The organism is uncultured Sphingomonas sp., from assembly GCF_964237155.1.
In the GTDB taxonomy this organism is placed as follows: domain Bacteria; phylum Pseudomonadota; class Alphaproteobacteria; order Sphingomonadales; family Sphingomonadaceae; genus Sphingomonas.
Window position 1 is genome coordinate 1 of the sequence record NZ_CAXSHH010000007.1, and the last position, 54,474, is coordinate 54,474.

The following is a 54,474-nucleotide window of genomic DNA, read 5'->3' on the forward strand; positions in this document are numbered from 1 at the left end:
GCAGCCTTGAATCAACAAGCGATCACGCCGTCAACCTTTGTCCACGAGGCCTAGCACGCCGGTCCAGCCATCGCCACGCTCAGGTCTAGTTAGTAGCACCCCGGGGATCGAAACCCACCGATAGCGGACATCGACGACCGTCCGCCCCGCCGGCCCGGAACGCCCTCGTCGCAGCTCCGTTTGATCTGTGACCGCGAATCCGGCCCTTGCTCGCGATACCGAGGAACCCCCTTGTCCCTTCTCGACGTCCAGGGTCTCGCCAAGTCGGTGCCTCCCGCCCGCCGCCTGTTCCGCGACCTCGACCTGCGAGTCGCGGGCGGGCAGGTGGTCGCGATCCTGGGCGAATCGGGCGTCGGCAAATCCACGCTGCTCAACATCCTCGCCGGTCTCGACGACGCCGACACGGGCGAGGTGCGGATCGAGGGACGGGCGCTCGGCCCCCTCGACGAGGCGGCGCGGACCTGCCTGCGCCGAGAGCGGATCGGTTTCGTGTTTCAGGCCTTCCACATCCTGCCCTATCTGACGCTACGCCAGAACGTCGCGCTTCCGCTCGCGCTCGTCTCCCCCGACGCGCAGGCCGCCGCGGTCCGGGCGGACGGGATGCTGGACGCGGTCGGGCTCGGCGACCGCGGCGACGGTTACGCCCGCGACCTGTCGGGGGGCGAGCTTCAGAGGGTCGCCATCGCCCGGGCGCTCGTCCACCGGCCCGCCTTGATCCTGGCCGACGAACCTACGGGCAATCTCGACCCCGACACCGCCGCCCGCGTCCTGGCGCTGTTCGCCGATGCGGTGCGCGCAGGCGGGGCCGCCGCCCTCCTCGTCACCCACTCGGCCGCGACCGCCGCCGTCGCCGACCGGGTGCTGACGCTTACCTCGGGTGGCCTCATCTCCGGTGGCTGAACCCGGCCTCCTGTCGGCTCGGCTGGCGCTCGGCTGGCTGATCGGGGGCGAGTGGCGCTGGCACCCGGTCCGCTTCCTGCTCACCGCCGTGGCGATCGCGGTCGGCGTCGCGCTCGGCTTCGCGGTCCATCTCGTCAACGGTTCCGCGCTCGCGTCGTTCGACCGCGCGATCCAGGGTGTCAACGGTTCGGCCGAGCTCGCCGTTCGCGCCGCCAGCCCGCTCGGCTTCGACGAAACGCTCTATCCGCGCATCGCCGTCGCCCCCGGCGTCGCCGACGCAAGCCCCGTCGTGCGCCTCTCCGCCCGCGCGAACGGGGCGCGGTTCGACCTGCTCGGCCTCGACGTCATCCGGGCCGCCGCCGTCACCCCCAGCCTGATCGGCCTGCGCGCGAGCGGGCCCGAGGCGCGCGGCGACGAAGCGTTCGACGACGCCGCGCTGTTCCTGTCACGCGGCGCGCTGACCCGCCTGCGCACCCGGGTCGGCGCGCGGCTGGCCGTGACCGCCAACGGCCGCACCGTCCCGTTGACCGTCGCCGGGCCGCTCGCGGGCATCGGCGACGGCCAGGCGATCGGCGTCCTCGACATCGCCGCCGCCCAGTGGCGCTTCGACCGGTTGGGAACGCTTGACCGTATCGACCTGAGATTGACCGATCGCTCGACTGCGGAGGCCGCGCTCGCCCGCCTGCTTCCGGCGACCACGACGATCGGCGGCGCAGAGGCGGAGGCGGCGCAGGGCGAGAGCCTGTCGCGCGCCTACCGCGTCAACCTCGACATGCTGGCGCTGGTCGCGCTGCTGACGGGCGGGTTCCTCGTCTTCTCCGCCCAGTCGCTGTCGGTCGCCCGGCGGCTACGCGCGTTCGCGCTGATCCGCACGTTGGGGCTCCCCCGACGCGGGATCGTCGCGGCGGTCGCGATCGAAGGATTGGTGATCGGGCTGATCGGCGCGGCGCTGGGCTTGCTCGCGGGTTACGGTTTGGCGGTCCTGGCGCTCCGGCTGTTCGGCGGCGATCTCGGCGCGGGCTATTTCGCCGGGGGGGCGTCGCGCGTCGCCTTCCAGCCCGGGGCCGCGCTCGCCTTCTTCGCGCTCGGCCTCGCCGCCGCCGTGCTCGGGAGCGTGCTGCCCGCCCGCGCCGCCGCCCGGGCCGCCCCCGCCGCCGCGCTCAAGAACGCGGGCGACCTGGTCGACCCGCGCGCGCCGGTGCCTTGGCGGCCCGCGCTCGTCCTGCTCGCGCTGGGCGGAGCAGCCGCGTTCCTCCCCGTGGTCGCCAAGCTGCCGCTGTTCGGTTTCGCGAGCATGGCGCTGCTGCTGGCGGGCGGCGTCGCGGGCGTCCCTTGGCTCGCGCGCCGCCTGCTGGCGGGCTGGTCCCGTCGCCCGACGAGCAGCGTGCCCGCGCTGCTCGCGGTCCGTCACATCCACGGCGCGCCCGGCGAGGCGGCCACCGCGCTCTGCGGCATCGTCGCCTCCACCGCGCTGATGATCGCGATGGCGACCATGGTCGGCAGCTTCCGTGGCGCGGTCGATGATTGGTTGGGGCAACTTCTCTCCGCCGACCTTTACCTGCGCAACGAGGGCGGAGCGGGCTTCGACACCGCCACCCAGGCCCGCCTGCGTACCGTCCCGGGCATCGCCTCGCTGACCTTCAGCCGCCAGCTCCCGTTGACGCTCGCGCCCGACCGCCCGCCGGTCGCGCTCGTCACGCGCCGCGTCAACGAAGGGCGCGACTCGCTCCTTCCGCTGATCGACGAGGCCGCCGTCCCGCCCGGCGCGATCCCGGTCTGGGTCTCCGAACCCGCGCAACGCCTTTATGGCTGGAATCCGGGCGAGCTGATCGCGCTCCCGATCGCGGGCGGTCGCCGCTTCGCGGTCGCGGGCGTCTGGCGCGATTACGCCCGTCAGGCCGGTGCGGTCGCGATCCGCGACTCCGATTACATCCGCCTGACCGGCGACACGACCCGCGACGAGGCGGCGGCGACGCTCAAGCCCGGCACGGACGGCGACGCGGTCGGCCGCGCGCTCGTCGCCGCGCTGCCGCCGGAAAAGCGCGCATCGACCCAGGTCGCCGCGCCCGCGACGCTCCGCCGTTTCGCGCTCCAGCTCTTCGATCGGAGCTTCGCCGTGACCTACATATTGGAAGGGGTCGCGATCCTGGTTGGCCTCGCGGGCGTCGCCGCGACCGTGTCCGCGCAGACGATGGCGCGCACCCGCGAGTTCGGGATGCTCCGCCATCTCGGCGTCGCCAAGCGCCAGATCACCGTCATGCTCGGAATGGAGGGCGCGTTGCTCGGCCTGATTGGCGGACTAGCCGGTGTGCTGCTGGGCGGCGTGCTCGGCCAAGTGCTGATCCACGTGATAAACCCGCAATCCTTCAACTTCACCATGGAGACGCGCATTCCGGTGGGCACGATATTCGGCGTCGTCGCCGCGCTGATCGCGGCGGGCGCGGGCACCGCCGTCCTTGCCGGCCGCCGCGCGACCGCGACCGACGCGGTGCTCGCCGTGCGCGAGGATTGGTGATGCGCCGTGTCTTCGTCCTGCCCGCCCTTCTCGCGAGCGCCACCCTGGCGACCCCCGCTCCATACCCGGAGGTGCGCCCGGGCATCACGCTCCGCTTCCCCGCCGACCACGGTTCGCATCCCGCCTACCGCACGGAATGGTGGTATGTCACCGGCTGGCTCCGCACGGCGGACGGTCGCGATCTTGGCTTCCAGGTCACCTTCTTCCGTACCCGCCCCCAAGTCGATCCCGCCAACCCCAGCCGCTTCGCCGCCGGCCAGATCCTGTTCGCGCATGCCGCATTGTCCGATCCCAAGGTCGGCCGCATCCTCCATGGCGAGCGAGCCGCCCGCGCCGGCTTCGGCCTGGCGGGCGCGAAGGTCGGGGACGCCGACGTGGCGATCCGCGATTGGCGTCTCCGCCGCCTCCCCGACGGCCGCTTCGCGACCCGCGTCGCCGCGCCCGGCTTCACGCTCGACCTCGTCTTCCGCCCCACCCAGCCCCCGCTCGCGCAAGGGCTGAACGGCTATAGCCGCAAGGGACCTCGCCCCGACCAAGCGAGCTATTATTATTCGGTCCCGCATATGCGCGTGGCCGGCACCGTCACGCGCGACCGCACCGCGACCCGCGTGACGGGCGAGGCGTGGCTCGACCGCGAATGGTCCTCCGACTATCTCGCCCCGAATGCGGAAGGGTGGGACTGGACCGGCCTCAATCTCGACGACGGCGCGGCGTTGATGGCGTTCCGCATCCGCAAGCGGGGCGGCGGCACGATCTGGGCGGGCGGCTCCTACCGTTACCCTGACGGTCGCCGCGTCGTGTTCGCGCCCGGCGACGTCCGTTTCCGCCCGCTCGCCGCCTGGCGCTCCGCCCGCACGGGCGCGATCTACCCCGTCGCGCAGGAACTCACCGTTCGCCTGCCCGGCGGCGTCCGCCGCTTCCCGCTGCGCCCGCTCTTCCCCGCGCAGGAACTCGATGCACGCGCGAGCGGCCTCCCCGTCTATTGGGAGGGCGCGGTCCGCACGACGGGTGGACGCGGTTACCTGGAATTGACGGGCTACGCCGCCCCGCTGATGATATGATCGGTTCGGCCGGTCGGGCGCAACCCGACCGGCACCGGTGGCGTTGAAACTCCGAACCGCTCCCTGTGGAACCGCCTCCGAGCGCATCGGTCGTCTCCCGGCCTTCGAAAGGATCCCACGCCATGCCCACGCCCGCCAACGGCTATGCCGCGCAGTCCTCCGAAACGCCGCTTGCCCCCTTCGCCTTCGAACGCCGCGACCCCGGTCCGCGCGACGTCGCGATCGACATCCTGTTCTGCGGGGTCTGCCATTCGGACCTGCACACCGCGCGCGCCGAGTGGGGCGGAACCATCTATCCGTGCGTCCCCGGTCACGAGATCGTCGGCCGCGTCACGGCCGTCGGGGGCGAGGTGACGGGCTTTGCGGTCGGCGAGGCGGTCGGCGTCGGCTGCATGGTCGACAGCTGCCGCGCCTGCGCGTCCTGCCGGGACGGCGAGGAGCAATATTGCACCGGTTCGGGTTTCGTCGGCACCTATAACGGGAAGGACGCGGCGATGGGCGGCCACACCTTCGGCGGCTATTCCGATCACGTCGTCGTCGACCGGGATTTCGTGCTGAAGATAAGCCATGACGAGGCCGATCTGGCCGGGGTCGCCCCGCTGCTCTGCGCGGGCATCACGACCTACTCGCCGCTTCGCCATTGGAAGGTCGGGCCGGGCTGGAAGGTCGGGGTCGTCGGGCTGGCGGGCTGGGCCACATGGGCGTCAAGATCGCCGCCGCGATGGGTGCTGAGGTGGTCGTGTTCACCACCTCGCCCGGCAAGCGTGACGACGCGCTGCGCCTGGGCGCGAAGGAGGCGGTCGTGTCGCGCGACGCCGACCAGATGGCCGCGCACGAGGGTAGCTTCGACTTCATCCTCAACACCGTCGCCGCGCCGCTCAACCTCGATGCGTATCTGGTGCTGCTGAAGCGCGACGGGACGATGGTGCTGGTCGGCGTTCCCGCCGAGCCCCACCCTGCGCCATCCGTGGGCAATCTCGTCTTCCACCGTCGCGCGCTGGCCGGATCGCTGATCGGCGGCATCCGCGAGACGCAGGAGATGCTGGATTTCTGCCGCGAGCACGATCTGACGTCGGACATCGAGCTGATCGCGATGGACGAGATCGACACGGCCTACGACCGGATGGTCAAGGGCGACGTGAAATACCGCTTCGTCATCGACATGGCGACGTTGCAGGAGCGGTAGGATGGTGCACCCGACAGGATTCGAACCTGTGACCCCTGCCTTCGGAGGGCAGTGCTCTATCCAGCTGAGCTACGGATGCGCGATGCCCGGATAGCAGCGCCCGCGCGGGCGCGCTAGCGCCTTTCATCCGCCAGCCGCACCGGCTGGAACGGGGCCAGCCCGCAGCTCGCGCCGCGCGTCGGGCCGCCGGTCAGCGTCAGCACGGTGATGATGTCCTGCGCGCAGAGCTGGCTGAGCGACGTCGAATAGCTGAACCGCTCCTCGAACCCCAATTGCGGGCAGGGCTGCGACAAGGTCACGCGGTACACCTGTCGTCCCGTCATCACGAAGTCGATCACCTGGTTGGACCGCACCCGCGTTTCGCGGATCGAGCGGAGCGGGATGCAGCTCCGCGCCTCGCCGACAGGCGTCGCGACCGGGATGTCGCCCCGCCGCTGCGCCGCGCCGCCCGAGGTGGCGGCCGTTGCGAGGATCAGGACGGGAAGGAGCTTACGCATCGTCAGAATCCTTCTGTATGCCATCTTTGGGCGCGGGGGTCTTGGGTTCGAACGCGCAGAGGTCGCGGACGATGCATCGCCAGCATTCGGGCCGCCGCGCCTTGCAGACATACCGCCCATGCAGGATCAGCCAGTGATGCGCGCCGCGCTTGAACAAAGCGGGCGTCACCGCTTCCAGTCCTGCCTCGACCATCGGCGGCGTCTTGCCCGACGCGAGGCCCGTACGGTTGCCGACGCGGAAGACGTGCGTGTCGACCGCGATCGTCCCCGCCTCGAACGCGACATTCATCACCACCGCCGCCGTCTTGCTGCCGACGCCGGGCAGCCGCTCCAGCATCGCGCGGTCGGCGGGCACGACGCCGCCATGCTCCTCGATCAACCGCTGGCTCAGCGCGATGACGTTCTTGGCCTTGGTGTTGTAAAGCCCGATCGTGCGGATGTAGCCCCTGAGCGCCTCCTCGCCGAGTTCGACCATCGCGGCGGGCGTGTCGGCGACCGCGAACAGCGGCCGCGTCGCCTTGTTGACGCTCACATCTGTCGCCTGCGCCGACAACGCCACCGCGACCAGCAGCGTATAGGGGTTGATGAAGGCGAGCTCGGTTTCCGGTGCCGGGTCGTTCTCCGCCAGCCGGCGATAGAACTCGAAGACCTCCGCCTCCTTCACAGGCCCAGCACATCCCCCATCCGGTAGCGCCCCGGCGCTTGCCCGACGAGCCACAACGCCGCGCGCACCGCGCCGCGCGCGAAGATCACCCGGTCCTCGCCGCGGTGGCCGAGCTCGATCCGCTCGCCGTCGGTCGCGAACACGACATGGTGGTCGCCGATCACCGACCCGCCGCGCAGCGACGAGAAGCCGATCGTCCCCTCCGTCCGCGCGCCCGTCAGCCCCGCGCGCCCGTCGACGCGTACCTCGGACAAGCTGGTGTCCCGGCCCTTCGCCGCCGCCTCGCCCAGTTGGAGCGCGGTGCCGCTCGGCGCGTCGACCTTGTGACGATGGTGCATCTCGACGATCTCGATGTCCCATTCCGGCCCCAGCCGCGCCGCCGCCTCGCGCACCAGGATGCCAAGCAGCGTGACGCCGAGCGAGGTGTTCCCGGTCTGGAGCACGGGGATCTCCGCCGCCGCCGCATCGATCATCTGGTGGTGCCGCGCCGACAACCCGGTGGTGCCGATCAGGATCGGCTTTCCCGCCAGCCGCGCCGCTTCCAGATGCTCGGGCAGCCCGCTCGCGACGGAGAAATCGACCAGCACGTCCGCGCGCTGGGCCAGGGGGCGGCAATCGTCCTTCGCGTCGACCCCGCCCGCATTGGCCGCGCCGACATCCTCCAGCACGTCGGCGACCGTGCGCCCCATCCGCCCCAGGCTGCCATAGATGCCGACCGCCGTCATGCGCGCGTTCCTCGTTACCGCCCCGGTCACCGCGTCGGCACCGGCGTCTCGCCGGCATAGTCGTAGAAGCCCCGGCCCGCCTTTTTCCCCATCCAACCGGCCTCGACATATTTGATCAGCAGCGGCGCCGGCCGGAACTTGGGATCGCCCGTCCCCTCGAACAACACCCGCGTGATCTCCAGGCAGGTGTCGAGCCCGATAAAGTCGGCGAGCGTCAACGGCCCCATCGGATGGTTGAGCCCCAGCTGGCACGCGGCGTCGATGTCGGGGATCGTCGCCACCCCCTCCCCCAGCGCGAAGCACGCCTCGTTCAGCATCGGCATCAGCACCCGGTTGACGATGAAGCCCGGCGCGTCGTTCGCGCGCACCACCCGCTTGCCGAGCGTCTGCGCGTATCCCTCCACCGCCGCGACGGTCGCGTCGGAGGTCGCCAGGCCGCGGATCAGCTCGATCAGCCCCATGACGGGCACCGGGTTGAAGAAATGCACCCCCACGAACCGCGCCGGATCGGGCGACGCCTGCGCCAGCCGCGTGATCGGGATCGACGAGGTGTTGGTCGCCAGGATGGCGTCGGGGCGCAGCACCTTGCCGACCTCGCCGAAGATCGCGCGCTTCACCGCCTCGCGCTCGGTCGCCGCCTCGATCACCAGGTCGCACGCGCCCATCGCCCCCGCGCCTTCGACGGGCTCGATCAGCGCGAGCGCCGCGTCGCGGTCCGCCCCGGCGATCTTCTCCTTCGCCACCGCCCGGTTCAGCTGCTTGGCAATCCCCGAGAGCCCGGCTTGCGCGCGGTCGATCGACACGTCGGACAGCAGCACGCGAAACCCCGCCTGCGCCGACACCTGCGCGATCCCCGCGCCCATCTGCCCCGCCCCGATCACGCCCACTATTCGCATGCCGTCCTCCTCGACGCGCCGCTTAGATGCGCAATTCTTCTCCCGCTAGCCGGTAAGCCGATGATCACGCGATATCATTCATCCGCATCGGCTTTCGGCTCCGGCAAAATGGGTGGTGTATCATCCATGTGGGTCAGCCAATTGCTCCAGATGGTGCGGGTGCGCCACTTCGTCATCACCAAGCGACACCGTAGGGCCATCGCCGTCCGGATCGTGCCGCCGCTCCAGCGAATATATACGGCGTCGCATTCGCCGTCGCGATAAGCTGCCCAGGCTTGCCCGGCCTTCCCGAACGCGGCCGGAAATCCTGCGTTGGCCGAGCTGGGCTCGGCCTCGCCGGCCAGCCCGCGAAGCCGGACCAAGGCCGCGGCGGTGTAGCGAGCCAGCTCCGCCTCCGCCGCATCAAGCTTGCCAGAAAGACAGTCGTTCATATCGATCGTGGTCGATCCCGAACACGGGTTCGGCGTCGTGGTCGCCTGTGCCGAGGCGAAGAGGAGGAGGAGGGAAAGCATTGGGGGCCTTTTACATCGGGATCACGTCGATGCGGACTTAGCAGCTTTGTCGAATCAGGATGGAGGGACGCGAGAGCTTATCGACCATTAGGGCGCAGGCCGCACCACCCGCGCCTCCGCCAGCAGCACCGCGAACAGCGCGTCCGGGTCGGTCCACTCGGCCACCGGCTCCCACCCGCCCGCGCGGAGGAGCAGCCGTGCGGCGTCGTCCGTGTATTTATGGCTGTTCTCGGTATGGATCGTCTCCCCCGCCGCCATCCCGAACGCTTTCCCCGCGACGGTGAAGCCGACGTCACGAACCGCCTCCAGATGCATCTCGATCCGCGCAGCGCCCGCGTTCCAGCGCGCGAGGTGCCGGAACGCGTCGACGGCCAAGTCGCCGTCCAGCTCGCGGTTGATCCGCTCGAGCAGGTTGAGGTTGAACCGCGCCGTCACGCCCGCCGCGTCGTCATACGCGGCGGTCAGCACTCCCGCATCTTTAACCCGGTCCATGCCGATCAACAGCATCGCCCCTTCACCTAGCGACCCCCTCATCGCGCGAAGCAGGTCGACCGCGCCCGCCGGCTCCAGATTGCCGATCGTCGACCCGGGGAAGAACCCCAGCTTGGGGCTGTCCGCTACCACGTCCGGCAGCGTCATCGCCATCGTGAAGTCTGCCTCGAACGGCACCACCTCGACCCCCGGGAACTCGCCCGCCAGCCCCCGGGCCGCCTCGCGCAGGAAATCGCCGGATATGTCGATGGGCACGTAGACGGGTGGTCGGACGCGACGCAGCAGCACGCGCGTCTTGGTCGACGCGCCCGATCCGAACTCGATCACCGCCCTCCCCGGCCCGACGAGCGCCGCGACCTCGTCGGCCGCCGCCTCCAGGATCGCGGTCTCGGCCCGCGTCGGATAATATTCGGGCAATTCGGTGATCAGCTCGAACAGCTCGGACCCCGTCCGGTCGTAGAACCAGCGCGCCGGGATTGCGCGCGGCCGCGCCCCGAGGCCCGCGAGCACGTCGTCACGGAAGCTCACAGGTCGCGCGCCAACCGGACGCCCGTGAACTGCCAACGCTGATGCGGCGCGAAGAAGTTGCGGTAGCTTGGCCCCACATGCCCGCGCGGCGTCGCGCACGACCCGCCGCGCAGGACGAACTGCCCGCTCATGAACTTGCCGTTATACTCGCCCACCGCGCCCTCGACCGCACGGAACCCGGGATAGGGCCGGAAGGCCGAACCCGTCCATTCCCATACATCGCCGAAGAACGCCGGCCCGCCCGTCGAGGGGCGCGGCTCGACCGGACCCGCCGCGTCCAGCTGGTTACCGCCCGCCTGATCGTGTCCGGCGGCGGCCGACTCCCATTCCGCCTCGGTCGGCAGCCGCGCGCCCGCCCAGGCGGCATAGGCGTCCGCCTCGTACAGGCTGACATGCGTCACCGGCGCGGCCGGATCGATCGCGCGCCGCCCGTCCAACCCGAACCGCGTCCATTCGCCGTCCCGTTCCTGCCAATATAACGGGGCCTCGATCCCCTCGCTCCGCACCCAGGCCCAGCCCTCGCTCAGCCAATGGCGCGGGTCGCGGTAGCCGCCGTCCTCGATGAAGGCGAACCACTCCTGGTTGGCGACCGTCCGGTCGGCGACCGCGTGCGGCGAAAGCCACGCTGTGTGGCGCGGCCCCTCGCAATCGAATGCGAAGCCGGTTCCTGCATGGCCGATCTCGACGACACCCTCGCCCCCCGTGAGCCACCCGGTCGGACCCGGCATCGCGACGGGGGTCTTGGGCGGGCGCGGCCACAATGCGGGCTGGAGCGGATTGCGCGACAGCAGGTGGAGGATGTCGGTCTGGAGCAGTTCCTGATGCTGCTCCTCGTGATGACACCCCAACTCAACCAGCGCCCTCGCGTCCCCCGACAAGCCGGGCAACGCACGCGTCAGCGCCGCGTCGACATGCGCCCGGTACCCGCGCACCTCGTCCAGCGTCGGCCGGGTGATCAGCCCGCGCGCATCCCGCGCCTGCCGGACACCCTCCGCCTCGTAATAGCTGTTGAACAGGAACGGCCAGCAATCGTCATGCAGCCGATACCCCGTCACATGGTCGCGCAGCACGAATGTCTCGAAGAACCAGCTGGTGTGCGCCAGGTGCCATTTGGCGGGCGAGGCGTCGGGCATCGACTGCACCGTCGCGTCCGCGTCCGACAATGGCGCGGCGAGCGCCAGGGACATGGCCCGCACGCCCGCGAACCGCCGGACGAGCGCGTCCGCCCCGTCGATCGTTGAGACCCGCAACATGCCGTGTTCCTAACATCACGCAGGGTTTGCACCTAGATCGGGTCAGCGCGTCGCGCCGGGCCTCCACAACACGTCGCCGCCCGCCCCGTTCGCCGCGCGCGCGGCCACGAACAGATAATCCGACAACCGGTTCAGATAGGCCAGCGCCTGCGGGTTGGCGTCCGCCGCCATCGCCACCACGCTCCGCTCCGCGCGCCGAGCCACCGCGCGCGCGACGTGGAGAGCCGCCGCGCCGGCGCTCCCGCCCGGCAGGATAAAGCTCGTCAGCGGCACCAGATGCTCGTTGAGCGCGTCGATCGCGCGCTCCAGCCGCTCCACCTGCGCCGCCACGATCCGCAGCACCATCTCCGACGGCGTGAAGTCCGCGCCGGGCGTCGCCAGGTCAGCGCCCAGATCGAACAGCTCGTTCTGCACCGCGCCCAGCTCTCGTGCGATCGCGTGATCCCCCAGCGCGACGATCGCGACGCCGATGCACGAATTCAGTTCGTCGACATCGCCAATCGCGGCCAGCCGCCCATCGGCCTTGGACAGGCGCGACCCGTCGACCAGCCCGGTATCTCCCCCGTCGCCGGTCCGCGTGTAGATGCGGTTGAGCTTGACCAGGGTCCTTACGTCCGGCCGGCGGCGAACAGGATCACGACGATGATCAACACCGCGATCCCCTGGAAGAAGATACGCTGCTGCATCATGCTGTTCGATTTCAGCGACGACGCGGTCGGCCCGCCCTTCACCTCCGCGCTCGAGTCCTGAAGGAACGCGATGATCCCCCGCACCAGCGCCACGACGGTCGCGATCATCGCCGCGACGAGGAGGATGATGAGGAAAGTATTCATGGCATCGATCTAGTCGCGCCCGATCGAAAATCCAGCGGGCGGGATATCCTCGATCAACCCCGCCGCCAATTTCCGTCCGTCCGTCCCGTCCGCGCGCAGGCTCGCCAGCGACTGGCTGCCGCGCCGCTTCGCCAGCCGCTCGCCGTCCGCCCCGATCAGGAGCTGGTGGTGCCGGTAGCGCGGCGTCGGCAACCCCAGCAGCGCCTGGAGCAGCCGGTGGATGTGCGTCGCCGCGAACAGGTCCATCCCCCGCACCACGTCCGTCACGCCCTGGGCGGCATCGTCCACCGTGACCGCCAGATGATAGCTCGTCGCCACGTCCTTGCGCGCCAGCACCACGTCGCCTTGGCTTCCCGGTTCGGCGCGCACCGATCCTGCCCGCTCGTCCCACCAATCGATCGGCCCCGCCGACGCCGTCGCGGCGGCCATGTCGATCCGCCAGGCATGCGCCTCGCCCGGGCGCGATGCCGGATCGACGCCCCGGCAAGTTCCCGGATAAGCCGCGGTCGGCCCGTGCGGGGCGCCCACCGCCTCGGTGATCTCCGCGCGCGTGCAGAAACAGGGATAGACCAGCCTCCGCCGCCTCAGCACGTCCAGCGCCGCCGCATATGCGCCGGAGCGCGCCGACTGAAACACCATCGGCCCGTCCCATTCCAGCCCCAGCCAACGCAGGTCGTCCAGGATGCCGGCCACATGCTCCGCCCGGCTCCGCGTTCCGTCGATATCCTCGATCCGCAGCAGGAACGCGCCGCCCCCCGCCCGCGCGAAAGCATGGGCGCGCACCGCCGAATAGGCGTGCCCCAGATGCAGCGGCCCCGTCGGGCTCGGCGCGAAACGCGTGACCACGGCCCCGCCCTCCATCAGCTAGCGCCGTTCACCTGGATCACCCACAACCGCTAGCGGCAACCCTCGCGCTTGACCGCGCGTTGTCCCCCGTGCTGTCATGACCCATCTTGTAATGAAGCTGTCACCCCGCCCGGGCAGGGGCGCACGCGTAACGTATTTGGGGAGGAGCCGTGTATCATCCCGACCTGATCCGCCATCCGGACGGCTGTCCAGCACTCGTCCTCAACGCCGATTACACCCCGTTATCGTACTATCCGCTCAGCCTGTGGCCGTGGCAGACCGCGGTCAAGGCGGTGTTCCTCGACCGCGTCGACATCGTCTCGCATTACGAGCGCGAGGTGCGAAGCGCGCATACCTCGCTGAAGCTCCCTTCGGTGATCGCGCTCAAGCAGTTTGTGAAACCTTCGCAGTTTCCAGCCTTCACCCGCTTCAACCTGTTCCTGCGCGACCGTTTCCACTGCCAATATTGCGGCCGTCACCGCGAGTTGACCTTCGATCACGTGATCCCCCGCGCGCAGGGCGGACGCACCACCTGGGAGAATGTCGTCACCGCCTGCGCGCCCTGCAACCTGAAAAAGGGCGGCCGCACCCCCAAGCAGGCGTCGATGCCGCTCCATCTCGAACCCATTCGCCCGACCAGTTGGCACCTCCAGGAACATGGCCGCGCCTTTCCGCCCAACTATCTCCACGACACCTGGCGCGACTGGTTATACTGGGACATCGAACTGGAAGCGTAGGGGGCGTTCGCGGATGCGGCTGGTGTTGGTGCTCGGGGCGGCGGCCCTGTCGGCGGGGTGCGGCGAGAAGGCGTCGGAACGCGCGGCCGCCGACGCCCACGCGGCCGGTTTCACCCCGCCCGCCGTCACCTCGCGCCTCGACTGGGGCGGGCAGCAGGAGCGCCGCTTCACCACGCTCGACCGCAACGCCGACGACAAGCTGACCGCCGACGAGTTCCCCCGCGTCGACTCCCGCCTGGCCCGCGCGGACGCCAACGGCGACGGCGAGATCACCAAGACCGAATTCACCACCGCCGCCATGGGGCGCTTCGACCGCATGGACATCAACCGGGACGGCACCGTCACGTCCGAGGAACAGGACACGACGCGCAACGGCACGATCGCCGCCGACTGACACGCGATATTGACGGCGGGGTCGCCGCGCCGCAGCATCGGCGCATGGCTACAGTCCTCGCGCCCGATCTGCCCCCCATCGCCAACAACGGGGATGTCCGCTTCCTCGGCAAGCTGCTCGGCGACGTGATCCGCGCGCAGGGCGGCGACCGCCTGTTCGAGGCGACGGAGGCGATCCGCAGCGCCTCGGTGGACCGCCACCGCGGCGGACGCGAAGACCACCGCGCGCTCGACCTCCGGCTCGAGGCGCTCGGGCTGGACGAGACGCTCGACTTCGTCCGCGGCTTCATGCTTTTCTCCATGCTCGCCAATCTAGCGGAGGACCGTCAGGGCGCCCGGACGGACGCCGACGCCGATTTCGCGGCGGCGCTCCGCCGCCTGGCCCAGGAGGGCGTCGACCCGGCCGCCATCGACGATCTGCTGGCGAACGCGTTGATCGCGCCCGTGCTCACCGCCCACCCGACCGAGGTCAGGCGCAAGAGCATGATCGACCACCGCAACCGCATCGCCGAACTGCTCGCGCTCCGCGACCGGGGCGCGACCGAAACCCCGGACGGCGACCTGATCGACGAGGCCGTCTCCCGCCAGATCGCGCTCCTCTGGCGGACGCGCGTCCTCCGCCGCGAACGCCTGTACGTCGCCGACGAGGTGGAGACCGCGCTCAGCTACCTGCGCGACGTGTTCCTCCCCACGCTCCCCGCGCTCTACCAACGCTGGGACCGCGCGCTCGGGCGACGCGTGCCCGCCTTCCTCAGGCCCGGCAGCTGGATCGGCGGCGATCGCGACGGCAACCCGTTCGTCGATGCCGCCTCGCTCCGCACCGCGCTCGCGAAGGCGTGCGAGGCGGTGCTCGGGGCGTATCTCGACGGGGTCCACGCGCTCGGCGCCGAACTCTCCATCTCCGCCGAGCACGCGGCCATCCCCGACGGCGTCCGCGCCCTCGCCGACCGCTCGGGTGATAGCGCCCCCAGCCGCGCCGACGAACCCTACCGCCGCGCGCTGTCGGGCATCCACACCCGCCTCGCCGCGACGCATCTCCACCTCACCGGCAAGCCCGCGCCGCGTCCCGGCGCATTGAAAGGCGAGCCCTATCCCGACCCCGCCGCGTTCCGCGCCGATCTCGTCACCCTCGCCCACGGCCTCGCTGACACCGGCGAGACGCTATCGTCAGGCGGCGCGCTCGGCCGCCTGATCCGCTCGGTCGAACTGTTCGGCTTCCACCTGGCCACGCTCGACCTCCGCCAGAACTCCGCCGTCCACGAACGCGTCGTCGCCGAACTGCTCAGCGTCGCCGGGGTCGAACCCGACTATCTAGGCCTACCCGAGGACGCCCGCGTCGCGCTGCTCCGCCGCGAGCTCGCCGGCCCCCGTCCCCTCGCCAGCCGGTACACGGCCTACTCCGACGAGACCGTCTCCGAACTCGCCATCCTCCACGCCGCCGCCCAGGCCCACGCGACCTACGGCCCCGCCGCCATCGCCAACTACGTCGTCTCGATGGCCAAGTCGGTCTCCGACCTGCTCGAGGTCAACCTGCTCCTGAAGGAGGTCGGCCTCTATCGTCCCGGCGACCCGCCCACCGCCGCCATCATGGCCGTCCCCCTGTTCGAGACGATCGAGGACCTCGAGGCCGCCCCCGCCATCATGCGCGCCTGGCTCGCCACGCCGGAGGTCGCGACGATCGCCAAGGCGCGCGGCCACCAGGAGGTGATGATCGGCTATTCGGACTCGAACAAGGACGGCGGCTACCTTACCTCGACCTGGAGCCTGTCCAAGGCGTCGACCGCGCTCGCCCCCGTCTTCGCCGAGGCGGGCGTCGCGATGCAGCTGTTCCACGGGCGCGGCGGCGCGGTCGGGCGCGGGGGCGGCTCCGCCTTCGCCGCGATCCGCGCGCAGCCCCCCGGCACCGTCCAGGGCCGCATCCGCATCACCGAACAAGGCGAGGTGATCGCCGGGAAATACGGCACCCGCGAGAGCGCGCTCGCCAACCTCGAAGCGATGGCGTCCGCCACCCTCCTCGCCAGCCTCGAGCCGCCCCGCCTCTCGAACGCCGAGAACGATCGCTTCGCCGCCGCGATGGACAGCGCTTCCACTACCGCGTTCCGCACCTACCGCGACCTGGTCTATGGCACGGAAGGTTTCCGCACCTTCTTCCGCCAGCTAACCCCCATCGCCGAGATCGCCGGCCTCAAGATCGGCTCCCGCCCCGCCAGCCGCACCAAGTCCGACCGGATCGAGGATCTGCGCGCGATCCCCTGGGTGTTCAGCTGGGCACAGGCGCGCGTCATGCTGCCGGGCTGGTACGGCGTCGGCGGCGCCCTGGCCGAGGGCGACCCCGCCCTCCTCGCCGACATGGCAGATGGCTGGCCCCTTTTCGCCGCCACGCTCGCCAACATGGAGATGGTGCTCGCCAAGTCCGACATGGCCGTCGCCGCCCGCTACGCCGCGCTCGTCGAGGACGAAGGCCTACGCGACGCCATCTTCACCCGCATCCGGGACGAATGGCACCGCACCCACGACGCCCTCCTCCGCGTCACCGGCCAGTCGCGCCTCCTCGAGCACCATCCCGCCCTCGACGCCAGCATCCGCCTGCGCCTCCCCTATATCGAACCGCTCAACCTCCTCCAGATCGAACTCCTGAAACGCCACCGCGCCGGCGAGACCGACGCCCGCGTCGAGGAAGGCATCCTCCTGTCGATCAACGCGATCGCGACGGCACTCAGGAACTCCGGCTAGACACCCCGACCGATCGCAGACATTTTCCTCCCTCGCGAAGCGGGGGAGGGGGACCGCTCGCGAAGCGAGTGGTGGAGGGGGAGCAGGCGGTTGCGACATGGTCATGATCGAGCGGTCAGGGATCGCTCGCGCCTCCTGCGAAAGGCGATGACCCCGCCCGAGCGCCGCTTATGGCGCGCGCTGCGCGAGCGCCCGAGCGATCTCCGCTTTCGCAAACAACACCCATGCGGACCCTATACGCTCGACTTCTTCTGCCCGGGCGTCGGATTGGTCGTCGAAGTGGACGGCGAGGGACACGGGCGCGGCACGCAGCCGGTTCACGACGCGCGCCGCGATGCTTGGCTGTCGGCGCAGGATTTCACCGTCCTGCGCATCCCCGCGATCGAGCTGTTGCGCGACCTAGACGCGGTGATCCGGCATATCGTCGCGACCGCCGGATCGCTCCCCCTCCACCATTCGCTCAAGAAGGCGAACGGTCCCCCTCCCCCGCTGCGCGAGGGAGGAGATTAGTGCACGACCGTCACCCCACCCCCATCTGCCAAAGCACGAACGCATGCTCCTCCGCCCCTTCGCGCAAGGAATCGAACCGCCCTGACTTGCCCCCATGCCCAGCGCCCATGTTGGTCTTGAGCAGCAGCAGGTTTCCGTCCGTCTTCGTCGCCCTGAGCTTCGCCGCCCACTTGGCCGGCTCCCAGTATGTCACGCGCGGATCGTTCAGTCCGCCCGAGATGAACATTGGCGGGTAACCCTGCGCGCGCACGTTGTCGTACGGCGAGTACCCCCGGATCAGGTCGAACGCCGCCGGGTCCTCGATCGGGTTCCCCCATTCCGGCCACTCCCCCGGCGTCAGCGGCAGGTCCGCGTCGAGCATCGTGTTGAGCACATCGACGAACGGCACGTCCGCGATCACCGCGCCCCACAGCTCCGGGTCGGAGTTCACCACCGCGCCCATCAGCTCGCCCCCCGCCGATCGCCCCGCGATCGCCAGCCCGCCCGCCTTGGTCCACCCCTCAGCGATCAACCCGCGCGCGACATCCACGAAATCGTCGAACGTGTTCGCCCGCTTCGTGAGCTTCCCGTCCAGGTACCATTGCTGCCCCAGATCGTCCCCGCCCCGGATATGCGCGATCGCATAGGCGAACCCCCGGTCGAGCAGGCTCAACCGCCCCGTCGAGAAACCCGGCGGGATCGCATGGCCGTACGCGCCGTAGGAATAGAGGAACACGCGCCCCGTCCCGTCGCGCGGGAAGTCGGCCGGATACACGATCGATACCGGCACCGCCGTCCCGTCGCGCGCGGCGACCTTCAGCCGCTCGGTCCGGTACTTCGCCCCATCATACCCCGACGGGATCTCCTGCACCTTGAGCGTCGTCAGCTCGGCCGTCGCCAGGTCGTAATCGTACACCGTCCCCGGCGTCACCATCGACTCGTAGCCGAGCCTGAGCTTCTCGACATGGTACTCCGGATTGTCCCCCAGCCCCGCCGCGTAGCTCGCCTCCGGAAACGCGATCCGCTTGGGCTCGCCGCCGTCGTACGAGTGGATCAGCACCTGGTCCAACCCGTCCTCGCGCCCCTCGACCACGAAGAAGTCGCGGTAGCATTCCACCCCCGTCATGTAGAAATGCGGGGACGGCGCGATCAGCTCGGTCCAGTTCCCCGGGTCGCCCAGCGGCGCGGTCACCAGCCGGAATTGCGGATCGACGTCGTTGGTGTGGATGAACAACGTCTCGCCATGCAGGTCGACATCATACTCCCGCCCCGTCACTCGCGCCGCCACCAGCAGCGGCTCCGCCAGCGGATCGTCCGCCGGGATCAGCCGGGCCTCGCTCGTCATATGCTCGCTCGTCGACAGGATCAGCCAGCGCCGATCGCTCGACATCCCAATCCCGACCGAAAAGCCCTCGTTCGCCTCGTGATAGACCACCACGTCCCCCGCCGGGTCGGTCCCCAGCCGGTGCGCCTTGATCGTCCGCGTCCGCCAATGCTCGTCGACCACCCCGTAGAGCAAATGGTCGCCCGTCGCCGACCAGGTGATCTCGCCCAAGGTCCCCTCGATCTGCGTATCGCCCCACTTGCCCCGGGCGTCCGCGATCGCCTCGACCGCGTCAGCACCGCCACCCAGCGCCTTGAAGCGGACCACATACCGCTCCGACCCGTCGGTGTCGGTCGAGTAGGCCAGTACCCGCCCGTCCTCGCTCACCGACAGCGCGCCCAGCCGGAAATATTCGTGCCCCTCCGCCAACGCGGGCTCGTCCAGGATCAGTTCGTCGGCCCCGCCGCCCACGGGCTTGCGCCACCAGCGCCGATACTGCCCCCCCGTCTCGAACGCGGTCCAGTAGAGCCAGTCGCCGTCCTTCTGCGGCACGGACGATTCGTCCTCCTTGATCCGCCCCTTCATCTCCTCGTAGATCCGGTCGACCAGCGGCCGGTGCGGGGCCATCGCCGCCTCGAAATACGCGTTCTCCGCCTCGAGATAGGCGAGCACGTCCGCGTCATCGACCTCCGGATAATTCGGGTCCCGCAGCCAGTGATATGGGTCCTCCACGGTCGTGCCGTGGACGGTGAAGCTGTGCGGACGCCGCTGCGCGACGGGGGCCTGGATGTCGGTCATCCCCGCCCCATAGCGGTCGGGGGCGCCCACGCGCTACCGCTCTCGCATCCACTTTTGGAGCCGCGGCCTGATGCGCAGGAACCGGACATACGCCGCCTCCAGCACCGGCAGCACCCCCGGCGCCCGCGCGATCAGCCCCAGCGGCCGCATCGCCGGGATGGCCCGCCACATCGCCGCGAACGCCGCCGCGCCCGACCGCATCACGCCGTCCTCGCGCGCGTGAAATCGGGCGAGCAGCGCCCCCCGGTCGATCGGGCACGCGCTGCTCCCGTCCGCCACGTCCACCCATTCGATCCGCTCGCGCCGATCGAGCCGCCGCATCAGCGCGATCTCGCGGACGCATAACGGGCAACCCCCGTCGTACCAGACCGTCACCTGTGCCATGGGCGCTAGGTAGGAGCGGCGATCCTGCCACGAAACCACGTAAACGGAGAACACCATGCGCGTCGGCCCAATGCGCGTCGGCATCGTCGGAGCCGGAATGGCCGGCCTGTCCTGCGCCGACGCGCTCGCCGCCGCTGGCCACCAGCCGACATTGTTCGACAAGGGCCGCGGCCCCGGCGGCCGCATGTCGACCCGCCGCGTCGAGCTGGACGGCCGCACCCTGACCTTCGACCACGGCGCGCAGTACATGACCGCGCGCGACCCCGCCTTCGTCGCCCGGGTCGGGGCATGGGAGATCACCGGCGTCGCCGCCCGCTGGCCCGCCGCCGGTCCCGACGCCTGGGTGGGCGTCCCCGGCATGAGCGCTCCCGTCCGCGCGCTCGCCGCCGCGCACGACGTCCGCTGGACCACCCGGATCGAGGCGCTCCGCCGGAAGCCGACCGGCTGGACCCTTGAAGGTACCGACGACGACCCCTTCGACGCGGTCGTCGTCGCGCTCCCCGCCGAACAGGCCGCCCCGCTCCTCGCCCGGCACCACCCGGCCTTCGCCGCGACCGCCGCCGCCTCGCGCACGCTCCCCTGCTGGACGGTAATGGCCGCCTTCGCCGAACCGCTCCCCGGCGTTCCCGACACGATCAAGGACGCGGGCCCGATCGGCTGGGCCGCGCGCGACGGTGCCAAGCCCGGCCGCGCGGGCACCGAGAGCTGGGTCATCCAGGCCGCTCCCGACTGGTCGCAAGCCTATCTGGAGGAAGCGCCCGACACCGTCGCTTCCGCGCTTTTCGCCCTCTTCGCACAGCATCTCGGCACCGACCTGCCGGAGCCCGTCCACCTCATGGCGCACCGCTGGCGCTTCGCCCGCAGCCGTCCGCCAGCCGACGCCCCCGGCGCGCTCTGGGATGCGGAGGCCCGGCTAGGCGTCTGCGGCGACTGGCTCCTCGCCCCGCCCGTCGAGGCGGCCTGGTTGTCCGGCCAGAAACTAGTGACCCTCATCGCCCCTTGAGCGTTCCGTCCCCGACCCGAACGGAGCGCCCCATGTCCTACATCCTCACCAACGCCATCCCGATCCTCCTCGCCGGGCTGATCGGCACCGCGATCATCGCCATCGCCTGGCGCGGTCGCACCACCACGCCGATCCTGCTCGCCGCCTTCGCGCTCCTATCCTGGCTCGCCGCGATCCTGGCGGGCGCGCTGATCCTTGCCCCGGTCGAGGCCGGCGTCTGGACCGTCGCGCTCGGCAGCGCCTTCATCATCTGGGTCGGCTTCGTCCTGCCGACGGTCACGGTCAGCCTCGTCACCCACGGCGTCGGCTGGCCCCGCGCGCTCGCCGAAGCCGCCGTTTGGCTGGCCGTCATGCTCGCCCAAGCGGTCGTCCTCCGCGCGGTCGGCGTCGTCGGCCCGGGCTGACGAAGACTCCCTGTCCTACAGGACCTCGATCTGCCACCACGCGATTCGCGATGACGACCGCGCATATCCCCTCCCGACCGCCGCCGTATCGGGGACGCGGCTGGACCGCCGTTCACGCCTATACTTCCCTCAACTTGTTCAGAATGGTTAACGCCGATGTCCGCGCATAGCGAACGCCTCCAAGCCCTTCGCGCCGAGCTTGCCGCCCAGGGCCTCGGCGGTTTCGTCGTCCCGCTCACCGACGAGCATATGAGCGAATATGTCGGGGCCTACGCCCAGCGGCTCGCCTGGCTGACCGGCTTCGGCGGCTCGGCCGGCACCGCCGTCGTGCTGGCGGACAAGGCCGCGATCTTCACCGACGGCCGATATACGCTCCAGGTGCGCGAGCAGGTCTCGGCGGACGATTGGTCTTACGTCGGCGTCCCGGACGCGAGCATCGCCGCTTGGCTCGCCGAGCGAGCGAAGCAAGGTCAGCGCGTCGGCTACGACCCCTGGCTCCACACCCGCGCCGACGTCCGCGCGCTCGAGGCCGCGCTGGCCGACGCCGGCGCGACCCTCGTCGCCACCGACCGGAACCCTGTCGACGCGATCTGGACCGACCGCCCCGCTCCCTCCCCCGCCAAGCTCGCCGTCCGGTCCGACGAACTCGCCGGCCGCAGCTCCGCCGCCAAGCGCGCCGACGTCGCCGACTGGCTCACCGCGCGGAACGCCGACGCGGTCGTGCTGTCCGCGCTCGACTCGGTCGCCTGGGCGCTCAATGTCCGGGGAGCGGACGTCGACCACACCCCCGTCGCCCTCTCCTACGCCATGATCCACGCCGACGGCACCGCCGACCTGTTCGTCGCCCCCGACAAGCTCGACGACGCCGTCCGTCGTCACCTCGGCAACGGCGTGCGCCTCCACGACCGCACCGACTTTGGCGTGAACTTGGTGAACTTCCGCGGCAAGCGCGTCGTCGCCGACCCCGAGCGCGCGGTCGCCGCGATCCTCGACCGGCTCGAGCAGGGCGGCGCGACCGTCCTCGCGCTCCGCGACCCCGTCGTCCTCGCCAAGGCGCTCAAGAACGACGCCGAGATCGCCGGCCACCGCGCCGCCTCGATCCGCGACGGCGCCGCGCTCACCCGCTTCCTCCGCTGGGTCGAGCTGGAATGCCCTAAAGGCGGCCAGACCGAACTATCCGCCGCCGCCAAGCTGCTCGAGTTCCGCCAGGCGACGGCCAAGCTGATCGACACCAGTTTCTCGACCATATCCGCTACCGGCCCCCACGGCGCGATCCCGCATTACCATGTCGACGAGGAGTCGAACGCCCCGATCGAGCGCGGCCAGCTCTTCCTGATCGACTCGGGCGGGCAATATGCCGACGGCACCACCGACGTCACCCGCGTGATGCCCATCGGCGATCCCACCCCCGAGATGCGCGACCGCTTCACCCGGGTGCTTAAAGGCCACATCGCGCTCGCGACCGCCACCTTCCCCGACGGCACGCTCGGCGGCCATCTCGACGCCTTCGCCAGGCGACCGCTCTGGGAAGCGGGCCTCGACTATCCCCACGGCACCGGCCACGGCGTCGGCGCGTACCTGTCGGTCCATGAAGGCCCGCAGCGGATCGCCGCCCCCAACTACCCCGGCGGGGCGGCGATGGAGCCGCTGCGCGCCCGCATGCTGCTCTCCAACGAGCCCGGCTTCTACAAGCCCGGCGAGTACGGCATCCGCATCGAGAACCTCGTCTTGGTGATCCCGCGCGACGTCCCCGGCGGCGACCGCCCGATGCTGGGGTTCGAGACGCTCACCCTCGCCCCGATCGAGCCGACGCTGATCGATCCCACCTTGTTGACCGACGCCGAACTGGCATGGCTGAACGCGTATCATGGCGGGGTGCTCGAGACGCTCGGCCCCGAACTCGAAGGAGCGGACCGGGCGTGGTTGGCGGCGAAATGCTCGAAGCTCGGATGACGGAGGCCATGGCCCCGCTCGCGGCTTACGCCTCGGGATCGCTCGTGGGCTTGCGCCGATCGGCCTGCTCGCGCGCCAGCGCCTTGCGCTTGAGCAGGTTCGCCCGAAGCTGCGCCGCCAGCCGCTCGGCCCTCTGGTCCTTCTCGCTCATGGCTGGCCTATCGCGCCGCCCGCGCGCCTTGACAACACTGGCCCCGTGAGGTCTAGCCCCGCCTCGCCGTCAGGCAGTGCTGCCGTAGCTCAGTGGTAGAGCGCATCCTTGGTAAGGCTGAGGTCGTGAGTTCAATCCTCACCGGCAGCACCATTCCCCGCTCGCCCGGGCGCGTGACTGAATGTCCGACCCCGTGACTAGGAACCCCGGATGATCGACCGCGCGAAGCTCACTTTCCACGACGTCGTGCTCCGCCCCGACCCGTCGCGCACCGTCGTCCGCCCGTTCGAGCCCGGCTACTCGCGGCGCTTCGGCGGGGGCGCGACCCGGACGCAGGAGGTCGCCGATATGATCGGCGCGCTCGACGAGGCGGAACTCACGCGCCAGCTGGACGGCATCACCGCGTCGCTCGACGAGAACCACCGCGACGTCGAGACGATGCTGATGCGCCGCTTCGACGACATGAAGCCCCGCCTCGCGGACCCGGACCGCTTCGACCAGCGGCAGCGCGAGCTGATCGGCGCCTATTTCAGCCAGGAATACGCCTATGAGGCGGCGGCGCTCTTCAACCCCAGCGCGGTGCTCCACCCCGACCAGTCCGGGCTTTCCGACGGCGCGGTCCGCTTCGTCATGTCGCTCCGCGGCATCGGCGAGGGCCATGTCTCGTCGGTCACCTTCCGGACCGGTACCTGGACGCCGGGCGGCGAGATCGTCGTGGACCGACCCAGCCCCGTCTCCGTCCCGCCGATCATCGGCGAGCTGGGCGACGACGGCGCGGTCGTCGACCTCGCCTGCGGCGGCAGCCAGGACATCTCGGAGACCGTGCTGTTCCCCATCCTCCCCAGCCAGCGCCAGGGGATCGAGGATTTGCGCCTAGTCCGCTTCGTCGAGGACGACGGCGCCGTCATGTATCACGGCACCTACACCGCCTTCAGCGGCTCGGAAGCCAGGTCGGAACTGCTGAGCGGCACCGATTTCAAGTCGTTCGAGATGCGCGCGCTGACCGGCGACGCGTCGGGCGGAAAGGGTATGGCGCTGTTCCCCCGCCGCCTCGGCGGCCGCTATACGATGCTCGGGCGTCAGGACGGCAAGAACATCTGGTACCACCAGTCCGACGACATCCTCGACTGGAACGGCGGCGCGAAGCTCGTCGCCCCTCGTTATCCGTGGGAGTTCGTGCAGATGGGCAATTGCGGTTCGCCGATCGAGCTCGACGAGGGCTGGCTGGTCCTGACCCACGGTGTCGGCACCGTCCGCAACTACTGCGTCGGCGCGTGCCTGCTCGACAAGGACGACCCCTCCAAACTCCTGGCGCGCACCCCGCGCCCGGTGCTCGCCCCCAGCCCGCACGAACGCGACGGGTATGTCCCCAACGTGGTCTATAGCTGCGGCGCGCTGGTCCAGGGACGAACTATGATGCTGCCCTACGCCGTCGCCGACAGCTTCACCGCCTTCGCCACCGCGGACATCGACGACCTGCTCAGCGTCATGGAATAGCCGCCCCGCCCCTGAACGACAGCGTGCGCCGCGCCTCGTCGAGATGGAGGCGCTCGACCATCCTGCCCTCGACGCGGATCGCCCCACGGTCGCGGTTGGCCGGCAGCGCGAACGCGGCGACGACCTGCTCCGCCCAGGCGATCTCCTCGGCCTCGGGCGTGAACACCGCATTCGCCGGCGCGACCTGGCTAGGGTGGATCAGCGTCTTGCCGTCGAAGCCGAAGGCGAGCCCTTGCCGGCACTCCGCCTCGACCGCCACCGGATCGTCGATGACGTTCGACACCCCGTCCAGCGCCACCATGCCGCGCGACCGCGCCGCGACCACGATCTGCGCGAGCAGCGGCAGCAACGGCGCCCGGTCGATCCCCGGCCGACAGCGCATCTCCTTGGCCAGGTCGTTCGTCCCCGCGACCAGCACGCGCGGCGCGCCGTCGACGATCGCGCGCAGGTTCATGATCCCGCGGCACGTCTCGATCATCGCCCATAGCGGCGCGCCGATCCGGTCGCGCGCCTCGGCCAGCGGCTCGGGCCCCGACACCTTGGGCAGCAGCACCGCGTCGATCGGCGCACCCGCCAGCGCCGCCAGGTCGCCCAGACCCCATTCGGTGTCGAGCGCGTTGACCCGCACCACGAATTCGCGCCCGCCGAACCCGCCCGCGTGCGCCGCGGCGACGGCGGCCCCGCGCGCCTCGACCTTCATCTCGGGCGCGACCGCGTCCTCCAGATCGAGGATGACGACATCGCACGCCAACCCCCGGGCCTTGTCGATCGCCCGCTCGTTCGACGCGGGCATGAACAGGGCGGAGCGGCGGGGTCGGAACGTCTTCACGCGCTCACCCTAGAGCCGCGTGCGCCATCTTCAAATCCTCGACGAACCGGCCATACTCCACCTCCGCCGCCGCCGGATCGGGCAGCCGCAACAGATAGCTCGGATGCACCGTGATCCACGCCTCGCCGCCGTCGGGCAGCGCCATCGCCCGACCGCGCGACGCGCCGATCGTCATCGTCTTGCCGAACAGCGACCGCGCCGCCGTCGCGCCCAGCGCCACCGTCACCTTGGGCCGGAGCAGCATCCGCTCCTGATCTATCCACCAGCGGCATGCGTTGATCTCGCCCGTGTCGGGCTTGGCGTGGATGCGCCGCTTGCCGCGCTGCTCGAACTTGAAATGCTTGACCGAATTGGTGACGTACGCCTCCGACCGGTCGATCCCCGCCTGTGCCAGCGCGCGGTTGAACATCTGCCCCGCCGGTCCGACGAAGGGCTTGCCCGCCAAATCCTCCTGGTCGCCCGGCTGTTCGCCCACGAACATCATGGTAGCCGATACCGGCCCCTCGCCGAAGACCGTCTGAGTCGCGGGCTTGTATAGGTGGCACCGCGTGCAGCCGCGCGCTTCCTCTCGCAACGCGTCCCAAGCCGCGCCCGCATTGTCGCCGATCTCCGCCGCGCGTGCCGTCTCGATCATCCCGCTCTCCCGCGCCTGCGCCCCCGCCAGCAGCTCGGGGACGAGCGCGGTCTCGGGCATGTTCTTCCAATATTTGCGCGGCATCTCGCGCAGCATCGCGCCGACCTTGACCCGCGCCGGGTTGAAGATCGACCGGTAATAGGTCTTCCAGACTTCCTCGATCGGATCGCCCTCGGGCGCGTCGCCCCGCGCCGCGCCCGGCCCTTCGGACAGCGTCGTCCCATCCCAATGGATCGATACCTCGGGCGTCAGGATCGACCAGCGCATCGACGCGAAGCGGTTGACGAAGAACGACGCGTTGCCGCGCACGATGTGATGATCGGGCTCGAAGAACGCGACGTAGCGCGACCCCTCCCCGTCCTCCACCTCGCGAAATCGCACGAAGGCGCGCATCTTGTGGACGTCGCGCCTGACCGACTTGGCTATGCCGTCGAGCCGCTTGATCAGCGGGTCCGCCGCATCCTCCATCAGCTTGGGCTCGCGCCGCAGCCGATCAAGCGCCGCGTACAGCAGAGCAAATCGCTCGGGGTCGCGCGCCTGGACGACGATGCGGGCGACGTCGAGGAACGCGCGCGGCACGGAGAAGCCGGGACCGGTCGCGGCGGGCGTGGGCGCGGTCTCGTCCGGCGCGCCCGCGAACAGGTCGACCGGCACATCGCCAACCTGCCACACGACCGCATCCGGCGGCACGCCTTCCGCCGCCAACCCTCGCGCGGCGTCGCGCCAGCCTTCGAAGTCGTCCGGATCGGCGAGCGCAGCGACCCTCACCCGAAGCGCGCCGGGTCCGGCCCGATCCGCCCGTCCGAATCGTCGAGCGCATCGATCGCCGCCAGCTCCGCCTCGTCCAGCGTCAGCTCGAGCGCGGCGAAATTGTCGCTCAGATGCTCCGGGTCCGCGGCCTTCGGGATTACCGACAGCCCGCGCGCCAGATGCCACGCCAGGATCACCTGCGCCGCGCTCCGCCCATGCGCCTGCGCGATCCGCGCCACCGCCGGATCGCGCAGGATGTCGCCGCCCTGCCCCAGCGGGCTCCAGCTCTGCGTCACGATGCCGTGCGCATCGTGATACGCCCGCGCCTCGCGTTGCTGGAAGCGCGGATGCAGCTCGATCTGGTTGACCGCGGGCATCACGCCGGTCGCCGCCACGATCTCGTCGATGTCGCCCGGCCGGAAGTTCGACACGCCGATCGACCGTGCCAGCCCCGCCTCGCGAAGCTTCACCATCGCTTCCCAAGCCTCGACATACCGCCCCTCGCCCGGCACCGGCCAATGGATCAGATACAGGTCGACCGCCTCGACGCCGAGCAACGCCAGGCTCTCATCCAACGCCGCCGCCGCGTCGCCATGCCGGTCGTTCCACAGCTTGGTCGTTAGGAACGCATCCGCATCGCGCATCCCCTCACCGACCCCGCGCTCGTTATGATAGAATGCGGCCGTGTCAACCAGGCCGTAGCCCAGGTCCAACCCGCGCCGGACCACGCTCGCCACCTGCGCGTCCGGAATCTGATAGGTGCCCAGCCCCATCCGGGGCATCGTGCGGCCGTCATTCAGCGTGAAATCATCCATAAGCGGCCCAACCGACCGCATCCGCGCCCGGTTCCGCCGATCCTCCCGGTTGACGACCGCGCGTCACCGCACCTACGCCGACGGCCATGATTGAAACCATCATCAGCGCGCTGGTCGCGTTCTGCGTCGGCGTCATCCGTGCGGGCGGTTATTGGGGCGTCGCGCTGCTGATGGCGATCGAAAGCGCGTGCATCCCGTTGCCGTCGGAGATCATCATGCCACTCGCGGGCTATCTGGTCTCGACCGGCGAGTTCAACATGTATCTCGCCGCCACCGCCGGCGCGCTCGGCTGCAATGTCGGTTCGATCTTCGCATACGAGGCCGGCAAGCGCGGAGGCCGGCCATTCGTCGCGGCTTACGGCAAGTATTTCCTGGTGGGGCTCGACGAGATCGACGCGGCCGAACGCTTCTTCGCCCGCTGGGGCTCGCTGGCGGTGTTGGTCGGCCGGCTCCTGCCCGTCATCCGCACCTTCATCGCCTTCCCGGCCGGCGTCGCGCGCATGAAGCTCCTGCCGTTCCACCTCTACACCTTCATCGGCTCCTGGCCCTTCTGCTTCGCGCTCGCCTGGGTCGGGCGCGAGCTGGGCCAGTCATGGAACAGCGACCCTCGGCTCAAGGCGGCGTTCCACCAGGCGCATATCGTCATCGGCGTGCTCGGCGCGGCGGCGATCGCCTTCTATATCTGGCACCGCGTGAACGGCATCAGGAAAACCCGCGCAAGCGCGCAGCTTCCCTAAGCTCCTCCATCCGGTCGGGCGCGATCTGGTCCATCCGCCGCCGATATACATCGACAAGCTCGTCACCCGCCTTTTCCGGCGATCCCGCGTCGAAGGGCGGCTGTGGATCGTATTCCAGGCTAAGCTGCACAGCGCGCGCATGCGCTTCGCCACGTGTTTTAGCCATTAGCGCCAACGCGAAGTCGATACCGGCCGTCACCCCGCCGCCGGTTACCCTGTCGCGATCGAAGACGGTGCGCGCCGCCACCGGCTCCGCACCGAATAGGCGTAGCGCCTCGAACCAGCCCCAGTGCGTCGCCGCCTTATATCCATTCAACAGACCCGCCCCGCCCAGGATAAGCGACCCCGTACACACGCTCGTTACCCACCGAGCGGACGCGCCGACCTGCTGAACCCACCCGATCGCCTCGTCATCATTGATGATAGCCGTGACCCCCATCCCGCCCGGAACGCACAGGATGTCCGCCACGGGCACGTCGGCGAAGGTAGCCGTCGGCACGATCGAGAAGCCTGCATCGGTCGGCACCGGCTTCAGCGTCTTCCACACTAGATCTATCCGGGCATTCCCCAGCCTGGACAGCACCTGCACCGGTCCCGTCAGGTCGAGCTGGGTGACGTTCGGAAACAGCAGGAACGCGACGTGAAGATGGTCGGACATGGATGGACTCCCATTCGAAAGGATGCCCAGGCGCGCGGCTCGGTCCGCCGCGCTCCCCCGTGGTGATCCACTCGGCGCCAGTCACGCGGCCCGCGCAGGCTAAGCCCGCGCCGCCCGCCGCGCAAGCCATCCGATCAGCGGCCCCGCGACCGCCAGATAGAACGCCAGCCCCGCCCAGCTCGACCAGCCCCACCAGCTGCTCGCCACCGTGAACATCTGCCCGCGTACCAGGCGCATGTCCCACACGAACTGCTTCAACGGGTACTTGAAGTCGGGCGGGGCCATCACGTCGCCCGCCGCGATCATCAGGTTGATCAGCATCGACACGCCGAGGAGCCCGCCCACGAACACCCGCTCGCGACGCGTCCCCAGCGACGCCCAATAGGCCCCCAGCCCGATCGCGAGCAGCCCGGCCACCGGCATCGCGTGACGTGGCCCCGTCGAATTGCCCCCGTCCCAATAATAATAGGACGCGTTGACCAGCAGCACGATCGTCGCCGCGAGCGAGACCGCGATCGCAAGCCCCCGCGTCGCCCGCTCGCGCCACAGCAGCACCAGCCCGATCGGCGCGAACAGCAGCACCGGCGCGACCCACAACAGCCCCCGCCTTGGGCCCACCGTGATCTCGCGCAGCACGCGGAGCGACGGCGTCGTCAGCCCGAAGAACCCCTGGTTCATTCCCTCCCACCCGACCACGCCCTGATAGCCAAGCCGGAACACCGTCCCGAACGCGACGAGATTATAGACCGCCATCGGCACCAACGCCGCCACTCCGCCCGCCGCCGCCAGCCCGATCAGCCACCACCGCTCCGGCCGTGGCCAGGCCTTCGCCAGCGCCCACCCGCCGATCGCCGAACCGGCCAGCACCGCCTGATACTCGACCACCACCGCCCAACCGAGCGCCGCCCCCGCGAGTAGCGCCAGCCCCGGTCGCGCCCGCGCGTCGGCGGTCCCCCGCCACACCGCCCACACCGCGATCACGTACAGCGCCGCCACGCTCGAATGCCCGAACAAGGTCGTCGACCAGCCCCAGATCGGCGAGCCGAGCGCATAGGCGAGGCTCGCCGCCAATGCAGCCCCCGCCCGCCCCGTCAACCCGAGCGCGAGGTCGAACAGCAACACCGCCGCGACCGCCGTCAGCACCGCCGGCCCGCTCGCGGTCGCGACCCACTGCCGCGCCAGCATGAACCGGGAGAAGGCGGGATCGCCTTCCCTGAGCGGCACCGCCGCCGACCGTACCCCCGTAACGGCGGTCACGACCGCGACGGCGGGCAGCGCCATCAGCGTCATGCCGGGCGCTTTATCGAGGTAATAATGATCGCCGAACCGCGCGAAATCGATCGTCAACGGGGCAAACTCGTCGATCGTCGCATCCCCGTCCTCGACCAGGCTGACCGCCGCGAACAACCGCGTCGCATTGTTGGGATTGCCCTCCCAAGACCCGAACCACGCGCACGAGAACCAGACGAGCAGGAACAATGCAAATCTGAACCATCGTCCACCCGCACGTTCGCCGACGCTTACCTGCCCCCCGTTCCCCATGATGCGACGCTAAGCGCGCGATCCGATATCGTCCATATGGCGGGTGACAGCCCACGCACACCGATCGTCAACTCGCGCCTGCGATACGACAGCCATGAACGCCATCACGCCTTTTTCGTTGGACACACTTCCTCGCGAACCTTTCGATCGGGCGGTCCGCGAGGTGAACGGTTGGCGAGGTCGCTGCCTGAACGCGTTCACGCGAGGCGAAGCGGCGATGACGGAGTGCCTCCTGACGCTCTCGGCGACACCCGGTCGCGGTGGCGGAATCAAACTTCCGCATCTGTTGGGACAGCGTTTCGACGCCTTGGCCGCAGCTATCGGCACCGATGGTCCATTCGCGCCTGAGGGGCGGCGGGCCGCCACCGCCATAGCACGTTTCCGCGAACATCTGTCGCTTCGGAACATGCTCTGCCACGGCTTAACGGAGATCACGCTGGATCAGAAAGGTCGGTGGACCGTGGTGATCCGCCTTGCCGCGCTGTGTCAAGGACACGTTGACAGGACAGTACTGGTGATTGGAGAAGAGGAGGCCGAGCGTCTAGCCTCCAACGTGAGGAGCGCATCGGACAGTCTAAGCGCTCATTTGAAAAACCTGACCAGCGGCTTGTCGGTGAAGTGCCCTGCCGACGCCTGATCGTCCCACGCGACGAGCAAATGACTTAGTCTCTCAATCCGCCAAGCGGCCGCCCCCGCCTTATTGCGGCTGACGAGACCGCTCGACGGCCCGCGCCGCGTCTTCGCGCCGGGACTCCCGGACGCGCTGATTGAAACAGCCGGTCTGCCCGCCAGGCCCGATCGCCGAACAACTGCCGATCGTGTTCACCCCCGCGCCCGCCTCCAACGCCGATCCGGCCCGCACCGCCCAGGCCTCGTTCTCCGGCGTGATCTCCAGCTCGCGCAGCTCCTTGGGCACGCGGAACTGCTCCTGCGCGGAACGCCTGGCGCAAACGACGATCTCGTTCCCCGCATTATCGGTCGGGCAGCGCTGGTTGCCATAGAGCACGAGCACGCCGTTGACGGGCGCGCCGCGCGCGACCTCGCCCGGGGTGCTCGTCGACTTCGGCGTGGCCACGCCGGGAAGCGCGACCTGCTGCGCCTGGACGGGCGCGGCGCCGAAAACGGATGCAGCCAGGGCGGCCACGAACAGCTTGGACATCGTCATCCCCTCAAATCCTCTTGGCGGCCGCGATCGCGATCTTGCAACCCAGCCGGATCAAGCCGCTCATCACCGGATAGCCGAATACGTCCTCCGCCCCCGCCGCGATGGCGTGATCGCGGTGCTCGAGCTCCTCCGCCTGGAAATCGGCAATCGCCCCCGACAACTCGGGATCGCTGTCGCCAAGTTCGACCAGTTGCTCGGCATAATGCTTGTCGATCTCCGTCTCGACCGCGGCGGTGCAAGCCATCGCCGCCCCCGGCCCGATCGCCGCCGTCACCGCGCCCAGCGCGAAGCCCGCGACGTTCCAGAACGGGTGCAACAAGGTCGGCCGCACCCCGCGCTCAACGATCATCCGGTCGAAGAAGGCGCGATGCCGTTCCTCTTGGCTCGCCATGTGGTGGATCGCGCGCGCGGCCGGGTGCCGGTCGCCCAGCACCGCCAGCTGACCGGCGTAGATGCGCGTCGCGCCGTACTCGCCCGCCTGATCGACGCGGATTATCGCGTCGGTGTCGACGGTCCGGTCGCCGGGCTTCCAGCTCATATCGTTCATCGCGCGATCTTCCTGCCTGACATAAGTAACCAGATGGTGAGCGCGCCGCCTAGCGAGAAGAGCGCGTTGAACCCCGCAAGCGACACGCCGACCAGCGTCCAGGGTGCCCGGTCGCACCGGACCAGCGGCGCGTTCAGGATCGCGGCGAGCCGGTCATCCGCGCTCGCCCCGCCTCCAATACCGCCAATCGCCACGGTCGAGGTGCAGCTCGTGATCCCGCGCCACCAGCCATATTCGACCCCGGCATGGAACAACCCAATCGCTCCTGATGTCGCGATCAGCCCCGCCGCGACCGCGACCAACACGTATCGCGTCCGTCCCGCGACCGCGAACGCCAGCGCGGCCGCTACGATCGCTGCGTAATGCGGCCAACGCTGCCAATGGCACATCTCGCACGGGTACAGCCCGCCGACGAGCTGCGACCCCCACGCTCCGGTAAGCAACGCCGCCGGGATCAGGAGCGCGAGCACTCTCGCAAGGTCATGTCCTCGAACCAACTGCTACTTCTTCACCGCCGGTCGCGTCGCCGCCGCGACCTGCGCCGGGCCGCCCAGCCGCGCGATCGTCTTTAGCGCGTATTGCAGCTGAAAATCGTCAACGCCCTGCTTCTTCAACTGCTCGGGCGTCGCGGTGAAGCGGGGATCGTCCTTGACGTCCTCCTCCAGCACCTTGTTGTCGGCCTTGACCTCGTTGATCAGATGACGACGCAGGTCGGCCTCGCGGAAGACGGGCCGGCTCTTGCGGTCGGGGTCGGACAGCTGCGGCACCGCGATGTCGGGCTCGATCCCGCCCTCCTGCACCGACTTGCCCGACGGCGTGAAGTACCGCGCCGTGGTCAACCGCAGCGCGGTCTTGGGCCCGACCGGCAGCAGCGTCTGCACCGATCCTTTCCCGAACGTCCGCTCCCCCATCACGATCGCGCGGTGATGGTCCTGGAGCGCGCCTGCCACGATCTCCGACGCCGACGCTGTCCCGGCATCGACCAGCACGATCACCGGTAGCCCGTGCGCGGCGTCGCCCGGCTTCGCGAAATACCGCTCGATATCGGTCCGCTCGCGCCCGCGCTGCGAGACGATCTCGCCGCGCTCAAGGAACGCGTCCGCCACCTCGATCGACTGGCTGAGCAACCCGCCGCCGTTCTCGCGCAGATCGACGACATAGCCCAGCGGCCGCCGCCCGAGCGCCTTCTCGACCGCCATCAACGCGGCGCGCGTGTCGGCTCCGGTCTGTTCGGAGAAGGTGTTGATGTTGATGTAGCCGACATCGCCCTTCAACTCCCATTTCAAGGGGCGCTGGACGATCACCTCGCGCATCATCGCGACCTCGACGGGCTTGTCGCGGCCGGGCCTGACCAGCGTCAGCGCGATCTTGGTGCCGGCCTTGCCCCGCATCTGCCCGATCGCCTCGTCGAGCGACGCGCCGAAGATCAGCTTGCCATCGATATGCGTGATGTAGTCGCCCGCCTTTACCCCGGCGCGGTCGGCGGGCGTGTCTTCCTGCGGCGCGATGACCTTGACCGCGCCGTCCTCCATCGAGACCGTCAGGCCCAGCCCGCCGTAATTGCCCTCCGTCTGGATGCGTAGATTGTCGAAATCGAGCGCGTCGACATAGGAGGAATGCGGGTCGAGCGAGGACAACATCCCCGCGATCGCCCCCTTGATCAGCGTCTTGTCGTCGACCTTGTCGACGTAATCCGCCTTCACCCGGTTGAACACGTCAATGAACTGGTCGAACTCGCGATAGATCTCGCTATCGGCGGCCGCCATCGCAACGGTCGCGATCGGTACCAGCGCCAGCGCGCCGACGATCGCGGTGGCGGTGAAAATCGGGCGGGACATGGGCGGAACGGTCCTTGGATCGCGAGTGATGGTCAGAGCTTAGCGCGGTCGCCGGCCGTATCAAAGCCTACGGGTTAACCGGGGCTGACCGGGGCTCAGCAAGGCAGCGATGTCGACCGGGCGACCCCGTCGACGCAGCTCCACCGCGATCTCGGGCGCATCGCCGCGCGGCGCGGCACCGATCGGCGCTCCGACCCCGATCACCGCGCCGGACCGCACGCTGGCTACGGCGAGCCCGGTCAGCGTGCTCGACCAGCCCTCGCCATGATCGATGACGATGACCATGCCTTAGCCGCGATAGGCCTGAGCGTAGCGAACCACCCCGCCGGCCGGCGCGACCACCGTGCTACCCGGCCGGACGACGAAGTTCAGCCCGCGCGAGCGTACCCCGGCGGGGGAGACCGCGTCGAACCCGGTCACCAGCTGTCCCGCGACTGGCAGGCGATAGATGCCGCTATTCGCGATCGACGGCACCGCCCCAGGGGCGAGCGGGCGTGGCGAGGGAGCGGGCAAGGACGCCAGCGCCCCCGCCGTGACCTTCGCGCGATCGCCTTCATCGATACGGTCGAGCAGGTCGCGCGCGCGCTCACCCAAGGCAAGCGCCCGGTCGCCCTCGCTCAGCGCGTCGCGCCCGAGCGAGCGCGCCTGCGCCCGGTGCCTCGCTTCGGTGTTCGCGAGCCCCGCCCGTTCCCCCTCGAGCCGGACGCGCCCGTCGCGGAGCGCCGCCGCTGCGAGCCCCGCGCTCCGCTGCAGCCGTTGCGCCCGCGCCAGCTCGACCCGGACGACCGCCGTGCGTGCTTCGACAACCGGCAACGCGCCGCCGAGCACCGCGCGCAGATGGACGAGGTCGGCGACCGATCCCGGTTGCGCCACCGCTGCGATCGCGGGCCGGCGCGCGAGCGACTGGAGAGCGGCGAGCAGACCCGCGACGGGTGCCTGGGCCGCAGCCAGCCGCGCCCGCTGCGTCCAGAGCAACTCATCCACCACCGCGATCCGCGCGCGCCGCTTCCAGCTCGGCCTGTGCCGAGGTCACCCGCGCAGCGAGCGCGCGCTCCTCGGCCGCGGCTCGCGACGCCGCGTCACGTTCCGCCATCGCCGAGCGGCCGAAAGCTTCGGCACGGGCGGACGCGATCGCGGCCTCGCGCTTGTCGGCGAGGAGGCGGCGCCGCCGACCCGCAAAATCGGGTGCTTGCGCGGCCACGATCCCCGCCAGCGCGAGCGCCGCCGTAAATCCAATTCCCGCCCGCGCCCTCACAACTCAACCTTCCCGATGATAAGGATGATTGGCAAGGATGCTCGTCGCCCGAAACAGCTGCTCGGCCAGCATCGCGCGTGCCAGCAGGTGCGGCCAGGTCGCGTGCCCGAAGGACAGCAGCAGGTCCGCGCCGTCCCGCGCCGCGTCGTCGAACCCCTCCGCCGCGCCAAGCAGGAACCGCGTCTCGCGCACGCCATCATCACGCCACCGCTCTAGCCGCTCGGCAAGCGCGCGCGAGGCGAGCAGGTCGCCCGTCTCGTCCAGCATCACGCGCTTGGTGCGGATCGGTTCGGGCGGGGGCCGGCCACCGCCGTCGGGCAACTCGGTGACGCGCGTCGGCCAGCCAATCCGCCCGAGATATCGGTCGACCAACTCCGCCTCGGGCGAACGGCCGATCCGGCCGCGCGCGACGATATGGAGCAGCACCGGTTCAGGCTGTTGCCGGCGGGAGCGGTACCGGATCAGCGGTCGCGGTCGGGTTCAGCGTGTCGCCGAACGCCCACATCTTCTCCAGATTGTAAAAGGTGCGCACCTCCGGTCGGAAAATATGGATGATCACGTCGCCCGCGTCGATCAGCACCCAATCGGCGGTCGGCAGACCTTCGATCCTCGCGGGTCGCTTGAACTGGCCCTTGATCTTCTCGGCGAGCTTGGCCGCCATCGACGCGACCTGGCGCGTCGACCGGCCGCTGGCGATCACCATATGGTCGGCGATCGTCGTCTTGCCCGCGAGCGGGATCGTCATCAGATCGACGGCCTGGTCGTCCTCCAGCGACTGCATGATGACGCGGTGCATCGCCGCGATCTCCTGCGCGTCGGCGGTGCGCGGTGGCGATGATACGGCGGGGGGGGCGGTGGAAGTGGCGGGCAAAACGGCTCCTAGTCTCGGGGTTGGTCGGAAAGTTGCGGATGGCGATGCCAGTCCGGAGCGGCCGCGCGGATAGCGGTCGCGGAGGTCGGGTCGGGGCGGAAGCGCAGCAGCATGAGCGCCGGCAATCTCCACGTCGTCCATTCGGTCGATCGGCTTACCGGTCGTCGATATCGCCGGAGCCAGCCCATCGCCGGACCAACGAGGGCCTCATGCTCATACCCCGGCCGCGCCACCACCGCAATCGCGACCTCGCGCGCAACCCCTCGCCAGTCGCGCCAGCGGTGGAACTGGGCAAGGTTGTCGCTCCCCATGATCCAAATGAACCGCACGCGTGGATGGCGTCGTTTCAGCACCCGAAGCGTGTCGATGGTGTAGCGCGTTCGCAACCGTCCTTCGACTGCGGTCACGCGAATCGAAGCGCGCCGCGCCAAGCGCTTGGCCGACGCAAGGCGCACCTGGAGAGAAGCCATGTCGGGCGCATCCGCCTTGAGCGGATTGCCCGGCGACACGAGCCACCATGCTTCATCCAAACCAAGCGTCCGGATCGCGTCCAATGTCACACGCCGGTGCCCGCGATGCGCCGGATTGAACGATCCGCCGAGCAGCCCGACGTGGCGGCCTATCGGCAGGGGAAGCGCATCGCCATCGCGCGAACGAAGCCGTCCTTCAGGCTGATCCCCCGTTCGGCGGGCGGGATGGCGTTCATCGCGCTCATCAGTTCGGTCGAGCCGATCTTAACGCCCTTGGGCGGGCAGGCACGAGGCGGCAAACCAGCGGCGCGGCGTTGATCGCCTTCCGCCTTCAGCTGCTGCGCTACCCCGGTCATCTCGCGCCTGAGCAGCCCGAGTTCGCCCGAGAACACCGACATCGGCCCTTTGGATCGAAGCCCGTTCGCCTTGGCGATGAACTCGCCCACGGTCATCGCCGCCCCGGCTGGCGCGGCCAAACCTAGGGCGGAAACGGCCGTCAGAACGACCCACCACGTCGTCACGTCCCAAGCGGGCTCGGCGAACCGAACGGACCGCTCGGACGACGCGTCTTGGGCACGCTGGTCCCGGCGCGCGGGATATTGGTCCTGGGCCCGATGTCGGTCCGGTCGATACCTTCACCCGCGATCAGCTTCTTGATCTCGTCGCCGGACAGCGTCTCATGTTCAAGCAATGCGTCAGCCACCATGTGAAGCTGATCGACGTGCTCGGTAAGTACGTGCCGCGCGCGGTCGAGTCCGCCCTCGACGATGCGCTTGATCTCCGCGTCGATCAGTTCGGCCATCTGATTGGACATGCGCGCCGGACGGCCCGACGAGTAACCCAGGAAACTCTCGCCCTCGGGCTCGCCATATTCAACCGGCCCTACCTTGTCCGACATGCCCCAGCGGGTGACCATGTCGCGCGCGAGGTTGGTCGCATACTGGATGTCGCCCGACGCGCCCGACGATACCTTGTCGTAACCGAAGATGATTTCTTCGGCGATGCGTCCGCCCATCGACACCGACAGGTTCGCGTACATCTTGTCGCGATGGTACGAGTAGCTGTCGCGCTCGGGCAGGCGCATGACCATGCCCAGCGCGCGGCCGCGCGGGATAATCGTCGCCTTGTGGATCGGATCGGACGCGGGTTCGTGCATCGCGACAACCGCATGGCCCGCCTCGTGATAGGCGGTCATCCGCTTCTCGTCATCGGTCATCACCATGGAGCGGCGTTCCGCGCCCATCATGACCTTGTCCTTGGCCTCCTCGAACTCGGCCATCGCGACCAGGCGCTTGGCTTTCCGCGCCGCAGTCAGTGCCGCCTCGTTGACGAGGTTGGCGAGGTCCGCGCCCGAAAAGCCGGGCGTGCCGCGCGCGATCACGCGGGCGTCGACGTCGGGGGCGAGAGGCACCTTCTTCATGTGCACTTCGAGGATCTTGATCCGGCCCTCGATGTCAGGGCGCGGCACCACGACCTGACGGTCGAAGCGGCCCGGACGCAGCAGGGCGGGATCGAGCACATCGGGACGGTTCGTCGCCGCGATGATGATGATGCCCTCGTTCGCCTCGAAGCCGTCCATCTCGACGAGCAACTGGTTCAGCGTCTGCTCGCGCTCGTCATTGCCGTTGCCGAGACCCGCGCCGCGGTGACGACCGACCGCGTCGATCTCGTCGATGAAGACGATGCAGGGCGCGGACTTCTTGGCCTGTTCGAACATGTCGCGCACGCGGCTGGCGCCGACGCCCACGAACATCTCGACGAAATCCGAGCCCGAAATCGTGAAAAAGGGCACGCCCGCCTCGCCGGCGATCGCGCGGGCGAGCAGCGTCTTGCCGGTACCCGGTGAGCCGACCAGCAGCGCGCCCTTGGGAATCTTACCGCCGAGGCGAGCGAACTTGGTAGGATCCTTCAGGAACTCGACAATCTCCTCCAGCTCCTCACGCGCCTCGTCGATGCCCGCGACATCGGCGAAGGTGACCTTGCCCTCCTTCTGCGTCAGCATCTTGGCGCGTGACTTGCCAAAGCCCATCGCCCCGTTGGCGCCGCCGCCCTTCTGCATCTGCTTGAGCACGAAGAACGCGATGCCCAGGAACAGCAGGAACGGAAGCGACTGGTAAAGCAGCACCATCCAGATCGACGGCCCCTCATCCGCCTTCGCGGTGAAGGAGACGCCCTTCTCGCGCAGCTTGGCGATCAGCGTCGGGTCCTGGACGGGCGCGGTACGAAATTTCTCTCCCGACGACAGCGTCCCCGCGATCGTGTCGCGCGAGATAGTCACGTCGCGGACGGTGCCCTCGTCGACCTTGTCGAGGAATGCGGAATACTGGATTTGATTGCCCGCCGCTACGCCGCTCCGGCCGTCAAACACGGTCACCAGCAACGCCAGCGACAACAGGATGCCGACCCAGACGAGAAGGCTCTTCATCCAAGGATTGGGGCCAGGGCCGCCGCTGCCGGGCGAGGGCTGCTTGTTGTCTTCGTTCATGGCGCTGAAGATAAGCGCATACGGGTTAATGGCAATGGAACGGATGGGCGGCTCGGACCGAAGATTGGGCGGCTGGGCGCGGGGCTCGCCGCGCCCGCGCGAACGGCTTTCCTCACTGTCGGCGCGGCGGAGCCGGGCGCAGGCGCCAACGACCTTCGCGCACCGAGGCGAGGACGCCCGCGTGGGTCACGCGGCGGCCCCGCTCCAACCCGTCCAGCAGTGCCTCGACGTTGCTCGCCTCGGAGAAAACGGGCTCGGTCAGCCCGATGACGGCGCGGACCACCGTCACCGCCCGGCGGACGAGGCGGCGGCGGATCTCGCGCGGCAGGTCGGTCGCGTCCACGCGCACGTCGTCCCCGTCCGTCATGGCACGTGCGGCCCACAGCCAGTCGACGACCGCGCGCAGGTCGCCGTCCGCCTCCGCCAGATAGCTTGCCGAACGGGCGAGGTTGGCGGGGCCGAGCCATTCATGGGCGTCGAGCAGCTGACGGACGCGCGTGCGCTCGTACCGATCGTCGGCATTGGCGGGATCGTCGATGAACCGCAACTCGCGCCGCCGCGCGAGCGCGCGCAGCTCGGCGCGCCGCCAGTCGAGGAGCGGACGCACGACGACGATCCCCGCGATGGTCGTGCGCGCGCGCACCCCGGCGAGCCCGGCGAGCCCCGATCCGCGTCCCGCGCGCATCAGGAACGTCTCCGCCTGATCGTCGGCGTGATGGGCGGTCGCGACCGCGCCGACCCCGCCCGCGGCCGCCCATCGCCCGAGGAGCTCGTAACGGACCGCGCGCGCCCGGGCCTGCAGACTGGCTCCGGCGATTGCCGCGCCGGGAGTCAGGGTGACATGCGAAACGTCGAACTCCGCGCACGCGCCCGCGACGAGCGCGGCCTCTTCCGCGGCTTCGGGACGCAGGCCGTGATCCACCGTCGCGACCGACACTCGGCCGTCCAACGCCTCGACGGCGAGCGCGAGCATCGCCATGCTGTCCGGGCCGCCTGATACGGCGAGACCCAGCACGCCGTCATATCCGCGCCCGAAGGCGTGGGTCAGGTCGGCGCGGAACCGGGCGGCGTCGTCCATCCGCCCCTACCCCGCACCGCTCGGCGCGGACGCGCTCACGAGCATTTCGCGGCGGCGCGGCCTTTGACGATGTCGGCCTTCATTCGTGCGTCGATCTTGGCCCCGTACACATCGTTCAGCTCGCCATAGACCTTGCAGGCGTCGGCGGGCTTCTTCAGCGTCCGGAGCGCCTGGGCGAGGTAGTAGAGGCTGTCGGGTGCGCGCTCGCCGTCCGGCATCTTCTTGTAATTGTCGTAGAACGCGATGGAGGCGAGCGAAGGCTTCCCACCGTCGAGATAGGAGCGACCGAGCAGGTTCTGCGCGTAGGACGCGCGGCGATGCTTGGGATAGGCGGCGACGACCTTTTTCAGCTGCGTCTCGGCGTCGACGTAACGCTTGGCCGTCCACAAGCGATAGCCGTACATATACGCGTCCTCGCCCGCGTCGCCCGTATCCTGCTCGACGACGGCGGGAGCGGCTGCGGGCACCGCCGCGGGAAGCGACGAAGCGGACCTCGCATCATCCTCCGACGCGTCCGCGCGGGTCGCCGGGATCGACTGGGTCGTCCGATCCTCCAGCGCCTTGAGCCGCGCGTCGGTCTCGCGTCGGTAAGCGATGAAGCCCTCGTCGAGCTGGCGCTGGCGGAACTGGCCTTGTTCGATCTGGCCGGTCATCGTCGCGATCTGCCCTTCGAGCGAGGCCACGCGCGCGGTCAGGTCGGCGACAGGGCTCGACGCCGACGCGCCGGGCGGAGGATCGACGCCCTGCGGCGCCTGCTCGATCTCCGGCTGGAGCAGCTGGCCCGCCCCGCCGGGAAAGACCTTACGCTGAACGGCGCGCATCTCGGACTCAAGCTTGCCGACGCGTCCCTCGACGCTTTGCGCGCCGACGACACCGGGTGTGAATAGCATGGCGGCGGTCGCGACGAACAGGATCGGACGCATGGACTAGGCACCCCCGGGATGATGGTTATCGGCTTTCCACGGCTGCACCCGGCCACCTGTCGCCAGCATGAAGACGTTCAGCGCAGCGTCTGGGCGCGGACGCGGGCGGCGGATTCGAGGTTCGCGCGCTGCGTCTCCGTCAGGACGCGGCGCGGCCGGGCCTGGGACTCGGTCGGGCCGGGCCGCGCGCGCACGGCCGCGACCGTTCCGGCGGCGGCCGCCGCGCCCGCCGCCGGCACGGCGGAGGACGTCCCGGTCGGCGCAGCGACCGCCCCGCCCGCGATCCGCTCCGCGATTGCCGAGCCGCCGACGCGCACGTCGTTCACCGGGCGCTCGCCCGTGCCGAGCGCGGGTACGGCCGATCCGTTGAGCGTCACCTGCAGCTTGTCGGGGCGACCGACGTCGATCCTGGGATCACGCGCGTCGGCCGGCACGTCGAAACGTTCGCCCTGCTTCATGGTGCCGGTATAAAGCGTACGGTCGTCGGCGTCGTACACACGCAGCCAGACATCGTCGGCGGCGGCGAGTGTGACCTGTCCGCCGGCCGTCGGGGTGACGGCGGGCGTGGGCGCGGATGGGGTCGACGCGACCACCGCGTCGGGCGGGCTGGTCGCCGCGCCGTCGCCAGTATCGAAACGCGTGCTCGCGAACCACAGCCCGCCCAGGATCAAAAAAGCGAGCGCCAGCCCGGCGGCGACGAGGGCGACGCCGCGCGACGGGACGCGCGCCGGGTCAGCCATTTCATATGGCGTATAGTCCACCTTCTTGGGGCCCGCGCGGTCGAGCTCGACGCGCACCTCCTTGGCGACCGCCGCATCGCTGAGCCCGACGGCGCGGGCGTAGGCGCGCGCAAAGCCGACGGCGTAGGCACCCGATGGAAGACCGGCATAGGCGCCCGCCTCGATCGATCGAAGGTGGCGCAGGGGCACGCGGGTGCGCGCGCCGACATCGTCGAGGGTCAATCCCAACGCCTCGCGCGCCGCGCGGAGCTGATCGCCGACCGTATCGGGTCCGGTCGCTCCGCTCGAACCCGAGCCTTGTACCGGGCCTTGAACCGGATCGCCCTCTGTCATGCCCACTCCGCACCCGGCGCCCGCGCCCGCCGCGCGGCCCGGTTCGTTACGTCCCAGAGCGCCGGGGGCGTGTCAACGCGGGACGGAAATCGGTTGGTCGAATCCTCAGGCCAACTCGACGCCCGCGTCCGTCGCCCAGGCGGCCAGATCGGCGCGCAAGGTCCGCGGCGGGGCGTCGCCGAGCAGCCTACCCATCCGCACGCGCAAGCCTTCCCGGTCCAGGGAACGTATCATCGCCTTGACCGGTCCGACCGCCGCCGGGGTTATCGACAGCCGGTCGATGCCGATCCCGATCAGCGCCATCGCCTCCAGCGGCCGGCCGCCCATCTCGCCGCAGACCGCGACGGGCACGTCAGCGGCGTGGCAGGCGTCCGCGACGCGGCGAAGGAAGCGCAGGATCGAGGGCGACAACCAATCGTACCGTTCGGCCAGCTTGGGATTGGCGCGGTCGGCGGCGAACAGGAACTGCGTCAGGTCGTTGGTGCCGATCGACAGGAAATCGATCTTGGGGAGCAGAACGTCGAGCTGCTCGGCGAGCGCCGGCACCTCCAGCATCGCGCCGTACCGGACGGCGGTCGGCAGGCGGCGGCCGCGATCGGATATCCAGGACCGCTGCGCCTCGAACAACGCCTTTGCCTCGTCGAACTCCCAGGGTTCCGACACCATGGGGAACATGACGTTCAAGCTGCGCCCCGCCCCCGCCTCGAGCAGCGCACGCGCCTGGGCCTTCATCAGGCCGTCCCGCTCCAGCGCGACGCGCAGCGCGCGCCAGCCCATTGCCGGGTTCTCCTCATCCTCCGCCGAGGTGTTCAGGTACGGCAGCGCCTTATCGCCGCCGATATCGACCGTGCGGAACACCACGGGGCGCTGGCCCGCCGCGTCGAGCACCTCGCGATAGAGTCGCTGCTGGCGCTCGCGCTGCGGCAGGGTCGCGGAGACCAGGAACTGGAATTCGGTGCGGAACAGCCCGATCCCGTCCGCCCCCGTCTGGTCAAGCGCATGGACGTCGTCGCGCAAGCCGGCATTGACCATCAACGTGACGCGATGGCCGTCCATGGTGACGGGCGGCACGTCGCGCATCGCCGCGAACACTGCTTTCCGCTTCTGGCGGAGGACCAGCTTGCCCTCGAACGCCTCCTCCATCGCCGGGGTGGGTCGCGCGAAGACGTTCGCCTCGCCGACATCGAGCAACAGCAGGTCACCCTCCGCCACCTGCCGCCGGATATCGCGCGCGCGGCCGAGCACCGGTACCCCCATCGCGCGCGCGACGATGATGACGTGCGCGGTCAGCGACCCCTCCTCCAAGATCACGCCCTTCAGGCGGCGGCGGTCATACTCCAGCAGCTCGGCCGGACCCAGATTGCGAGCTATCAGGATCGTGTCCCGCCGCAGCCCAGATTGCGCGGCCGTCCCCATCTGGCCCGACACGGTGCGGAGCAGGCGGTTCGCCAGATCCTCCAGATCGTGCATTCGATCGGCGAGCAACGGGTCGTCGATCTGGCGCATCCGCTGGCGCGTGCGCTGCTGCACCCGCTCGATCGCCGCCTCGGCGGTCAGCCCGCTGTCGATCGCCTCGTTGATCCGCCGGCTCCAACCCTCGTCGTATGCGAACATCCGGTAGGTCTGGAGCACCTCGTCATGCTCGCCCCCGCCGCCGAACTCCGCCTGCGCGGCCATGTTGTCGATCTGCTCGCGCATCCGGTCGAAGGCGGAATAGACACGGGCGCGCTCGGCCTCCGTGTCCTCGGCGACGGTATGTTCGATGACGATGCGCGGTTGGTGATAGACGGCGTGGCCCGACCCCATGCCGTCGACCAGCTTCTGCCCCATGATCCGCATCGGCGCGGTCGATTGCGGCCGTCCGGGCGCGTCGCCGCCGTCGATCAGCCCGGCATTGGCGATCAGTTCGGACAGGACCATCGCCACCGTCTGCAGCGCCTCGATCTCGACATCGGCATAGGCGCGGGGTTCGGCATGCTGGACCGCGAGCACGCCGACGGCGCGCTCGCGCCGGATGACGGGGACGCCCGCGAAGCTGTGATACCGATCCTCACCGGTCTCGGGCCGGTAGGCGAAGGCGGGGTGCGCCGCCGCCTCGTCGAGGTTCAGGATCTCCGAATTCTGTGCGATGGTGCCGACCAGTCCCTCGCCCATCGCGAGCTTCGTGACGTGCACCGCCTCCTCCGCCAGCCCGCGCGTGGCGTACAGTTCCAGCACGCCCTCGCGCAGCAGGTAGATCGAGCAGACCTCGCTGGCGATCGCCTCGCCGACGATCTGGACGACCTGGTTGAGCTTGGCCTGGGCGGCGGTGCGCGCCGCCATCACATCGTGCAAGCGCGTCAGGATCTCGCGGGCGGAAGCGGCGGCAGAGACAGGCATGGTGGTCGGGTACTACCTTTCGTCCATCGCTGGGAAGGGAGGAGATCAAAGGTCGAACAGGCCGTCCTGCGATCCCGCCGGCGGGTTGAGCCCTAGGTGCTTCCACCCGCCCGCGTTCAGGCAGCGGCCGCGCGCGGTGCGGGCGATCAGGCCGAGCTGGATCAGGAACGGCTCGATCACCTCCTCGACGGTGTCGCGCGGTTCGGACAGGCCCGCCGCCAGTGTCTCGACGCCCACAGGCCCGCCCCGGTATACGTCGGCGATCATCGTCAGGTAACGCCGGTCCATCGCATCGAGGCCAAGCCCATCGACCTCGAGCCGGTTGAGCGCGGCGTCCGCGACCTTCGCGTCGACCGTCCCCGCCCCGGCCACGTCGGCGAAATCGCGCACCCGCCTGAGCAGCCGCCCGGCGATGCGCGGGGTGCCCCGCGCGCGGCGCGCCACCTCCGCCGCGCCGTCGGGGGCGATGGCGAGCCCTAGCAGCCCGGCCGCGCGCGTCACCACGCGCGTTAGTTCCTCGACCGTGTAGAATTGCAGCCGGACGGGGATGCCGAACCGGTCACGCAGCGGCGTGGTCAGCAATCCCTGCCGCGTCGTCGCCCCCACCAGCGTGAAGCGCGGCAGGTCGATGCGAACGGACCGCGCCGACGGCCCCTCGCCGATCATCAGGTCGAGCGCGCGGTCCTCCATCGCCGGGTACAACACCTCTTCGACGGCGGGCGCCAACCGATGGATCTCGTCGATGAACAGGACGTCGCCGTCCTCCAGATTGGTGAGGAGCGCGGCCAGGTCGCCCGACTTGGCGATCACGGGGCCGGAGGTGGCGCGAAAGCCTACCCCCAGCTCGCGCGCGACGATCTGCGCCAGCGTGGTCTTGCCCAAGCCAGGCGGCCCGAAGAACAGCACATGGTCCAGCGCGTCGCCCCGCGCCTTCGCGGCCTGGATGAACACGCGCAGGTTCTCGCGCGCCGCTTTCTGCCCCACGAAATCGTCGAGCGTTTTCGGACGAAGCGCGGCATCGACGTCCTCGGGACGGCGGGCGGCGGTGAGAAGGCGGTCGGCGTCGGTCAAAGCCCGTCGGCTCTAGCCGAACGCGCGGTGGCAGGACAGGGCACCGCGACCCGTCGAACGACCTATCGAAATGAATCAATGGGGCGGGGAACGGGCGGGCGGGCGGCTGGTTCACCCCCTCGCATCCGGCCCCCATTCCGGGCGGCGCGCGGACTGCCCGGGAGAAGATCATGCCGAAGCGTTTCGCCGCCACCGAGGGCGCGATCGAAAAGGGCCTGGAGAACGCCACGCCCAAATCCGGCGCGAAGCTGGCGCACGAATGGGCCGCCGCGCTCGAGGAGACGGAAGTCACGGGCGCGAAGGGCGTTCGCGGCGATCTGGAAAAGCTCGCCAAGGAGCTCGAGAAGGAAGAGCCGAACCAGGCGTCCGTCACCAAGCTGCTCGGCAAGCTTGGCCCCGCGACCGTCAAGCTTGCGGACAAATGCGAGGACGAGAAGGTCGCCGAGAAGGTCCGCCATCTGGGCCAGGCGCTCCAGTCGAGCGGCGACGAGGATTGATTACGATGGCCCCGTGGTCGCGTGCGCGATCACGGGGCCTTACCCGCTCTCAGGATTTCATGAAGTCGGTAAAGTCGCTCCAATGCTCGACCTTGAACGCGCGAATATCGCGTACGCAGGTCGGGAACCAGGGCAGCCCCCTGAGCGCGTTCATCGCTAGCGTGACCGCGACGAGACTGTCGCCCTGCGACACATAAACACTACCTTGCACTCGCGCAAAGCCGTAGCGGTTCAGGACCGCACCGATGTCCGCGTAGGCTTGGCTGACTCCCTTCGGGTGCGTTGCCCTGGTCTGGTGCAGAAGAAGGTCGAACCCGATTGCGAACATCAATCGTCCGTCGGATCGGTCAGGATCGCGCTGACCGGATAGTCGAGGCTCTCACCCGACTCAAGAACGTGGATACGCATATGCGGCTCGCCTACAGGCGATGATGCGGCGGGCGCGACGATCTCATACGCCGGGCCGACCAGGCCGAACCGCCGGATCGCTCCAACCAACACGCCCATATCGACCATTCGCACCTCCTGCTCTCTTCCTACTTCGCCGCCTTGCGGAGCGCCAGCCTGACCAGCGCGTCGAGTGTCGTGCCCGGCCCGAGCTCCTCCTCCGCCTGCGCGACCGCGCTCGCCGCCTCGGCGGGGCGGAAGCCGAGATTGAGGAGCGCGGAGACGGCGTCCGCGCCCGCGCCGGTCGGAACCGCCTGCGACGCGGCCGCTGGACCGAGCGCGACTCCGCCGATCCTGTCCTTCAGCTCGCGGACGATCCGCTCCGCAAGCTTGGGGCCGACGCCGTTCGCGCGTGCGACCGTGGCCTTATCCTGCGCCAGCACGGCGCGGCTGAGATCGGCGGGCTCCAGCGCGGACAGGATGGCGAGCGCGACGCGCGCGCCGACGCCCTGCACGCCCGTCAGCAGCCGGAACCAATCGCGCTCGGCCGCGTGGGCGAAGCCGACCAGGCGGATCGAGTCTTCCGCGACCAGCATTTCGGTGAATAGCGTCGCCGCCTCGCCGGGGGATCCGAGCGCCGCCAGCGTGCGCGTCGAGGCACCGACGAGGTAGCCTATTCCGCCCACGTCGATGACGGCGTGGTCCATGCCGGTCGCGTCCAGGCGTCCCTTCAAGTGTGCGATCATAAAGGAGGTCTACGCCATGCGGCCCCTACCCGTCATCCCCGCGCTCGCGGCATGGTGCGCATGCGTGATCGCCACCGCCAGCGCGTCGGCCGCGTCCGGGCCGTCGATCTTCGCGCCCGGCAATAGTCGAGCGACCATCGCCTGCACCTGCATCTTTTCGGCGGCCCCGGTCCCGACCAGCGCCTTCTTCACCAGCCGGGGCGCGTACTCGCCGACCGTCAGCCCGAACCGGGCGAGCGCGCACAGCGCGACCCCGCGCGCGTGGGCAAGCTTCAACGTCGATTGCGGGTTGGCGTTGACGAACACCTCCTCGACCGCCGCGCCCTCGGGCATGTGGTCGGCGAGCAGCGCCGCGATCTGGTCGTCCAGGTGCGATAGCCGCTGCGGCAGCGGCGCGGCGCTGTCGGTCTTGAGGCGACCGTTGCCGACATGCGCGAGCCGGCTCCCTTCCATGCGGATCAGCCCCCAACCGGTGGTGCCCAGCCCGGGATCGAGGCCCAAGATGATCACGCCCGCTACCCCAACCGCTCCATCACCGCGTCCGACACCTCGTAATTGCCCCACACCGTCTGCACGTCGTCGTCGTCGTCCAGCGTGTCGATCAGCTTGAACAGCGTCGCCGCGTCGTCGTCGCCGACGGCTACGCTGACCTGCGGTCGCCAGGCCAGCTTCGCGCCCTCCGCCTGCCCCAGCACGGGCTCCAGCGCATTGGCAACCTCATGCAAGTCGCCCTGCGCGGTCCAGATCTCGTGGCCGTCCTCCGAGGAGGTCACGTCCTCCGCTCCCGCCTCCAACGCGGCGTCAAACACCTTGTCGGCACCGCCGACCGCCGGGGGATAGTTGATCAGCCCCATCCGGTCGAACCCGTGGCTCACCGACCCGCTCGCGCCGAGATTGCCGCCGTTCTTGGCGACGGCGGTGCGCACGTTGGTCGCGGTGCGGTTGCGGTTGTCGGTCAACGCCTCGATGATCAGCGACACGCCGCCCGGGCCGAAGCCTTCGTACCGGACCTCCTCATACAGCTCCGCGTCGCCGCGCGTCGCCTTGTCGATCGAACGCTGGATGTTGTCCTTGGGCAGCGACATCGCTTTGGCCGCGTTCACGGCGGCACGCAGGCGCGGGTTCATGTCGGGATCGGGCAGGCCCATCTTGGCTGCGACGGTGATCTCGCGGCTCAGCTTGGAGAACGCGCTGGAGCGCTTTTTATCCTGGGCGCCTTTGCGGTGCATGATGTTCTTGAACTTGGAATGGCCTGCCATCGTCGCCTCTATTCGGGGAGACGGCCCTTTAACGCCGAACCGATCGACACGGCAATTGCCCCCCGCCGACGCTTCCGCCACACGCCCGGGCATGACGGTGCCAGTGGATTTGGGCGTGGACGAGCGCGGCGGCGCGGTCGCGGTGGATTTGGAGGAGTTGATGGCGACGCGCCTGCTCGTCCAGGGCAATTCGGGATCGGGCAAGTCGCACCTGCTCCGCCGGCTGCTCGAACGCTCGGCGGGGCAGGTCCAGCAGGTGGTGATCGACCCCGAGGCCGACTTCACGACGCTCGCCGGGCCGTACGGCCATCTGGCGATCGAGGCGGCGGGCTATTCGGAACGCGAGATCGCGCGTTTCGCCGCTCGTATCCGCGAGCACCGAACCTCCGTCGTGCTGTCGCTCGAAGGGCTGGAGGCGGAGAGCCAGATGCGCTGCGCCGCGCAGTTCCTCTCCGCGCTGTTCGACGCGCCGCGCGAGCATTGGTACCCCGCGCTCGTCGTCGTTGACGAGGCGCAGCTCTTCGCCCCCACCACCGGCGGCGAGGTGGCGGAGGAGGTGCGCCGCGCGTCGCTCGGCGCGATGACCAACCTGATGTGCCGGGGCCGCAAGCGCGGGCTAGCGGGCGTGATCGCGACGCAGCGCCTGGCCAAGCTCGCCAAGAATGTCGCAGCCGAAGCGTCGAACTTCCTGATGGGACGTACTTTCCTCGACATCGACATGGCGCGCGCCGCCGACCTGCTGGGCATGGAGCGGCGGCAGGCGGAGGCGATCCGCGACCTGCCGCGCGGCAGCTTCCTGGGACTCGGCCCCGCCATCGCGCGCCGCCCGGTCACCGTCCGCATCGGCGCGGTATCGACCGACGCGCGGAGCTCCAGCCCCAAGCTAACCCCACTTCCGACGGCCACGCCAATGGATTTGGCCGGCCTTCTCGCCGAGTCGGACGCGCCACGACTGCCCATGAGCTTCGACGAGCGCCCGCGCGTCGTCCCAGCCGACGAACTCGACCGGCGGATCGTCCGGCCCGAAACGCTCGCCGCCCCGCCCGCCAAATCAGACGTGGAGGAGGAAGCAATCTATGCCGGGGCGTTGCAGGCGGTCGTCGCCGACGCCGGCTCGGCGTTCCGCCCTATCGCCGAGCTGTTCCAGGATTTCCAGGTCCGCTGCCGCATGACGGGCCTGCCCCGGCCCGCGCTCGACCTGCCCGGCTTCACCCGCCGCCTCGCCTGCGCGCGGGCGGGCGTCTTCGACGTGGCCGACCCCGCATGGACCGACGCGCTGGCGCTGGGCGGCACGCTCCCCGACAACATGCTCGGCGCGTTCCTGCTTGTCGCGAGCGCCGCGCGCGAGGGTCGCGCCTGCCCCACCGATGCCGAACTCGCCCGCACCTACGGCACCAGCTCGCTCGGCCGCGTCCGCCGCCTGATCGGCTATATCGAGACCCGCGACCTGTTTGTCACCCGCACCGACCTGTCGGGCAAGCGGTCGATCGCGATCCCCCGGCTGGGTTGGACGACAGAGCCGGCGGAGGCGTCGTGATCAGTCAGTCGTGGATTGCACGAACGGCTCCAGACGATCAAGCAACTGATCGCTCGTAAGATCGCCCCGGACCAGCTTCTCGATCCACTGACCCAAAAGCGGCGTTTCCGCCTCGTCGTCAGGAACGAGCAGCTCCAAGCCATTGCGCGCGAGGAACTCGACCATCGACGAGGTAGCGGTTCGCTTGTTTCCGTCGACGAACGGATGGTTCATCGCGAGCGCGAAGCACAGCTTGACCGACAACGCGAGCACGTCCTCTTCCTCATCATAGAGGAAGAGATTGCGCGGAGCAGCAACCGCGCTGTGCAGGAGGTTCGGGTCCTTGACGCCTGCCAACCCACCAAACGCACGAAGCTGGCGATCGTGGATCATTTCGACGTCGTTGGCCGTCAACCAAACCGGCTCAGCGCCCAAGATACCTCAGCGTGTTCTCATAACGCTTCTCGATCTCGTTGCGCAAAGCTTCCACATCCAGATCGCGACGCGGCTTGGCGACGAACGTACGCCGCTTTTTCACAGGAGGATCATATGCGGTCGCCACTTCAACCTAGCTCCATGCGAAACTTGCGCGAAAGGCCATAGCAGCAGGCTATGGTAAAATCGACCCCGCACCCGCCCGGGCTCAGATCATCCCCAGCGCCTGCATATATACCTCCAGGATCGCCTCCTCTTCCTGATACTCATCCTTCTTCTTCTTGCGGATCGACAGGATCTTGCGGATCGCCTTGGGGTCGTAACCGCGCGACTTGGCTTCGCCCATCACGTCCTTGATGTCGTCGGAGATGCCCTTCTTTTCCTCCTCCAGCCGCTCCGCGCGCTCGATCAGCAGCTTCAGTTCGTCCGCCGCGACGTGCCCGCCGGTGCGGCCCGCTTCGCCCAATTCCTCGACCATGAAATCCCCCATGGCGGGCGGCCCCCTCGGGCGGCCCGCGTCTCTTCGTGTTGATGATGCTGGTCGGCCAGCGATTAACGCCCACGCCGATAAGGTGAGGCTTAGGCGGCAACCACCCTCCGCTTCAAGCCCCCACCCCTTCCAGCCTTGGGCGGCGACCCGCTTACTTCACCGGGAAGACCTGCCGCTCGCCGCCCTGCTTGTGGACGACCCCGCGCCGCATCACGAACTCGACCTGGGTGAGCCGCGCGACGTCCGCGACCGGATCGCCCGCCACCGCGATGATGTCGGCGTCCATGCCGGGCTGGATGCGGCCGATGCGGTCCGCGCGGCCGAGCAGGTCGGCGGCGGCGATCGTGGCCGATCGGATCGCGGCCATCGGGGCCATCCCCTGCGCGACCATGTACCCAAACTCGAGCGCGTTGGTGCCGTGCGGGCCGACCCCGGAGTCCGTGCCCATCGCGACCTTCACCCCCGCCTTGAACGCGCGGGCATGGCTCTGCTTGACGACGAGCGACACCTGCTCGGCCTTGGCGGCGGAGGCGGCGGGACGCTCGCCCGCGCGGCCCTGCCGGATCACGCTCTCGAACGCGTGCATGGTCGGGACGAGGTACGCGCCCGTCGTCTTGAACAGCCGGATCGTCTCGTCGTCGAGATACGATCCGTGCTCGATCGAGTCGACTCCCGCCTTCAGCGCCAGGTCGATCCCCGATTTGCCGTGCGCGTGCGCCGCCGCCTTACGCCCGAAGGCATGCGCGGTGTCGATGATCGCCTTCATCTCCTCGAGCGTCATCTGCGCCTCCAGGCCGCCCGCGATGTTCGATCCGACCCCGCCGGTGGCCGCGAACTTGATCACCTCCGCGCCCGAGAAGATCTGCTCGCGCGTTGCCCGCCGGCAATCGTCGGGGCCGTTGCAAATTTCGGGCGAGGCCTCGCGCTCGACATGCGCGTATTCGCGTTTCAGCCCGTTCGCGTCGCCATGCCCGGCCGTGACCGACACCATGCGCCCGGCGTTGACCACCGTCGGCCCCGCCACTTCGCCGCGCGCGATCGCGTCGCGCAGCGCCCGGATGCCGCGCGGCTCGCCCCCCAGGTCGCGCACGGTGGTGACGCCCGCCTCCAACGTCCGCCTGGCGTTGGCGACCGCCGTCAGCAGGTCGTCCTCCAGATCGCGCGTCGTGGCCTCCAGCCGCGCCTGGAGCGGGTAGCCCGTCGAATAGAAATGGACGTGCATATCGATCAGCCCGGGCAGCACGTACCGATCCTTCAGGTCGACCAGCCGCGCCCCCGCGGGCGGGGCGGCATGGCCGTCGCGCACCTCCACGACCTTGCCGTCCCGCACCACGATCGTCGAAGGCCCGCGCGGCGCCTGGCCCGGCTGATCGAGCAGGCGGCCCGCATGGATGTAGGTGGTAACGGAGGGGGCCGGGGTCACGGCCGGCGGCGGCGCGATTTGGGCGACGGCGGCGGTGCCGGTCAGCGACGCGAGTACGAGTGCGATCGATCTGGTCATTTTACCTCTCCGTTCGGCCCGACCTTGTCGAAGGCTTGTTCTTCTTCGCTACCGTAGAGAGAAAGCCGACCCTTCGACAAGCTCAGGGCGAATGGAGAATCAGGCATTCCGCTTCACGCTATCCGCCATCCGCTCGAGCTGTTCGGGCGTCGCGTCCCCATTGTGCCGCGCCTTCCACTCGGCATACGGCATCCCGTAAATCGCCTCGCGTCCCTGTTCCCGGGATGTCCCGCCCGCCTCCGCCACCCAGTCGCCCAGGCAGTTGCGGCAGAAACCCGCCAAGCCCATCAGATCGACATTCTGGGCGTCCGTCCGATGCCGCAGGTGGCTCACCAGGCGGCGGAACGCCTCGGCGGCGGTGCGGTCGTCGATCTCGTCCATCCGGTCCATGCGTGATGCGCCTTTCGGTTGATCGGGTCGGATTAGGCCCTAGAGCGTGCGGGCGCAAAGCCGGAGCGTTTCCCCATGACCAAGTCCCTGCCGCCCCGCCTGCGCAAGGTGCGCGTGCTCGCCACCCTCGGCCCCGCCAGCAGCACCCCCGAGATGATCGGTGCCTTGTTTCAGGCGGGCGCGGACGCGTTCCGCATCAACATGTCGCATGGTGATCAGGCGGCCAAGGTCGCGGTCGTCCAGGCGATCCGCGATCTGGAGAAGCGATTCGGCCGCCCGAGCACGATCCTCGCCGACCTGCAGGGCCCCAAACTGCGTGTCGGCCGCTTCGAGGGCGGCGGGGTCACGCTCCGCACCGGCCAGGATTTCACCTTCGATCGCTCCGACGCGCCCGGCGACGATGCACGCGTCGGACTACCCCACCGGGAGATCTTCGCCGCGATCGAACCGGGCGCGCGCCTGCTGCTCGACGACGGCAAGCTGGTGCTCCGCGTCGTCGAGCATGACGAAGGCCGCATCGCGACGCGGGTCGAGGTCGGCGGCAAGCTGTCCAACAACAAGGGCCTGAACGTCCCCGACGTCGTCGTGCCGATGGCCGCGCTGACGGAGAAGGACCGCTCCGACCTGGCCTGGGCGGTCGGCCAAGGCGTCGATTGGATCGCGCTGTCATTCGTGCAGCGGCCCGAGGACCTGATGGAGGCCCGCCGCCTGATCGAGGGCAAGGCCGCGCTGCTCGCCAAGATCGAGAAGCCGTCGGCGATCGAGCGGCTGGAGGAGATCGTCGAGCAATGCGACGCGGTGATGGTCGCGCGCGGCGACCTGGGCGTCGAGCTCCCGCCCCAGACCGTCCCCGCGCTCCAGAAGCGCATCGTCGAGGTGTCGCGCAGGCTCGGCCGTCCGGTGGTGGTCGCGACGCAGATGCTCGAATCGATGATCACCTCACCCTCTCCCACCCGCGCCGAGGTGTCGGACGTGGCGACCGCGATCTATGACGGCGCGGACGCGATCATGCTGTCCGCCGAGTCCGCGGCGGGAGACTGGCCCGTTGAATCGGTGTCGATGATGAACGCGATCGGCGAAGCGGTCGAGCGCGACCCCGGCCACGGCGACCGCGTCCATTTCACGATCACCAAGCCCGATCCCACCACCGCCGACGCGCTCGCCGAGGCCGCCAAGAACATCGCTGCGACCGTCAGCGCAAAGGCGATCATCTGCTTCACCACCAGCGGCTCGACCGCGAGGCGCGTCGCGCGCGAGCGGCCCGCGGTGCCGATCCTGGTGCTCACCCCCAGCCAGTCGACCGCCCGCCGCCTGGGCCTGCTATGGGGCACCCACGCCGTCCTGACCCGCGACGTCGAG

At 69.6% G+C, this 54,474-nt stretch carries 60 protein-coding genes, 2 tRNA genes, 1 pseudogene and 1 riboswitch (1 of these 64 only partly in view); of the genes and pseudogenes, 18 read left to right on the forward strand and 45 right to left on the reverse strand.

The window, feature by feature from the left end; genetic code table 11:
* Nucleotides 1–231 precede the first annotated feature (231 nt).
* The 4 genes and pseudogenes from ACFE71_RS02880 to ACFE71_RS02895 all read left to right on the forward strand — a co-directional run bounded on the left by ACFE71_RS02880 (nt 232) and on the right by ACFE71_RS02895 (nt 5,662).
* Nucleotides 232–900 carry an ABC transporter ATP-binding protein gene (locus tag ACFE71_RS02880; protein ID WP_375427311.1) on the forward strand — a complete coding sequence of 223 codons (669 nt, stop codon included), beginning with the start codon at nt 232–234 and terminating at the stop codon, nt 898–900.
* Complete coding sequence (locus ACFE71_RS02885; protein ID WP_375427312.1) at nt 893–3,415, forward strand: FtsX-like permease family protein; 2,523 nt, start codon at nt 893–895, stop codon at nt 3,413–3,415. The genes ACFE71_RS02880 and ACFE71_RS02885 overlap by 8 nt, the downstream gene beginning before the upstream one ends.
* A complete protein-coding gene (locus tag ACFE71_RS02890) occupies nt 3,415–4,476 on the forward strand; it encodes a lipocalin-like domain-containing protein (RefSeq protein WP_375427313.1) in 1,062 nt (353 codons plus the stop codon). Before ACFE71_RS02885 ends, ACFE71_RS02890 begins: the two co-directional genes overlap by 1 nt.
* Before the next feature lie 122 nt (nt 4,477–4,598).
* Nucleotides 4,599–5,662: pseudogene (locus ACFE71_RS02895) on the forward strand (NAD(P)-dependent alcohol dehydrogenase).
* 2 nt (nt 5,663–5,664) lie between these two features.
* Here ACFE71_RS02895 and ACFE71_RS02900 read toward each other — a convergent pair.
* The 11 genes from ACFE71_RS02900 to gluQRS form a co-directional block, all read right to left on the reverse strand.
* A tRNA-Arg gene (locus ACFE71_RS02900) sits at nt 5,665–5,741 on the reverse strand.
* 34 nt (nt 5,742–5,775) lie between these two features.
* Nucleotides 5,776–6,159, reverse strand: coding sequence for a hypothetical protein (locus ACFE71_RS02905; protein ID WP_375427314.1), 384 nt, complete (start codon nt 6,157–6,159; stop codon nt 5,776–5,778).
* A complete protein-coding gene (nth, locus tag ACFE71_RS02910) occupies nt 6,152–6,823 on the reverse strand; it encodes an endonuclease III (protein WP_375427315.1) in 672 nt (223 codons plus the stop codon). The genes ACFE71_RS02905 and nth overlap by 8 nt, the downstream gene beginning before the upstream one ends.
* Complete coding sequence (gene dapB / locus ACFE71_RS02915; RefSeq protein ID WP_375427316.1) at nt 6,820–7,548, reverse strand: 4-hydroxy-tetrahydrodipicolinate reductase; 729 nt, start codon at nt 7,546–7,548, stop codon at nt 6,820–6,822. The genes nth and dapB overlap by 4 nt, the downstream gene beginning before the upstream one ends.
* A gap of 26 nt (nt 7,549–7,574) precedes the next feature.
* A complete protein-coding gene (locus tag ACFE71_RS02920) occupies nt 7,575–8,444 on the reverse strand; it encodes a 3-hydroxyacyl-CoA dehydrogenase NAD-binding domain-containing protein (RefSeq protein ID WP_375427317.1) in 870 nt (289 codons plus the stop codon).
* A gap of 74 nt (nt 8,445–8,518) precedes the next feature.
* The gene (locus ACFE71_RS02925; protein ID WP_375427318.1) at nt 8,519–8,956 is read right to left on the reverse strand and encodes a lysozyme inhibitor LprI family protein; all 438 of its coding nucleotides are present in this window, start codon (nt 8,954–8,956) and stop codon (nt 8,519–8,521) included.
* 87 nt (nt 8,957–9,043) lie between these two features.
* The gene (gene egtD / locus ACFE71_RS02930; protein ID WP_375427319.1) at nt 9,044–9,976 is read right to left on the reverse strand and encodes an L-histidine N(alpha)-methyltransferase; all 933 of its coding nucleotides are present in this window, start codon (nt 9,974–9,976) and stop codon (nt 9,044–9,046) included.
* The gene (gene egtB, locus ACFE71_RS02935; RefSeq protein WP_375427320.1) at nt 9,973–11,229 is read right to left on the reverse strand and encodes an ergothioneine biosynthesis protein EgtB; all 1,257 of its coding nucleotides are present in this window, start codon (nt 11,227–11,229) and stop codon (nt 9,973–9,975) included. Before egtB ends, egtD begins: the two co-directional genes overlap by 4 nt.
* A gap of 42 nt (nt 11,230–11,271) precedes the next feature.
* A complete protein-coding gene (locus ACFE71_RS02940) occupies nt 11,272–11,832 on the reverse strand; it encodes a cob(I)yrinic acid a,c-diamide adenosyltransferase (protein WP_375427392.1) in 561 nt (186 codons plus the stop codon).
* Between the two features lie 5 nt (nt 11,833–11,837).
* Nucleotides 11,838–12,062: a twin transmembrane helix small protein gene (locus ACFE71_RS02945; RefSeq protein ID WP_375427321.1), complete on the reverse strand. Its 225-nt coding sequence runs from the start codon at nt 12,060–12,062 to the stop codon at nt 11,838–11,840.
* Nucleotides 12,063–12,071: 9 nt separating this feature from the next.
* The gene (gene gluQRS, locus ACFE71_RS02950) at nt 12,072–12,923 is read right to left on the reverse strand and encodes a tRNA glutamyl-Q(34) synthetase GluQRS (protein ID WP_375427322.1); all 852 of its coding nucleotides are present in this window, start codon (nt 12,921–12,923) and stop codon (nt 12,072–12,074) included.
* Between the two features lie 155 nt (nt 12,924–13,078).
* On the opposite strand from gluQRS, the gene ACFE71_RS02955 reads away from it, so the two are divergent.
* The 4 genes from ACFE71_RS02955 (at nt 13,079) to ACFE71_RS02970 (ending at nt 17,281) form a co-directional block, all read left to right on the forward strand.
* Nucleotides 13,079–13,645, forward strand: a complete 567-nt coding sequence (locus ACFE71_RS02955) for an HNH endonuclease (RefSeq protein WP_375427323.1) — start codon at nt 13,079–13,081, stop codon at nt 13,643–13,645.
* A 13-nt stretch (nt 13,646–13,658) separates the two neighbouring features.
* Entirely contained in the window at nt 13,659–14,039 is a 381-nt protein-coding gene (locus ACFE71_RS02960) for a hypothetical protein (RefSeq protein ID WP_375427324.1), read from the forward strand.
* 44 nt (nt 14,040–14,083) lie between these two features.
* Entirely contained in the window at nt 14,084–16,771 is a 2,688-nt protein-coding gene (gene ppc, locus ACFE71_RS02965; RefSeq protein ID WP_375427325.1) for a phosphoenolpyruvate carboxylase, read from the forward strand.
* A 90-nt stretch (nt 16,772–16,861) separates the two neighbouring features.
* Entirely contained in the window at nt 16,862–17,281 is a 420-nt protein-coding gene (locus ACFE71_RS02970) for an endonuclease domain-containing protein (protein WP_375427326.1), read from the forward strand.
* Between the two features lie 10 nt (nt 17,282–17,291).
* Here ACFE71_RS02970 and ACFE71_RS02975 read toward each other — a convergent pair whose 3' ends face one another.
* Complete coding sequence (locus ACFE71_RS02975) at nt 17,292–19,382, reverse strand: S9 family peptidase (protein WP_375427327.1); 2,091 nt, start codon at nt 19,380–19,382, stop codon at nt 17,292–17,294.
* A gap of 33 nt (nt 19,383–19,415) precedes the next feature.
* Nucleotides 19,416–19,766: a DUF393 domain-containing protein gene (locus ACFE71_RS02980; RefSeq protein WP_375427328.1), complete on the reverse strand. Its 351-nt coding sequence runs from the start codon at nt 19,764–19,766 to the stop codon at nt 19,416–19,418.
* A 55-nt stretch (nt 19,767–19,821) separates the two neighbouring features.
* Here ACFE71_RS02980 and ACFE71_RS02985 point away from each other — a divergent pair, with 55 nt between their 5' ends.
* The 3 genes from ACFE71_RS02985 to ACFE71_RS02995 all read left to right on the forward strand — a co-directional run bounded on the left by ACFE71_RS02985 (nt 19,822) and on the right by ACFE71_RS02995 (nt 23,126).
* A complete protein-coding gene (locus tag ACFE71_RS02985; protein ID WP_375427329.1) occupies nt 19,822–20,769 on the forward strand; it encodes an NAD(P)/FAD-dependent oxidoreductase in 948 nt (315 codons plus the stop codon).
* 32 nt (nt 20,770–20,801) lie between these two features.
* Complete coding sequence (locus tag ACFE71_RS02990; RefSeq protein WP_375427330.1) at nt 20,802–21,173, forward strand: hypothetical protein; 372 nt, start codon at nt 20,802–20,804, stop codon at nt 21,171–21,173.
* A gap of 156 nt (nt 21,174–21,329) precedes the next feature.
* Nucleotides 21,330–23,126, forward strand: coding sequence for an aminopeptidase P family protein (locus ACFE71_RS02995; RefSeq protein WP_375427331.1), 1,797 nt, complete (start codon nt 21,330–21,332; stop codon nt 23,124–23,126).
* A 25-nt stretch (nt 23,127–23,151) separates the two neighbouring features.
* On the opposite strand, the gene ACFE71_RS03000 is transcribed toward ACFE71_RS02995, so the two are convergent.
* Nucleotides 23,152–23,277 (reverse strand): hypothetical protein, encoded by a 126-nt coding sequence (locus tag ACFE71_RS03000; RefSeq protein WP_375427332.1) that lies wholly within the window; start codon nt 23,275–23,277, stop codon nt 23,152–23,154.
* 78 nt (nt 23,278–23,355) lie between these two features.
* On the opposite strand from ACFE71_RS03000, the gene ACFE71_RS03005 reads away from it, so the two are divergent.
* Nucleotides 23,356–23,430: transfer RNA gene (locus tag ACFE71_RS03005), tRNA-Thr, on the forward strand.
* Between the two features lie 57 nt (nt 23,431–23,487).
* Nucleotides 23,488–24,774 (forward strand): glycoside hydrolase family 130 protein, encoded by a 1,287-nt coding sequence (locus ACFE71_RS03010; protein WP_375427333.1) that lies wholly within the window; start codon nt 23,488–23,490, stop codon nt 24,772–24,774.
* Here the strand turns inward: ACFE71_RS03010 and ACFE71_RS03015 are convergent.
* From ACFE71_RS03015 to ACFE71_RS03025, 3 genes are read right to left on the reverse strand one after another with little or no spacing between them, the layout of a single operon-like run.
* The gene (locus tag ACFE71_RS03015; protein ID WP_375427334.1) at nt 24,764–25,603 is read right to left on the reverse strand and encodes an HpcH/HpaI aldolase/citrate lyase family protein; all 840 of its coding nucleotides are present in this window, start codon (nt 25,601–25,603) and stop codon (nt 24,764–24,766) included. The two genes, ACFE71_RS03010 and ACFE71_RS03015, sit on opposite strands and share 11 nt — an antisense overlap.
* Nucleotides 25,604–25,607: 4 nt before the next feature.
* A complete protein-coding gene (locus ACFE71_RS03020; RefSeq protein ID WP_375427335.1) occupies nt 25,608–27,005 on the reverse strand; it encodes a UdgX family uracil-DNA binding protein in 1,398 nt (465 codons plus the stop codon).
* Nucleotides 27,002–27,802: an aldo/keto reductase gene (locus ACFE71_RS03025; protein ID WP_375427336.1), complete on the reverse strand. Its 801-nt coding sequence runs from the start codon at nt 27,800–27,802 to the stop codon at nt 27,002–27,004. Before ACFE71_RS03025 ends, ACFE71_RS03020 begins: the two co-directional genes overlap by 4 nt.
* An 86-nt stretch (nt 27,803–27,888) precedes the next feature.
* Between ACFE71_RS03025 and ACFE71_RS03030 the strand changes: the two genes are divergently transcribed.
* Nucleotides 27,889–28,539 carry a DedA family protein gene (locus ACFE71_RS03030; RefSeq protein WP_375427337.1) on the forward strand — a complete coding sequence of 217 codons (651 nt, stop codon included), beginning with the start codon at nt 27,889–27,891 and terminating at the stop codon, nt 28,537–28,539.
* On the opposite strand, the gene ACFE71_RS03035 is transcribed toward ACFE71_RS03030, so the two are convergent.
* A complete protein-coding gene (locus ACFE71_RS03035; RefSeq protein WP_375427338.1) occupies nt 28,505–29,197 on the reverse strand; it encodes a DJ-1/PfpI family protein in 693 nt (230 codons plus the stop codon). The genes ACFE71_RS03030 and ACFE71_RS03035 overlap by 35 nt on opposite strands.
* Nucleotides 29,198–29,214: 17 nt before the next feature.
* Nucleotides 29,215–29,292, reverse strand: a riboswitch (ZMP/ZTP riboswitch).
* A gap of 4 nt (nt 29,293–29,296) precedes the next feature.
* Nucleotides 29,297–30,676: a hypothetical protein gene (locus tag ACFE71_RS03040; protein WP_375427339.1), complete on the reverse strand. Its 1,380-nt coding sequence runs from the start codon at nt 30,674–30,676 to the stop codon at nt 29,297–29,299.
* A gap of 157 nt (nt 30,677–30,833) precedes the next feature.
* On the opposite strand from ACFE71_RS03040, the gene ACFE71_RS03045 reads away from it, so the two are divergent.
* Nucleotides 30,834–31,376, forward strand: coding sequence for a hypothetical protein (locus ACFE71_RS03045; protein ID WP_375427340.1), 543 nt, complete (start codon nt 30,834–30,836; stop codon nt 31,374–31,376).
* Between the two features lie 60 nt (nt 31,377–31,436).
* On the opposite strand, the gene ACFE71_RS03050 is transcribed toward ACFE71_RS03045, so the two are convergent.
* The 17 genes from ACFE71_RS03050 to ruvB all read right to left on the reverse strand — a co-directional run bounded on the left by ACFE71_RS03050 (nt 31,437) and on the right by ruvB (nt 45,894).
* Nucleotides 31,437–31,898, reverse strand: a complete 462-nt coding sequence (locus ACFE71_RS03050) for a hypothetical protein (protein ID WP_375427341.1) — start codon at nt 31,896–31,898, stop codon at nt 31,437–31,439.
* 10 nt (nt 31,899–31,908) lie between these two features.
* The gene (locus ACFE71_RS03055) at nt 31,909–32,442 is read right to left on the reverse strand and encodes a demethoxyubiquinone hydroxylase family protein (protein ID WP_375427393.1); all 534 of its coding nucleotides are present in this window, start codon (nt 32,440–32,442) and stop codon (nt 31,909–31,911) included.
* Nucleotides 32,443–32,447: 5 nt separating this feature from the next.
* Nucleotides 32,448–32,921 (reverse strand): disulfide bond formation protein B, encoded by a 474-nt coding sequence (locus tag ACFE71_RS03060; protein ID WP_375427342.1) that lies wholly within the window; start codon nt 32,919–32,921, stop codon nt 32,448–32,450.
* 30 nt (nt 32,922–32,951) lie between these two features.
* Nucleotides 32,952–34,289, reverse strand: coding sequence for a S41 family peptidase (locus tag ACFE71_RS03065; protein WP_375427343.1), 1,338 nt, complete (start codon nt 34,287–34,289; stop codon nt 32,952–32,954).
* A gap of 60 nt (nt 34,290–34,349) precedes the next feature.
* Nucleotides 34,350–34,574: a hypothetical protein gene (locus ACFE71_RS03070; protein WP_375427344.1), complete on the reverse strand. Its 225-nt coding sequence runs from the start codon at nt 34,572–34,574 to the stop codon at nt 34,350–34,352.
* Nucleotides 34,575–34,577: 3 nt separating this feature from the next.
* A complete protein-coding gene (locus ACFE71_RS03075) occupies nt 34,578–35,273 on the reverse strand; it encodes a murein hydrolase activator EnvC family protein (RefSeq protein ID WP_375427345.1) in 696 nt (231 codons plus the stop codon).
* A complete protein-coding gene (locus ACFE71_RS03080) occupies nt 35,266–35,544 on the reverse strand; it encodes a hypothetical protein (protein WP_375427346.1) in 279 nt (92 codons plus the stop codon). Before ACFE71_RS03080 ends, ACFE71_RS03075 begins: the two co-directional genes overlap by 8 nt.
* Before the next feature lie 3 nt (nt 35,545–35,547).
* On the reverse strand, nt 35,548–35,970 hold the full coding sequence (locus ACFE71_RS03085) for a 23S rRNA (pseudouridine(1915)-N(3))-methyltransferase RlmH (RefSeq protein WP_375427347.1): 423 nt from the start codon (nt 35,968–35,970) through the stop codon (nt 35,548–35,550).
* 4 nt (nt 35,971–35,974) lie between these two features.
* The gene (gene rsfS, locus ACFE71_RS03090) at nt 35,975–36,340 is read right to left on the reverse strand and encodes a ribosome silencing factor (protein ID WP_375427394.1); all 366 of its coding nucleotides are present in this window, start codon (nt 36,338–36,340) and stop codon (nt 35,975–35,977) included.
* Nucleotides 36,341–36,423: 83 nt separating this feature from the next.
* Nucleotides 36,424–37,044, reverse strand: coding sequence for a nicotinate-nucleotide adenylyltransferase (locus ACFE71_RS03095; protein WP_375427395.1), 621 nt, complete (start codon nt 37,042–37,044; stop codon nt 36,424–36,426).
* The gene (locus tag ACFE71_RS03100; RefSeq protein ID WP_375427348.1) at nt 37,035–37,337 is read right to left on the reverse strand and encodes a hypothetical protein; all 303 of its coding nucleotides are present in this window, start codon (nt 37,335–37,337) and stop codon (nt 37,035–37,037) included. The genes ACFE71_RS03095 and ACFE71_RS03100 overlap by 10 nt, the downstream gene beginning before the upstream one ends.
* Before the next feature lie 65 nt (nt 37,338–37,402).
* Nucleotides 37,403–39,370: an ATP-dependent zinc metalloprotease FtsH gene (gene ftsH / locus ACFE71_RS03105; RefSeq protein WP_375427349.1), complete on the reverse strand. Its 1,968-nt coding sequence runs from the start codon at nt 39,368–39,370 to the stop codon at nt 37,403–37,405.
* Nucleotides 39,371–39,482: 112 nt separating this feature from the next.
* Nucleotides 39,483–40,448 (reverse strand): tRNA lysidine(34) synthetase TilS, encoded by a 966-nt coding sequence (tilS, locus tag ACFE71_RS03110; protein ID WP_375427350.1) that lies wholly within the window; start codon nt 40,446–40,448, stop codon nt 39,483–39,485.
* Between the two features lie 35 nt (nt 40,449–40,483).
* Nucleotides 40,484–41,371: a tol-pal system YbgF family protein gene (locus ACFE71_RS03115; RefSeq protein ID WP_375427351.1), complete on the reverse strand. Its 888-nt coding sequence runs from the start codon at nt 41,369–41,371 to the stop codon at nt 40,484–40,486.
* 77 nt (nt 41,372–41,448) lie between these two features.
* The gene (locus tag ACFE71_RS03120; RefSeq protein ID WP_375427352.1) at nt 41,449–42,444 is read right to left on the reverse strand and encodes a helix-turn-helix domain-containing protein; all 996 of its coding nucleotides are present in this window, start codon (nt 42,442–42,444) and stop codon (nt 41,449–41,451) included.
* A gap of 105 nt (nt 42,445–42,549) precedes the next feature.
* The gene (ptsP, locus tag ACFE71_RS03125; RefSeq protein ID WP_375427353.1) at nt 42,550–44,823 is read right to left on the reverse strand and encodes a phosphoenolpyruvate--protein phosphotransferase; all 2,274 of its coding nucleotides are present in this window, start codon (nt 44,821–44,823) and stop codon (nt 42,550–42,552) included.
* 45 nt (nt 44,824–44,868) lie between these two features.
* Nucleotides 44,869–45,894, reverse strand: a complete 1,026-nt coding sequence (ruvB, locus tag ACFE71_RS03130) for a Holliday junction branch migration DNA helicase RuvB (RefSeq protein WP_375427354.1) — start codon at nt 45,892–45,894, stop codon at nt 44,869–44,871.
* Nucleotides 45,895–46,064: 170 nt separating this feature from the next.
* Here ruvB and ACFE71_RS03135 point away from each other — a divergent pair, with 170 nt between their 5' ends.
* The gene (locus tag ACFE71_RS03135) at nt 46,065–46,391 is read left to right on the forward strand and encodes a hypothetical protein (protein WP_375427355.1); all 327 of its coding nucleotides are present in this window, start codon (nt 46,065–46,067) and stop codon (nt 46,389–46,391) included.
* Between the two features lie 49 nt (nt 46,392–46,440).
* On the opposite strand, the gene ACFE71_RS03140 is transcribed toward ACFE71_RS03135, so the two are convergent.
* Genes ACFE71_RS03140 through ACFE71_RS03160 form a run of 5 tightly spaced genes read right to left on the reverse strand, consistent with a single transcriptional unit; the run spans nt 46,441 to nt 48,783 of the window.
* A complete protein-coding gene (locus tag ACFE71_RS03140; protein ID WP_375427356.1) occupies nt 46,441–46,719 on the reverse strand; it encodes a virulence factor in 279 nt (92 codons plus the stop codon).
* Entirely contained in the window at nt 46,719–46,907 is a 189-nt protein-coding gene (locus ACFE71_RS03145; protein ID WP_375427396.1) for a DUF5397 family protein, read from the reverse strand. The genes ACFE71_RS03140 and ACFE71_RS03145 overlap by 1 nt, the downstream gene beginning before the upstream one ends.
* Nucleotides 46,908–46,927: 20 nt before the next feature.
* Complete coding sequence (ruvA, locus tag ACFE71_RS03150) at nt 46,928–47,524, reverse strand: Holliday junction branch migration protein RuvA (RefSeq protein ID WP_375427357.1); 597 nt, start codon at nt 47,522–47,524, stop codon at nt 46,928–46,930.
* Between the two features lie 9 nt (nt 47,525–47,533).
* Nucleotides 47,534–48,034, reverse strand: coding sequence for a crossover junction endodeoxyribonuclease RuvC (gene ruvC / locus ACFE71_RS03155; protein WP_375427358.1), 501 nt, complete (start codon nt 48,032–48,034; stop codon nt 47,534–47,536).
* Nucleotides 48,035–48,039: 5 nt separating this feature from the next.
* Nucleotides 48,040–48,783 carry a YebC/PmpR family DNA-binding transcriptional regulator gene (locus ACFE71_RS03160; RefSeq protein ID WP_375427359.1) on the reverse strand — a complete coding sequence of 248 codons (744 nt, stop codon included), beginning with the start codon at nt 48,781–48,783 and terminating at the stop codon, nt 48,040–48,042.
* Nucleotides 48,784–48,874: 91 nt separating this feature from the next.
* On the opposite strand from ACFE71_RS03160, the gene ACFE71_RS03165 reads away from it, so the two are divergent.
* The gene (locus ACFE71_RS03165) at nt 48,875–50,320 is read left to right on the forward strand and encodes an AAA family ATPase (RefSeq protein WP_375427360.1); all 1,446 of its coding nucleotides are present in this window, start codon (nt 48,875–48,877) and stop codon (nt 50,318–50,320) included.
* Here ACFE71_RS03165 and ACFE71_RS03170 read toward each other — a convergent pair whose 3' ends face one another.
* From ACFE71_RS03170 to ACFE71_RS03185, 4 genes are all read right to left on the reverse strand, one after another.
* Nucleotides 50,321–50,713, reverse strand: coding sequence for a type II toxin-antitoxin system death-on-curing family toxin (locus ACFE71_RS03170; protein ID WP_375427361.1), 393 nt, complete (start codon nt 50,711–50,713; stop codon nt 50,321–50,323).
* Between the two features lie 229 nt (nt 50,714–50,942).
* A complete protein-coding gene (locus tag ACFE71_RS03175) occupies nt 50,943–51,224 on the reverse strand; it encodes a DUF2312 domain-containing protein (protein ID WP_375427362.1) in 282 nt (93 codons plus the stop codon).
* 151 nt (nt 51,225–51,375) lie between these two features.
* Nucleotides 51,376–52,725, reverse strand: a complete 1,350-nt coding sequence (locus ACFE71_RS03180; RefSeq protein WP_375427363.1) for an amidohydrolase family protein — start codon at nt 52,723–52,725, stop codon at nt 51,376–51,378.
* A 99-nt stretch (nt 52,726–52,824) separates the two neighbouring features.
* Entirely contained in the window at nt 52,825–53,115 is a 291-nt protein-coding gene (locus ACFE71_RS03185; protein ID WP_375427364.1) for a DUF1244 domain-containing protein, read from the reverse strand.
* A 75-nt stretch (nt 53,116–53,190) separates the two neighbouring features.
* On the opposite strand from ACFE71_RS03185, the gene pyk reads away from it, so the two are divergent.
* Nucleotides 53,191–54,474, forward strand: the 5' portion of a protein-coding gene (gene pyk, locus ACFE71_RS03190) for a pyruvate kinase (RefSeq protein WP_375427365.1). Its footprint extends 186 nt past the window's final position; the window shows 1,284 of its 1,470 coding nt (coding positions 1–1,284); the start codon lies at nt 53,191–53,193; the stop codon falls past the right edge of the window.

Bases quoted from the DNA above. Each gene is read 5' to 3' on its own strand.
- ACFE71_RS02890 (WP_375427313.1), top strand. From the start codon at position 3,415: ATGCGCCGTGTCTTCGTCCTGCCCGCCCTTCTCGCGAGCGCCACCCTG.
- ACFE71_RS02905 (WP_375427314.1), bottom strand. From the start codon at position 6,159: ATGCGTAAGCTCCTTCCCGTCCTGATCCTCGCAACGGCCGCCACCTCG.
- dapB (WP_375427316.1), bottom strand. From the start codon at position 7,548: ATGACGGCGGTCGGCATCTATGGCAGCCTGGGGCGGATGGGGCGCACG.
- ACFE71_RS02920 (WP_375427317.1), bottom strand. From the start codon at position 8,444: ATGCGAATAGTGGGCGTGATCGGGGCGGGGCAGATGGGCGCGGGGATC.
- ACFE71_RS02925 (WP_375427318.1), bottom strand. From the start codon at position 8,956: ATGCTTTCCCTCCTCCTCCTCTTCGCCTCGGCACAGGCGACCACGACG.
- egtB (WP_375427320.1), bottom strand. From the start codon at position 11,229: ATGTTGCGGGTCTCAACGATCGACGGGGCGGACGCGCTCGTCCGGCGG.
- ACFE71_RS02945 (WP_375427321.1), bottom strand. From the start codon at position 12,062: ATGAATACTTTCCTCATCATCCTCCTCGTCGCGGCGATGATCGCGACC.
- gluQRS (WP_375427322.1), bottom strand. From the start codon at position 12,923: ATGGAGGGCGGGGCCGTGGTCACGCGTTTCGCGCCGAGCCCGACGGGG.
- ACFE71_RS02960 (WP_375427324.1), top strand. From the start codon at position 13,659: ATGCGGCTGGTGTTGGTGCTCGGGGCGGCGGCCCTGTCGGCGGGGTGC.
- ppc (WP_375427325.1), top strand. From the start codon at position 14,084: ATGGCTACAGTCCTCGCGCCCGATCTGCCCCCCATCGCCAACAACGGG.
- ACFE71_RS02975 (WP_375427327.1), bottom strand. From the start codon at position 19,382: ATGACCGACATCCAGGCCCCCGTCGCGCAGCGGCGTCCGCACAGCTTC.
- ACFE71_RS02980 (WP_375427328.1), bottom strand. From the start codon at position 19,766: ATGGCACAGGTGACGGTCTGGTACGACGGGGGTTGCCCGTTATGCGTC.
- ACFE71_RS02985 (WP_375427329.1), top strand. From the start codon at position 19,822: ATGCGCGTCGGCCCAATGCGCGTCGGCATCGTCGGAGCCGGAATGGCC.
- ACFE71_RS02990 (WP_375427330.1), top strand. From the start codon at position 20,802: ATGTCCTACATCCTCACCAACGCCATCCCGATCCTCCTCGCCGGGCTG.
- ACFE71_RS02995 (WP_375427331.1), top strand. From the start codon at position 21,330: ATGTCCGCGCATAGCGAACGCCTCCAAGCCCTTCGCGCCGAGCTTGCC.
- ACFE71_RS03000 (WP_375427332.1), bottom strand. From the start codon at position 23,277: ATGAGCGAGAAGGACCAGAGGGCCGAGCGGCTGGCGGCGCAGCTTCGG.
- ACFE71_RS03010 (WP_375427333.1), top strand. From the start codon at position 23,488: ATGATCGACCGCGCGAAGCTCACTTTCCACGACGTCGTGCTCCGCCCC.
- ACFE71_RS03025 (WP_375427336.1), bottom strand. From the start codon at position 27,802: ATGGATGATTTCACGCTGAATGACGGCCGCACGATGCCCCGGATGGGG.
- ACFE71_RS03030 (WP_375427337.1), top strand. From the start codon at position 27,889: ATGATTGAAACCATCATCAGCGCGCTGGTCGCGTTCTGCGTCGGCGTC.
- ACFE71_RS03035 (WP_375427338.1), bottom strand. From the start codon at position 29,197: ATGTCCGACCATCTTCACGTCGCGTTCCTGCTGTTTCCGAACGTCACC.
- ACFE71_RS03045 (WP_375427340.1), top strand. From the start codon at position 30,834: ATGAACGCCATCACGCCTTTTTCGTTGGACACACTTCCTCGCGAACCT.
- ACFE71_RS03050 (WP_375427341.1), bottom strand. From the start codon at position 31,898: ATGTCCAAGCTGTTCGTGGCCGCCCTGGCTGCATCCGTTTTCGGCGCC.
- ACFE71_RS03055 (WP_375427393.1), bottom strand. From the start codon at position 32,442: ATGAGCTGGAAGCCCGGCGACCGGACCGTCGACACCGACGCGATAATC.
- ACFE71_RS03065 (WP_375427343.1), bottom strand. From the start codon at position 34,289: ATGTCCCGCCCGATTTTCACCGCCACCGCGATCGTCGGCGCGCTGGCG.
- ACFE71_RS03070 (WP_375427344.1), bottom strand. From the start codon at position 34,574: ATGGTCATCGTCATCGATCATGGCGAGGGCTGGTCGAGCACGCTGACC.
- rsfS (WP_375427394.1), bottom strand. From the start codon at position 36,340: ATGCACCGCGTCATCATGCAGTCGCTGGAGGACGACCAGGCCGTCGAT.
- ACFE71_RS03100 (WP_375427348.1), bottom strand. From the start codon at position 37,337: ATGACCGTGGGCGAGTTCATCGCCAAGGCGAACGGGCTTCGATCCAAA.
- ftsH (WP_375427349.1), bottom strand. From the start codon at position 39,370: ATGAACGAAGACAACAAGCAGCCCTCGCCCGGCAGCGGCGGCCCTGGC.
- tilS (WP_375427350.1), bottom strand. From the start codon at position 40,448: ATGGACGACGCCGCCCGGTTCCGCGCCGACCTGACCCACGCCTTCGGG.
- ACFE71_RS03115 (WP_375427351.1), bottom strand. From the start codon at position 41,371: ATGCGTCCGATCCTGTTCGTCGCGACCGCCGCCATGCTATTCACACCC.
- ACFE71_RS03120 (WP_375427352.1), bottom strand. From the start codon at position 42,444: ATGACAGAGGGCGATCCGGTTCAAGGCCCGGTACAAGGCTCGGGTTCG.
- ptsP (WP_375427353.1), bottom strand. From the start codon at position 44,823: ATGCCTGTCTCTGCCGCCGCTTCCGCCCGCGAGATCCTGACGCGCTTG.
- ACFE71_RS03135 (WP_375427355.1), top strand. From the start codon at position 46,065: ATGCCGAAGCGTTTCGCCGCCACCGAGGGCGCGATCGAAAAGGGCCTG.
- ACFE71_RS03140 (WP_375427356.1), bottom strand. From the start codon at position 46,719: ATGTTCGCAATCGGGTTCGACCTTCTTCTGCACCAGACCAGGGCAACG.
- ACFE71_RS03145 (WP_375427396.1), bottom strand. From the start codon at position 46,907: ATGGTCGATATGGGCGTGTTGGTTGGAGCGATCCGGCGGTTCGGCCTG.
- ruvA (WP_375427357.1), bottom strand. From the start codon at position 47,524: ATGATCGCACACTTGAAGGGACGCCTGGACGCGACCGGCATGGACCAC.
- ACFE71_RS03160 (WP_375427359.1), bottom strand. From the start codon at position 48,783: ATGGCAGGCCATTCCAAGTTCAAGAACATCATGCACCGCAAAGGCGCC.
- ACFE71_RS03165 (WP_375427360.1), top strand. From the start codon at position 48,875: ATGACGGTGCCAGTGGATTTGGGCGTGGACGAGCGCGGCGGCGCGGTC.
- ACFE71_RS03175 (WP_375427362.1), bottom strand. From the start codon at position 51,224: ATGGGGGATTTCATGGTCGAGGAATTGGGCGAAGCGGGCCGCACCGGC.
- ACFE71_RS03180 (WP_375427363.1), bottom strand. From the start codon at position 52,725: ATGACCAGATCGATCGCACTCGTACTCGCGTCGCTGACCGGCACCGCC.
- ACFE71_RS03185 (WP_375427364.1), bottom strand. From the start codon at position 53,115: ATGGACCGGATGGACGAGATCGACGACCGCACCGCCGCCGAGGCGTTC.